This is a genomic window from Halomonas salsilacus (assembly GCF_051216275.1).
Classification (GTDB): domain Bacteria; phylum Pseudomonadota; class Gammaproteobacteria; order Pseudomonadales; family Halomonadaceae; genus Halomonas.
Map to the genome: position 1 here is coordinate 204,775 of NZ_JBPKAQ010000001.1, position 56,212 is coordinate 260,986.

At 65.7% G+C, this 56,212-nt stretch carries 48 protein-coding genes and 4 pseudogenes (2 of these 52 running past the window's edge); 19 read left to right on the plus strand and 33 right to left on the minus strand.

All coding sequences use genetic code 11. From position 1 onward, the window contains the following. The 3 genes from ACR80S_RS00950 to ACR80S_RS00960 form a co-directional block, all read left to right on the plus strand. Window positions 1-77: the 3' end of a DUF21 domain-containing protein gene (locus ACR80S_RS00950; RefSeq protein ID WP_435402311.1), read on the plus strand. The gene continues 946 nt to the left of window position 1, outside the view; only the last 77 of its 1,023 coding nucleotides appear in the window; its start codon lies off the left edge, out of view; it ends in the stop codon at window positions 75-77. Window positions 78-154: 77 nt separating this feature from the next. Next, complete coding sequence (locus ACR80S_RS00955) at window positions 155-898, plus strand: trimeric intracellular cation channel family protein (RefSeq protein ID WP_435400619.1); 744 nt, start codon at window positions 155-157, stop codon at window positions 896-898. Then, window positions 895-2,154, plus strand: a complete 1,260-nt coding sequence (locus ACR80S_RS00960; RefSeq protein WP_435402312.1) for a DUF3541 domain-containing protein — start codon at window positions 895-897, stop codon at window positions 2,152-2,154. The genes ACR80S_RS00955 and ACR80S_RS00960 overlap by 4 nt, the downstream gene beginning before the upstream one ends. Here ACR80S_RS00960 and ACR80S_RS00965 read toward each other — a convergent pair. The 6 genes and pseudogenes from ACR80S_RS00965 to ACR80S_RS00990 all read right to left on the minus strand — a co-directional run. Next, window positions 2,077-2,772, minus strand: a pseudogene (locus tag ACR80S_RS00965) (PEP-CTERM/exosortase system-associated acyltransferase); the annotation flags it as partial. The gene ACR80S_RS00960 and the pseudogene ACR80S_RS00965 sit on opposite strands and share 78 nt — an antisense overlap. Window positions 2,773-2,835: 63 nt before the next feature. Continuing rightward, complete coding sequence (locus ACR80S_RS00970; RefSeq protein WP_435402313.1) at window positions 2,836-5,670, minus strand: bifunctional diguanylate cyclase/phosphodiesterase; 2,835 nt, start codon at window positions 5,668-5,670, stop codon at window positions 2,836-2,838. 17 nt (window positions 5,671-5,687) lie between these two features. Continuing rightward, window positions 5,688-6,905, minus strand: a complete 1,218-nt coding sequence (locus ACR80S_RS00975; RefSeq protein WP_435402314.1) for a hypothetical protein — start codon at window positions 6,903-6,905, stop codon at window positions 5,688-5,690. Beyond that, window positions 6,874-7,275: a hypothetical protein gene (locus ACR80S_RS00980; RefSeq protein ID WP_435402562.1), complete on the minus strand. Its 402-nt coding sequence runs from the start codon at window positions 7,273-7,275 to the stop codon at window positions 6,874-6,876. The genes ACR80S_RS00975 and ACR80S_RS00980 overlap by 32 nt, the downstream gene beginning before the upstream one ends. A 369-nt stretch (window positions 7,276-7,644) precedes the next feature. Then, window positions 7,645-9,129 carry a sodium:proton antiporter NhaD gene (gene nhaD, locus ACR80S_RS00985; RefSeq protein ID WP_435400614.1) on the minus strand — a complete coding sequence of 495 codons (1,485 nt, stop codon included), beginning with the start codon at window positions 9,127-9,129 and terminating at the stop codon, window positions 7,645-7,647. 190 nt (window positions 9,130-9,319) lie between these two features. Then, window positions 9,320-12,685 carry a hypothetical protein gene (locus ACR80S_RS00990; protein WP_435402315.1) on the minus strand — a complete coding sequence of 1,122 codons (3,366 nt, stop codon included), beginning with the start codon at window positions 12,683-12,685 and terminating at the stop codon, window positions 9,320-9,322. Between the two features lie 204 nt (window positions 12,686-12,889). Here ACR80S_RS00990 and ACR80S_RS00995 point away from each other — a divergent pair, with 204 nt between their 5' ends. Beyond that, window positions 12,890-13,597 carry a DUF3581 family protein gene (locus ACR80S_RS00995; protein ID WP_435402316.1) on the plus strand — a complete coding sequence of 236 codons (708 nt, stop codon included), beginning with the start codon at window positions 12,890-12,892 and terminating at the stop codon, window positions 13,595-13,597. Between the two features lie 45 nt (window positions 13,598-13,642). Beyond that, window positions 13,643-15,337, plus strand: coding sequence for a formate--tetrahydrofolate ligase (locus tag ACR80S_RS01000; RefSeq protein WP_435402317.1), 1,695 nt, complete (start codon window positions 13,643-13,645; stop codon window positions 15,335-15,337). A 23-nt stretch (window positions 15,338-15,360) separates the two neighbouring features. Here the strand turns inward: ACR80S_RS01000 and ACR80S_RS01005 are convergent, their stop codons facing one another. Continuing rightward, window positions 15,361-16,257, minus strand: a complete 897-nt coding sequence (locus ACR80S_RS01005) for a universal stress protein (RefSeq protein ID WP_435400610.1) — start codon at window positions 16,255-16,257, stop codon at window positions 15,361-15,363. Between the two features lie 278 nt (window positions 16,258-16,535). Here ACR80S_RS01005 and ACR80S_RS01010 point away from each other — a divergent pair, with 278 nt between their 5' ends. Further along, a complete protein-coding gene (locus ACR80S_RS01010) occupies window positions 16,536-17,504 on the plus strand; it encodes a magnesium transporter CorA family protein (protein WP_435402318.1) in 969 nt (322 codons plus the stop codon). Here the strand turns inward: ACR80S_RS01010 and ACR80S_RS01015 are convergent. Beyond that, window positions 17,501-18,664: an MFS transporter gene (locus ACR80S_RS01015; protein WP_435402319.1), complete on the minus strand. Its 1,164-nt coding sequence runs from the start codon at window positions 18,662-18,664 to the stop codon at window positions 17,501-17,503. The two genes, ACR80S_RS01010 and ACR80S_RS01015, sit on opposite strands and share 4 nt — an antisense overlap. A gap of 317 nt (window positions 18,665-18,981) precedes the next feature. Between ACR80S_RS01015 and ACR80S_RS01020 the strand changes: the two genes are divergently transcribed. Continuing rightward, window positions 18,982-20,313, plus strand: a complete 1,332-nt coding sequence (locus ACR80S_RS01020) for an acyltransferase family protein (RefSeq protein ID WP_435402320.1) — start codon at window positions 18,982-18,984, stop codon at window positions 20,311-20,313. On the opposite strand, the gene ACR80S_RS01025 is transcribed toward ACR80S_RS01020, so the two are convergent. The 4 genes and pseudogenes from ACR80S_RS01025 to ACR80S_RS01040 all read right to left on the minus strand — a co-directional run bounded on the left by ACR80S_RS01025 (window position 20,304) and on the right by ACR80S_RS01040 (window position 21,599). Next, the gene (locus ACR80S_RS01025; protein ID WP_435400606.1) at window positions 20,304-20,504 is read right to left on the minus strand and encodes a DUF1289 domain-containing protein; all 201 of its coding nucleotides are present in this window, start codon (window positions 20,502-20,504) and stop codon (window positions 20,304-20,306) included. The two genes, ACR80S_RS01020 and ACR80S_RS01025, sit on opposite strands and share 10 nt — an antisense overlap. Beyond that, window positions 20,501-20,914, minus strand: a complete 414-nt coding sequence (gene arfB / locus ACR80S_RS01030; protein WP_435400605.1) for an alternative ribosome rescue aminoacyl-tRNA hydrolase ArfB — start codon at window positions 20,912-20,914, stop codon at window positions 20,501-20,503. The genes ACR80S_RS01025 and arfB overlap by 4 nt, the downstream gene beginning before the upstream one ends. 54 nt (window positions 20,915-20,968) lie before the next feature. Beyond that, window positions 20,969-21,180 (minus strand): annotated as a pseudogene (locus ACR80S_RS01035) (DUF3820 family protein). Window positions 21,181-21,392: 212 nt separating this feature from the next. Next, on the minus strand, window positions 21,393-21,599 hold the full coding sequence (locus tag ACR80S_RS01040; protein ID WP_290783945.1) for a cold-shock protein: 207 nt from the start codon (window positions 21,597-21,599) through the stop codon (window positions 21,393-21,395). A gap of 284 nt (window positions 21,600-21,883) precedes the next feature. Here ACR80S_RS01040 and ACR80S_RS01045 point away from each other — a divergent pair, with 284 nt between their 5' ends. After that, the gene (locus ACR80S_RS01045) at window positions 21,884-22,906 is read left to right on the plus strand and encodes a C45 family autoproteolytic acyltransferase/hydolase (RefSeq protein ID WP_435402321.1); all 1,023 of its coding nucleotides are present in this window, start codon (window positions 21,884-21,886) and stop codon (window positions 22,904-22,906) included. On the opposite strand, the gene ACR80S_RS01050 is transcribed toward ACR80S_RS01045, so the two are convergent. Next, on the minus strand, window positions 22,903-23,760 hold the full coding sequence (locus ACR80S_RS01050; RefSeq protein ID WP_435400602.1) for a sirohydrochlorin chelatase: 858 nt from the start codon (window positions 23,758-23,760) through the stop codon (window positions 22,903-22,905). The genes ACR80S_RS01045 and ACR80S_RS01050 overlap by 4 nt on opposite strands. 236 nt (window positions 23,761-23,996) lie before the next feature. Here ACR80S_RS01050 and nfsA point away from each other — a divergent pair, with 236 nt between their 5' ends. Then, window positions 23,997-24,728: an oxygen-insensitive NADPH nitroreductase gene (gene nfsA, locus ACR80S_RS01055; protein ID WP_435402322.1), complete on the plus strand. Its 732-nt coding sequence runs from the start codon at window positions 23,997-23,999 to the stop codon at window positions 24,726-24,728. Between the two features lie 11 nt (window positions 24,729-24,739). Further along, window positions 24,740-25,315, plus strand: coding sequence for a nucleoside deaminase (locus tag ACR80S_RS01060; RefSeq protein ID WP_435402323.1), 576 nt, complete (start codon window positions 24,740-24,742; stop codon window positions 25,313-25,315). A gap of 67 nt (window positions 25,316-25,382) precedes the next feature. Here ACR80S_RS01060 and ACR80S_RS01065 read toward each other — a convergent pair whose 3' ends face one another. From ACR80S_RS01065 to ACR80S_RS01085, 5 genes are all read right to left on the minus strand, one after another. Further along, window positions 25,383-26,378, minus strand: coding sequence for an ion transporter (locus ACR80S_RS01065; protein WP_435402324.1), 996 nt, complete (start codon window positions 26,376-26,378; stop codon window positions 25,383-25,385). Between the two features lie 14 nt (window positions 26,379-26,392). Next, on the minus strand, window positions 26,393-27,010 hold the full coding sequence (locus ACR80S_RS01070; RefSeq protein WP_435402325.1) for a TPM domain-containing protein: 618 nt from the start codon (window positions 27,008-27,010) through the stop codon (window positions 26,393-26,395). A gap of 62 nt (window positions 27,011-27,072) precedes the next feature. Continuing rightward, window positions 27,073-27,831, minus strand: a complete 759-nt coding sequence (locus tag ACR80S_RS01075; RefSeq protein WP_435402326.1) for a TPM domain-containing protein — start codon at window positions 27,829-27,831, stop codon at window positions 27,073-27,075. Continuing rightward, complete coding sequence (locus ACR80S_RS01080) at window positions 27,828-28,385, minus strand: LemA family protein (RefSeq protein ID WP_435402327.1); 558 nt, start codon at window positions 28,383-28,385, stop codon at window positions 27,828-27,830. Before ACR80S_RS01080 ends, ACR80S_RS01075 begins: the two co-directional genes overlap by 4 nt. Window positions 28,386-28,715: 330 nt before the next feature. Continuing rightward, window positions 28,716-29,048 (minus strand): antibiotic biosynthesis monooxygenase family protein, encoded by a 333-nt coding sequence (locus tag ACR80S_RS01085; protein ID WP_435402563.1) that lies wholly within the window; start codon window positions 29,046-29,048, stop codon window positions 28,716-28,718. Between the two features lie 518 nt (window positions 29,049-29,566). Between ACR80S_RS01085 and ACR80S_RS01090 the strand changes: the two genes are divergently transcribed. After that, window positions 29,567-31,567 carry an OmpA family protein gene (locus ACR80S_RS01090; RefSeq protein WP_435402328.1) on the plus strand — a complete coding sequence of 667 codons (2,001 nt, stop codon included), beginning with the start codon at window positions 29,567-29,569 and terminating at the stop codon, window positions 31,565-31,567. A gap of 122 nt (window positions 31,568-31,689) precedes the next feature. Here ACR80S_RS01090 and ACR80S_RS01095 read toward each other — a convergent pair whose 3' ends face one another. After that, window positions 31,690-32,583, minus strand: coding sequence for a dihydrodipicolinate synthase family protein (locus ACR80S_RS01095; protein ID WP_435402329.1), 894 nt, complete (start codon window positions 32,581-32,583; stop codon window positions 31,690-31,692). Window positions 32,584-32,761: 178 nt separating this feature from the next. Between ACR80S_RS01095 and ACR80S_RS01100 the strand changes: the two genes are divergently transcribed. Beyond that, a complete protein-coding gene (locus ACR80S_RS01100; protein ID WP_435402330.1) occupies window positions 32,762-33,907 on the plus strand; it encodes a Fic family protein in 1,146 nt (381 codons plus the stop codon). After that, window positions 33,898-34,248 (plus strand): hypothetical protein, encoded by a 351-nt coding sequence (locus ACR80S_RS01105; protein WP_435402331.1) that lies wholly within the window; start codon window positions 33,898-33,900, stop codon window positions 34,246-34,248. Before ACR80S_RS01100 ends, ACR80S_RS01105 begins: the two co-directional genes overlap by 10 nt. A 16-nt stretch (window positions 34,249-34,264) precedes the next feature. Here the strand turns inward: ACR80S_RS01105 and ACR80S_RS01110 are convergent, their stop codons facing one another. Next, window positions 34,265-34,402, minus strand: a complete 138-nt coding sequence (locus ACR80S_RS01110) for a sll1863 family stress response protein (protein ID WP_435400591.1) — start codon at window positions 34,400-34,402, stop codon at window positions 34,265-34,267. A gap of 278 nt (window positions 34,403-34,680) precedes the next feature. On the opposite strand from ACR80S_RS01110, the gene ACR80S_RS01115 reads away from it, so the two are divergent. The 4 genes from ACR80S_RS01115 (at window position 34,681) to ACR80S_RS01130 (ending at window position 37,258) form a co-directional block, all read left to right on the plus strand. Further along, entirely contained in the window at window positions 34,681-35,010 is a 330-nt protein-coding gene (locus ACR80S_RS01115; protein ID WP_435402332.1) for a DUF427 domain-containing protein, read from the plus strand. 235 nt (window positions 35,011-35,245) lie between these two features. After that, on the plus strand, window positions 35,246-36,232 hold the full coding sequence (locus tag ACR80S_RS01120; RefSeq protein ID WP_435402333.1) for an ATP-binding protein: 987 nt from the start codon (window positions 35,246-35,248) through the stop codon (window positions 36,230-36,232). A gap of 82 nt (window positions 36,233-36,314) precedes the next feature. After that, window positions 36,315-36,668 carry a hypothetical protein gene (locus ACR80S_RS01125; RefSeq protein WP_435402334.1) on the plus strand — a complete coding sequence of 118 codons (354 nt, stop codon included), beginning with the start codon at window positions 36,315-36,317 and terminating at the stop codon, window positions 36,666-36,668. An 89-nt stretch (window positions 36,669-36,757) separates the two neighbouring features. Next, on the plus strand, window positions 36,758-37,258 hold the full coding sequence (locus ACR80S_RS01130) for a hypothetical protein (RefSeq protein WP_435402335.1): 501 nt from the start codon (window positions 36,758-36,760) through the stop codon (window positions 37,256-37,258). 214 nt (window positions 37,259-37,472) lie between these two features. On the opposite strand, the pseudogene ACR80S_RS01135 reads toward ACR80S_RS01130, so the two are convergent. Continuing rightward, window positions 37,473-37,631 (minus strand): annotated as a pseudogene (locus ACR80S_RS01135) (IS5/IS1182 family transposase); the annotation flags it as partial. Window positions 37,632-37,764: 133 nt separating this feature from the next. Between ACR80S_RS01135 and ACR80S_RS01140 the strand changes: the two are divergent. Further along, on the plus strand, window positions 37,765-38,601 hold the full coding sequence (locus tag ACR80S_RS01140) for a hypothetical protein (RefSeq protein WP_435402336.1): 837 nt from the start codon (window positions 37,765-37,767) through the stop codon (window positions 38,599-38,601). Between the two features lie 4 nt (window positions 38,602-38,605). Here the strand turns inward: ACR80S_RS01140 and ACR80S_RS01145 are convergent. The 8 genes and pseudogenes from ACR80S_RS01145 to ACR80S_RS01180 form a co-directional block, all read right to left on the minus strand. Further along, window positions 38,606-38,875: pseudogene (locus ACR80S_RS01145) on the minus strand (transposase); the annotation flags it as partial. Between the two features lie 128 nt (window positions 38,876-39,003). Further along, window positions 39,004-39,291, minus strand: a complete 288-nt coding sequence (locus tag ACR80S_RS01150) for a BrnA antitoxin family protein (protein ID WP_435400588.1) — start codon at window positions 39,289-39,291, stop codon at window positions 39,004-39,006. Continuing rightward, a complete protein-coding gene (locus tag ACR80S_RS01155; RefSeq protein ID WP_435400587.1) occupies window positions 39,266-39,577 on the minus strand; it encodes a BrnT family toxin in 312 nt (103 codons plus the stop codon). Before ACR80S_RS01155 ends, ACR80S_RS01150 begins: the two co-directional genes overlap by 26 nt. Further along, entirely contained in the window at window positions 39,574-41,805 is a 2,232-nt protein-coding gene (recD, locus tag ACR80S_RS01160; RefSeq protein WP_435402337.1) for an exodeoxyribonuclease V subunit alpha, read from the minus strand. Before recD ends, ACR80S_RS01155 begins: the two co-directional genes overlap by 4 nt. After that, a complete protein-coding gene (recB, locus tag ACR80S_RS01165; RefSeq protein WP_435402338.1) occupies window positions 41,802-45,926 on the minus strand; it encodes an exodeoxyribonuclease V subunit beta in 4,125 nt (1,374 codons plus the stop codon). Before recB ends, recD begins: the two co-directional genes overlap by 4 nt. Further along, window positions 45,923-49,588 (minus strand): exodeoxyribonuclease V subunit gamma, encoded by a 3,666-nt coding sequence (gene recC / locus ACR80S_RS01170; RefSeq protein WP_435402339.1) that lies wholly within the window; start codon window positions 49,586-49,588, stop codon window positions 45,923-45,925. Before recC ends, recB begins: the two co-directional genes overlap by 4 nt. Window positions 49,589-49,683: 95 nt before the next feature. Beyond that, the gene (locus ACR80S_RS01175; protein ID WP_435402340.1) at window positions 49,684-50,337 is read right to left on the minus strand and encodes a helix-turn-helix domain-containing protein; all 654 of its coding nucleotides are present in this window, start codon (window positions 50,335-50,337) and stop codon (window positions 49,684-49,686) included. Window positions 50,338-50,468: 131 nt separating this feature from the next. Further along, window positions 50,469-50,762: an EF-hand domain-containing protein gene (locus tag ACR80S_RS01180; RefSeq protein ID WP_435402341.1), complete on the minus strand. Its 294-nt coding sequence runs from the start codon at window positions 50,760-50,762 to the stop codon at window positions 50,469-50,471. 278 nt (window positions 50,763-51,040) lie between these two features. Here ACR80S_RS01180 and ACR80S_RS01185 point away from each other — a divergent pair, with 278 nt between their 5' ends. Then, on the plus strand, window positions 51,041-51,691 hold the full coding sequence (locus tag ACR80S_RS01185; protein WP_435400581.1) for a flavin reductase family protein: 651 nt from the start codon (window positions 51,041-51,043) through the stop codon (window positions 51,689-51,691). 106 nt (window positions 51,692-51,797) lie between these two features. Here ACR80S_RS01185 and ACR80S_RS01190 read toward each other — a convergent pair whose 3' ends face one another. From ACR80S_RS01190 to ACR80S_RS01205, 4 genes are all read right to left on the minus strand, one after another. Further along, window positions 51,798-52,196, minus strand: a complete 399-nt coding sequence (locus ACR80S_RS01190; protein ID WP_435400580.1) for a carboxymuconolactone decarboxylase family protein — start codon at window positions 52,194-52,196, stop codon at window positions 51,798-51,800. 52 nt (window positions 52,197-52,248) lie between these two features. Continuing rightward, on the minus strand, window positions 52,249-53,196 hold the full coding sequence (locus ACR80S_RS01195) for a D-2-hydroxyacid dehydrogenase family protein (protein WP_435402342.1): 948 nt from the start codon (window positions 53,194-53,196) through the stop codon (window positions 52,249-52,251). Next, window positions 53,193-55,151, minus strand: coding sequence for a TRAP transporter permease (locus ACR80S_RS01200; RefSeq protein ID WP_435402343.1), 1,959 nt, complete (start codon window positions 55,149-55,151; stop codon window positions 53,193-53,195). The genes ACR80S_RS01195 and ACR80S_RS01200 overlap by 4 nt, the downstream gene beginning before the upstream one ends. 99 nt (window positions 55,152-55,250) lie before the next feature. After that, a protein-coding gene (locus ACR80S_RS01205; RefSeq protein ID WP_435400577.1) for a TAXI family TRAP transporter solute-binding subunit crosses the window boundary here: on the minus strand, window positions 55,251-56,212 show its 3' portion. Its footprint extends 22 nt past the window's final position; the window shows 962 of its 984 coding nt (coding positions 23-984); the start codon falls outside the window, past its right edge; its stop codon occupies window positions 55,251-55,253.

Here is a 56,212-nt window from a genome sequence, read left to right on the forward strand (position 1 = left end):
CGCGCATCCTGACCGGCTCCGACGTGCTGGGTCGGTTGCTCCGGGGTATCGCCCACCAGGGCGCGGCACGCGGCTGAGGCCTGGCTTTCATGACGCGGAAATTGGGCTATGCTGTGCGCCCATTTCACAATGACCCGGCGGGAGGCAAGCAACGGTGAGCGGTCTGATCTACTGGCTGGATATGGCGGGGGTGATCGTCTTTGCGCTGTCGGGCGTGATCCTGGCCTGTCGTTCGCGGATGGACCCCTTCGGCATGCTGGTGCTGGCAGCGGTGACCGGCATCGGTGGCGGGACCCTGCGCGACCTGGTGCTTGGCGTGCGGCCGGTGTTCTGGGTCACCGACCCTACTTATCTCTGGGTAATTCTGGCCACGGTGGGCCTCTCCATCCTGGGCTTTCACTACATTCATCGTCTTTCCCGCGGCTTTCTGCCGGTGGCCGATGCCTTCGGGCTGGCGCTGTTCGTGGTGATCGGCACCCACAAGGCGCTGCTGCTCGAGGCGCCGGGGGTCGTCGCGGTGCTGATGGGATTGCTCACGGGAGTAGCCGGCGGCATGGTCCGGGATATCCTGGCGCGACGGGTGCCCATGGTGCTACGCGAGGAGATCTACGCCACGGCGGCCATCGCCGGTGGCATCACCTACGTGGTGCTGGATGCCCTGTCGGCACCCGGCACCCTGACCATCGCCCTGGCGCTGCTGGTGACCCTGGGCCTTCGCCTGAGTGCCATCTACTGGCAGTTGGCGTTACCGACCTTTGCCTGGGTGAAGATCACGCCTGTGCCGTCTTCCCGTGAAGATAACGGAGAAAGCGTGCCAACTCCCGAAGTGGCCCGCCCCAAGGTGCGGGTGCGGATGATCCGGCCGGAGCAATCGAAACGACGGCAGAAGACACCATGACACGGGCACCGAACCAATGCCTGCGCTGGCTCTTCCTGCTGGTTCTGCTGGCGGGCTGTGCTGCCCAGTCAACGGAGCGTGCAGGGGAGGGTGTCGGGGAGCGCCATGCGCAGACGGGGCTGGCGATCCAGGCCGTCTACGAGGAGGCACTGCCGACGCTGCCCGCCAACAAGCAGCGCCACTATGCCCAGCGCCTCTACCGGCTGACCGGCGACGACCGCTACCTGCCTCTCAACCGGGCATATGGCCAGCGCCTGGTCGGCTGGCTCGAGAGCGACATCGCCGGCCTGGCGAGCCCGGGCTTTGTCGAAAGGCGCAGCGAGGAGATCGTCGCTGCCTATCCCCGGGGCAGCAGCCGACAGCGTGCCCGCCAGCGGATGCTGGCTGAGTGGGGCGAGATCGCCTTCGCCCGGCGTCTGCTGTTCCGGCTGGTGCAGGCGCAGTATCACGACCTTCTTTACGGCCTGGAGGGACACGAGCGGGCGCTGGCCTACCTGGCAGACATCGACTGGGAGCCCTTCCTCACCGACCCTGATGTCCAGGGCATCTATGCGGCCCAGGTGGCCAACCAGGTCCACTTCCTCCACCAGCTGGGGGTGGTCGACCTGAGAGAGGGTGTCGTCGCGGCCTTTCGCCAGCGCTATCCACCGGGTAGCGTCGCATCCCTCGACAGGGCCGAGTTCCACAATTGGCTCTATGGCCTGACCCACTTCGTGATCGCCGCCAGTCGCTACTACCAGCAGGAGGTGAGTGCGGAGGAGTTTGCCTGGGTGCTGGCCGCCTTGGAGGGTGAGGAGGCGCGGATCCTCGGCGCGGCCACGGAGGACATCCTGGCGGAGGTGGCGCTCAGCTTCCTGCTGGCCGGGCGCGAGGACCACCCGCTCGTGTTCCGGATTCGCGATGCCCTCGTCGAGGCGGTGGACCTTGATGCCGGCATCATTCCCTCGACCGAGGGAAGCACCGACCTGACGCGCGGGGAGCACCGCAATGTACTGGCCATCATGGTGCTGCGCTGGCCGGGGACGCTGCATCCCGGGCCAGCGCTGTCTGGAGGTTTGTCACGAATAGAGCAGGCTGTCCGACCAGCTCCGGCGTATGGCGTCCAACTGCGGTTCCAGTTCCTCCAGGATATGCTGATAGAGAGGCAGCAAAGTCCTATGCATACCAGCCTCCGCCTGCTCGCGGTTAAGGCAGTATGCGCTGCGCTTACCATGCAAATTGATTGGCTCACCAACCTGAGTGAAATGAAAGCCTGACATTGCAAGAAGGCGCCGAAGCTTAGGCTCCATCATCGCAAAGCCAAGTTGCTTGCCTGACATTCTTCCAATGGCGTAGCCGGCCAGGAATAGCCCACTGATAAGCAGGGAAAAGGTTTCCCGCTCCTCCGGAGTGAACTCATGGGGGTTGTCTGAGACCCCAGGAACTTCGTTTCCCGTGATTCTCATGCGAAAGGCTCGGGCAACAGCAAGCCGCGAGATTTCGTAATAACTGCCGGCGGGGAGTCGCTGTGGATTCAGTTCAGGGTGGGTAAGACTGCGGCCACCGTAGGATTCCAAAGGGAGCCTGTCCAGCGGAGGAAGGTATTCCGGATGAGGCATGATTAGGCGGGTGCAGGCGGCAGCAAGACCTGTCCTGCGGTGCTCGATCAGGCAGTGGATGGCCAACTCATCATAAACATCGTATTCCAGATGGTTTTGCCTGTCAGTCGGCTGCTCGTATTCTAACTCCACGCAGTAGATATCGTGCCGCAGTCGGTAAATCCTCTGCTTTTCTTGCGGAGTCAGTGCCAGACTAAACCTGAACTCCTTCATGAAACGTGCAAGGGTTGGGTTCTCTTGCTCATACTCCTGCTTTGATGAAGAGCATGACGTCATATCGCTGGATCCTTCCGCCTTGAATTTATGAAGTCTTGTGTTCGAATAGGAAGATTCATAATGTCAATTTATTTCCTTGCCGAATGCATTTTCGAGAGGTATTGGTTTTCCCAAGTGGAAACCCTGACCAAAAGTAATACCATAGGATTTCAGTATTGGCACTAAGGCCTCTTGGTTAACAAACTCGGCAATGGCCTGCTTACCGAACCCGGCGGCGATATCAGCGATTGCCTTGACGATCACTCGACTGTCGGCGCTGACCGACAGATTGCGGATAAAACTGCCATCGATCTTGATGTAGTCCACCGGCAGCTGGCCCAGGTAGTGGAAGCTGCTGAAGCCGACCCCGAAGTCGTCCAGGGCCGTGCGGCAACCGAGGTCGCGCAGGGCCTGCAGCACGCCTCGGGCCGTGGAGAAGTCGGTCACCGCAGCAGTTTCGGTAATCTCCAGGATCAGGCGCTCGGGGTCGGCGCCGCTGGCGGCGAGCTGTTCGGTGAGATATTGCTTGAGCCGGCCGTCATGCAGGGACTGCCCGGACAGGTTTACCGCCAGGCTAACCCCCTGCTCCTGCACACGACTCAAGGCACGCAGGCTGTGGCGAAGGACCCATCGATCCACGGCGATGATCTGCCCGCTGCGCTCGGCTACCGGTATGAATACCGCTGGCGAGATCAGGCCGCCTTGTTCGTCGCGCAAGCGCAGCAGCACCTCGTAGTGGCGCACGTCGCGATCCTCGAGGCGCACGATGGGCTGCACCATCAGCTCGAAGGCATCCTCCTCCAGGGCGCGGTGGACCCGCTCCTCCCAGTAGACCCGCTGCTGAAGCTCTTCGCGCGCGCCCTGTGCCGTGGCAAGCAGGTGCCATCGCTGGGTGCCGGAGGCCTTGGCCTTGTACATGGCCATGTCGGCGCTGGCCATCAGGTCGATGGGATTGGTGGCATGCTCCGGGAAGAGGGCGATGCCGGTGCTGGCCGATACCCGGTGGCGCCTTTCCTCGGCCATGAACCGGGTGCCCTCGAGGATCTGGTTGATTTGCTGGGCGATGCGGACGGCAAGTTCGGCGTCTGCCTCTTGGAGCAGCAGGGCGAACTCGTCGCCACCGAGTCGGGCGAGAATGCCGCGATGACCGAGTTCCTCGCCGAGCACGTTCGCCACAAGGCGCAACAGTCGGTCGCCCGCCTGGTGGCCGCTGAGTTCGTTGACATCTTTGAACTGGTCCAGATCCATCAGCAGCATGGCCCCGCTCAGCCCATGCTGAAGCGCTCCGCTGAGGGCCTCCTGGAAGTAGCGGCGGTTGAAGAGTCCGGTCAGGGGGTCACGCTCGGCCAGCCAGGTCAGCCGCGCCTCGGCGGCCTTGCGCTCGGTGATGTCCAGGCCGACCGATATCCTCCCGAGTGTCGCGCCGTTCCCGCCGGGGAGCGGGGCATGGTACCAGGCGATGGTGTGCTGCTGGCCATCGGCGGTGACCAGCGGGCGCTCCTCCTGGTTAGGAGAGGCGGGTGGCCGACCACTGGACGATTTACCGGGGTGCCCCGGAGAGAAGACATCCTCGAACAGGCGATTGACCAGCGCCTCCTCTCCGGTGCCCATGACCGTCAGGGCATAGTCGTTGACCAGTCCGATGCGGCCACTACCATCCTGGGTCACGATAAAGACCCTGGCTGTGTCCAGTAGGCTGCCGATGAAGTCGCGCTCCCTGGCCAGCTCCTCGACTCGTTCGGCCAACTGCTCGCCCCGGACCGAGACCTCCCCTTCCAGGGTCTCGAGCTGGTCGGCAAGTGCCAGGGTCGTGCCCTGCAGCACGTCGATCTCGTCGGCGAGGATGCGTCGGGGACGCGGGATGGAGGACCTGGCCTCGGCGAAGCCTCCTTGAGCCAGGGCAGGCAGCGCGCTGGCGATCCGCCGCAGGCGTGCCATGGGGCTGAGCAGGATCGCCAGCAGCAGTAGTTCCGCCACCAGCCAGCCGGTGAGGCCCACAGTGACCAACACCCGAATGTCACGTGAGATGGCCTTGATCTGGGGGGTAATGTCCGAGGCGAGCAGGAAGTAGCCAATGCTACGGCGGTCTTCATCCTCGTTCATGCGCATTGCGCTGAGTTCGATGTTCCTGCCCCCATGCTCCAGGCGTAACGGCTGGCGCTCCAGTTCGTCCACCGTGACCTGGGTAGCGGCACTGCTGAGGATCGGCAGGTACACCTCTCGGCGTGTTATGGCGATAAACTGACCCCTCCACGCGGGAACTGCCCGTTCTTCGGGCAGCTCCGGGGTGGTTGGGCTGTCCACCACCAGCAGCGCCACATCGCTTTCGGAGACCTGTTGGGCCTGGCGGGTGACATCGGCCAGGGAGCGAGACAGGATCACCGCGCCGACGCTCTCTCCCTCGACCAGCACCGGGACGGTCGCATATTGCCGGCAGTCGCTGGAGCAGCGAAGGGCTGTGTGTGGCATCTCGTCGCCCAGAACCCGCTGCACCCACTCCCGGAGGGGTCGCTCATTATGTAATTGTCCCTCGCCCCAGGCGGCCAGCTGATTGCCGGCGACGTCGAAGACGAGGATTTCGTCGAGCCCGGCCTCGAGTTGCAGCGTGGGCCACTGGGTCTCCAGCGAGTCGACCAGCAGGTCCGGCTGGCCGGTCTGGAGGGCATCACCCAGCCCCTGGCTCGAGGCCACCATGGAGGCCAGCTGGCGCAGTCCCTCCTCGGAGCGCTCCAGGGCCAGGCGGATTTCGCGTACCTGGCGCTCGCCGTGCTCGGCGCGGCTCGTTTCGAACTGACGGGTCAGGTTGGCATGGACCAGCCAGGCGAACAGCGCCACCAGCAGCACCAGCAGCAGACTGCTCAGGGCGATGACTCGCCAGGTGAGGCTCAGGCGGCAGGGCCTGCGGTAGGGGGAGCGCATGGGCAGCCTCGGGCGGGTCAGAAGCGCAGCGATAGCTGGAACAACAGCATGTTCCAGCGGCGGCGGGTCTCGGCCGGGTCCGGATTGTCCTGAATGGGAAGCCAACCGGTACCATCCACATGGTGGTACTCGGCGGCGAGCAGGACCCGCGGATTGACGGTCCACTGCAGGCCCAGGGTGTAGTCTTTCGCAAACTGGCTATAGGCAGGTCCAGCACCGCTCGCCGCGTAGGCGCTCCCCGAGCGGTCGTCGCGGTTACTGATCAGGCTGTCATAGCGTATCAGCCACTGCCAGTTCTCATGGAAGCGCCGCGTATACTGCAAGTACCAGCTCTCGCCGGTAACGTCGAAATTGAAGGCCGGGTTGTTGAAGTTTTCCAGGCCGGAGTTGCGCCAGGCGTACTCGGAAGTCAGGCTCCACTGCTCGGCGTTGTACTGGAACGACAGGACCCAGGGCTTGAAATAGAAGTCTCCGTCGCTTAGTCCAGGCACCGACGAATTGAAACGTGCGTTGGCATCAGCTGCGCCGATGGCAGCGACTATCCGCCCTCCATCATGCTCGTACCGCAACTGGGCGATGGCAGAGCTCTTGGGGTCAAGACTGCCCGGAACCGTATCCAGCCTCAGGGTTCGACGCAGATCGTCACCGGCCTGTGCCTGACCTAATCCAATCTGGGCTCTCAAGGAGCCCTGACCAAACCGCTCCTCGAGATAGAGTGAAATGCCATCGCCCGATAATCCCAGTGTCCTTGTCCTGTCAAAGTAGATGGACTGAGGCAGCAATATGCTGGGGCGGGTAAAGGCCACGTCCCGGGTCTGGTTGTAGAAACCGAAGGGGTACTTGCTGCGGCCCAATTGAACGCCAAAGGTACGCTGCTGGTTGGAGACCATCTGGTAGTCCACCAACCCGTAGTCCAGGACCGGATTAGCGTCGCTGCCATCCCCGCCGGCCCGCCGGCTGAGCACCTGAGCGGCGATCAGCACGTCTTGATGGGGGCGGATCGAGGCGTTGGCGCCGATCTCGGTGTATTTCAGGCTTCCGCCGTCGCTGCTGCTGGGCCCGAAGAAATCATTGCGATCGGTGATCACCAGCGCCTGGCTGAGAAAGCCGTGCATCTGCAGGGTATCCAGCATGCTGCTGTCCGCTGCAGCCGGGGTGGCGCCGCCCAGCAGCAGGGCGGCCAGCGCCAGGCCGGCGCGGTGCTCACTCCATTGAAACGACTTGGACACGATCATCCAGGTACTCCCTTTCCAGATAGCCCAGGGCGCCGGGGGTGCTGGCGATACGCTCGCGCATTTCGGCCTGGGAGAAAACTCGCGTGGGGGCCTGGCCGGTGCCGGAGAACACCATGCGGTCCCAAGCCAGCTGAAGCTGGTGCGGATAGACGGCCAGGCGCTCCTTGACGAAGCGCCCGTGGACAGGGTCGTCATTGTTCAGCACATGCACTCTCACCGCCTGGCCGTCCGGCCAGGTGCGCTGGCGCATGGCGAAGATGGCGCGGGTGTTGTCACGGGTCAAGCGGACAGTTCTGACATCGGGGTGTGCCACCAGCAGCACCGGACTCTCGTCGGCAACCGCCACGGATGGCCAGGACAGCGCCAGCATGGCCGCCAGCAGACCATGCCTCAGCCATGCCACCGGCAGGCCTCTTGGCGTCTGGACAGGCGATGTAGTGCCACCTCTGGGGGCGACGGGATGGAGAACAGCATCGGCGTGTCAGTTCCCTTTTGATGATTCGCTTCAACCGCGGTCCCCGTCTTGTGCGGGGCTCCGGGCTCGGGCCTTCACTCCTACGTACTATGTGGCCGTGTGGTTATCTTTATGGCAACCACCACCTAGCCTGGTGACGGTTCTAATGCGGCCATCTATGGATAAGCTACATCATTGGAAGGCAATGTAAAGCAGCTGTCTCAACGCGGGGAAACGCCCGGCGGCGATTGCCGCCGGGACAAGGGCTCAGGTCAAGTCGGTAAATCAGTTGAAGACGGTAAAGCTGTGGGCGTTGAGCCAAAGGTGGGTGGCCACGCTGGCGGCGTAGCCGATGGCGATGACCGGCGCCCAGCGCAGGTGGCCCATGAAGGTGTAGTTGCCGCGGGCCTGGCCCATGAGCGCCACGCCGGCGGCGGAGCCGATGGAGAGCAGGCTGCCGCCGACGCCGGCGGTCAGGGTGATCAGTAACCAGTGCCCGTGGGACATCTCGGGCTGCATGGTCAGCACGGCGAACATTACCGGGATGTTGTCCACCACCGCCGAGATCACCCCGAGGGCGATATTGGCCCAGGTGGCGCCCAAGCCGGTGTAGAGCGCATCCGAGAGCAGCCCCAAGTAGCCCATGAAGCCGAGCCCGCCGACGCACATCACTACGCCGTAGAAGAACAGCAGGGTGTCCCACTCGGCGCGGGCCACACGGTTGAAGACATCGAAGGGCACCACGCTGCCCAACTGGGCAAGCTTCTTGTCGTCGCCGCGCTGGCTATAGCGGGTGCGCTTCTTCTCCAGGGATTTCGGCAGGGTGCGGCGCAGGTAGTAGCCGAAGAACTGCAGGTAGCCAAGACCGGTCATCATGCCCAGCACCGGCGGCAGGTTCAGCAGGGTGTGGCAAGCCACGGCGGTGGCCACAGTGAGCAGGAAGAGTGCGATGATCCGCCGCGCTCCGCGCTTCAACCAGACATCTTCCTGGACGCTGTCGGGCTGGCGGTTCTTGATGAAGGCGCTCATGACCACGGCGGGGATCAGGAAGTTGACCAGCGAGGGCACCAGCAGCTCGAAGAATTCGTAAAACTTCACCATGCCCGCCTGCCATACCATCAGGGTGGTGATGTCACCGAAGGGACTGAAGGCGCCGCCGGCGTTTGCAGCCACCACGATATTGATGCAGCAGAGGTTGATGAAGCGCTTGTCACCTTCGGCGACCTTGGTCACCACGGCGCACATCAACAGGGCGGTGGTCAGGTTGTCGGCGATGGGCGAGATCAGGAAGGCCAGCACGCCGGTGATCCAGAACAGCTGCCGGTAGCTGAACCCCTTGCGCACCATCCAGGAGCGCAGTGCGTCGAACACTCGCCGCTCCTCCATGGCGTTGATGTAGGTCATCGCCACCAGCAGGAAGAGCATCAGCTCGGTGAACTCGAGCAGAGTCTCCCGGAAGGCGTGTTCGGCCTCGTTCGGCATACCCGACTGCACGTAGACCCAGCCGATCAACGCCCAGATGATGCCGGCGGCGACCAGCACCGGCTTGGACTTGCGCATGTGCAGCTTCTCCTCGCCCATAACGAGGGCATAGGCGAGGACGAAGATACTCACAGCTAGCACGCCGACCAGGGAACCGGTCATGTCCAGTGTGCCGGTTACCGCATGGGCGGCGGGGCTGAACACCAGAGTGAGAATGGCGAGCACGAGAAAACTCGACCACCGGGCGGGACGCCGGGGCCGTGGGGTGATTCTGTCGATTGTCGGCATGGTTGCAGTGTCCCGAGGAGGGGGTTGCGGGGAGGGGGAGAAAGCGCGCTGATTCTAGCATGTGATGATGCAGTGCAATACGGCGGCGGGCCCCGTCATGACGGCGTTTCGCATGCTTTTTTTGCATGCTAATGACCTGCATCGAGACCCTGGTTCATGCAGCAGCCAATACGACCCCAAGGGCGTTGGATCAGCGTGGAGTCAGGGCCTCCTGGAACGCCTCCGGTGTCGTTTCCTCCAGGGTACTTTCCTCCCCTCGGTCCGTGCCCTCGAACCAGCGTCGCGGCTGCCAGAAGCGCAGCGTTCGCTCGCCATCCTGAAGCGCCACCCCGACGGCTAGTCGCCCCAGTCTGGCGTAGAGCTGGCCGTCCAGGCGCTCCTCGTGAAAGACGAGATCGGCCAGCAGCGCCAGCGGGCCGCCCGTCAGCCGGGCCTCGTCCAGGCGGATGCCGTCGGTCGCCATGGTCAGCTGCGCCTCGCCGTGGATATCGCGTACGGTCAGCAGCCGCCCCAGCCAGTCGCGCTCCCTGGCGCCGGCGAGGAACAGCCGCGTCAGCAGGCCGCTGTCGCGCATTGTCAGCCCCAGGCGGGCGCTCATCTCCAGCGGCTCCGCCCAGGTCAGCCGGCCCTCCTCCAGCACCAGGCGGGCCCACCAGCCGGCTTCGCCCTGGCCGTCGGCATCCCGGCGGGTGATGTTGTCCAGGCGCAGCAGCGAGCCGGAGGCATCGAATCGTCGGCCGTCCAGGTCGCCTTCGCGCAGGCGTGCCTCCAGGCGCAGGTCCCCCGTCAGCCGCTGGTTGGCCAGGCGCAGCTCAGTGTCGAAGGCCTGAAGTACCAGGTCACCGCGGGCGCCCAGGCCCTCCAGTTCCAGCATCGCCTCCAGGCTGGCACGTCCGCCCAGCAGTTCGACGCCGGCATTCTCCGGAAGGTAGATATTGTAGACGGCCAGGTCGGGCACCTCGACGATGGGCAGTGCCACTCGGGTGGTAAAGGTCTCGATATCGATCTGCTCGGGGTCCACGAAGAAGAAAGGCGTGGAGGTCTCCAGGGTAAGATGGCGCCCGGCCAGCCAGGTGCGCTCCCCCTCCGCCTCGCGGCGCACTGAGAAGCGTGGCAGCGAGAGCCTGAGCCGGGCACCTGGGCTGGCCGCCTCGCCTTCGAGGCGTGCGTCGAGCTCGCCTCGTCCCACCGCCCGGTAGTCGAGAAAGCCCACCGAGAGGTCGTCGGCATCCACCCGCAGGTGACTCGGCGCCAGCCACTGCTTGCCCCGCAGGTGCAGGTCGGCCTCGAAACGCCCGCGGCCGCGCAGGGCCAGGCCATGCTCCCGGGGCAGGAAGGCGTCCAGGAACCCCAGGCGGTCGACCATGCCTTCCAGCACCAGACGTCCCTGGCGCGCGGTGGGCTCATTCATACGGGTGAAGCGCGCCTGCCTGGCCACCAGCACGCTGCCCAGGCGCTGGTCGTCGTCGGCGTTGCCGGGCGCCGCGGAGAGGGTCAGGCGAGTGCCGGAAAGGTCGAGCGCGCTGCCGTCCAGGGCGGCCTCCCCCAGCCTCAGGTCCAGGGTCATCTCACCCGAGACCGCCTCGCCGAGCAGCTGGCCGCTGATCTGGCGACCCGCGAGCCACACATCACCGCGGACGCGTTCACCCTCGAGCGCCAGCCGGCCTCGGCTGCTGGCCCGGCCGCCATTCAGCGCGAAGGGGGCGCCCTCGGGCAGGTAGGGCGCCAGCACGGCCACGTTCGCCAGGCTGGCGTCCTCCCAGGCGAGCGTCGCGCGCTGGGGCAGCGGCGTCTCGCCCGCCTCCGGCGGATGGCCCTCGGCCTCAAGGGTCAGGCGGGCGCCCTCCAAAAGGCGCGCACCGTCGCGGAGGCGGGTCACCCCGGCCTTCTCCAGGCGGGCCGCCAGCCGCAGCGGCAGGGCGTCATCATCGTGCCACTCGGCGGCGAAGCTGCCGCTGCCCTCGGCGCGCACATGGGGCAGGCTCACCCCGAGCGCATCGCTGGTCACGTCCAGGCGGCTGCCGGCGCCGATCCGGCCATCTACCAGGCGCGCCAGGGCGCTCAGCTCGCCGCCCCCGCTCAGGCTGATGCCGCGCCCCTCGAATAGCCCCGACAGGAAGGGGTCGAGAAACCCCAGTCGGTCCAGGCGACCGGAGAGGGCCAGTTCGCCGTCCAGAGGCGGCCGCGGGTGGTCTCGCAGCGTGTCCAGCGGCACCCGGGAGGTCAGCCGGGCGGCCTCCAGGGTAAGATCCAGGGCCAGGGCGTCGGCGCTCTCGTCGCCGGTGACGTCGAGCCGCAGGCGGGTACCGGAGAGATCCAGGCGGCGGGCTTCGGGGTCCAGCAGGGCCAGTGCCAGGTCAAGATGAAGGTCGCCGCGCAGTGGCTGCTCCTGGAGGGTCAGGGCGATCCGTTCGCCGGCCAGGGTGAAGGCGCCAGTTAGCGCTCCATCGCGGTAGGCCAGTTGGCCGTCCAGGGAAGCGCTTCCCCCCTCGAGCGTCAGCGGGGTGTGCTCGGGCAGGAAGCGCGCCAGGGCACGAACATCGGGCAGCGTGGCCGCCTGCCAACTCAGGTCGGCGTGATCGGGCGGTGCCGGCGCGACGGCGAGGTCTATCGGCAGTGGCGCGGTGAGATCGAAGCGCTGACCCGTCAGCAGCGGCGCCGGATCCGCGCCCTGGTGCATGGCGAGGTTCGCCAGGGTCACCGTCAGCCGGCCGCGCGCTTCGTCAGGCGCCGTGCCTTCCTCGCTGACGCTTGCCGTTACGCGGCCGGCACCCCGCAGGCGGTAGGTCTCGCCGGGCACCACCCAGGCCGGGGCGGTGTCGTTCTCGCGGCCGCTGCCAGCCAGCAGGGCGGCCTCGTCCAGGGTGACGCCGAGGTCGGGGGAGTCGAGGTCCAGGCGGCTGCCCGGGGTCAGCACGCCCTGGGCAATGCTCAGCTCGCCCACGAGGCTGCCGCGTCCGGCCAGGCCCAGCCAGCCCAGCTCCGCCAGGTAGGGGTTGAAGAGATCCCAGGCGTCGGCGCGGGCCGCCAGGGCAAGCTCGCCGGAGAGAAAGCGCAGGGCCGCCTGGCCGGGATAGGCGGCGGGATCGAAGGGGGCCGCGCTCAGGTCGGCGGTCAGGCTAATGTCCTCGGCCAGCCGCTGACTGCCGCGGGTCAGGGTGGCCTGCTCCAGCGCCAGGGTGAGTCGCCCCACGCCCAGTTCGTCCCGGGCGAGGTCGAGGCCCGAGAGGGTCAGTCGGCCCTCGCCGCTCAGCCGGTGGCCGTCGATGTCCAGGCGGCGCAGGCCGCTTGCCGCAAGTTCGCGGATGGCCAGACGTTGGCTCAGCAGGGCGGAGAGGGTGAGTTCCAGGCGAGCGGTGTCTACCTCGAGTGCCAGCGGCAGCGAATCATCCTCGCGCTCGATGACCAGTGACTCCACCGCCAGGCTGTTCCAGCCGGGCCGCGAGCCCTCCCAGCGGACCGACAGCCCCTCCTGACTGGAGAGCCTGGCCTGCAGCCAGGCGCTGTCGAGCAGTGTCGGCAGGGCCAGGGCCGCACCGGCCAGGGCCAGCGCCACGAGGCCTGCCGTCCAGCCCAGCCACCGCCACCGCCTGTGCCTTGGCGCCCTCGCTTCCTGCATCTTGCCCTCGCTTCGTCTGCCCATTGGCCCATGGTAGCGCCTAACGAGGCTTCGTTGACGAGGGTTTTATGGCATCATCTGCGCTCCGGCATCCGCCGGCAGGATCTGGATCGCCAACGACGCAGGGCAGGCACAGCACGCATGTTTCTCGATGAATTTCATTCGCCGGCGGGAGAGTGCGTCTGCATCTCCGCCGAGCAGGCCAGTCGTTTCGCCAAGGGAGTCGCCGGCGACTACAACCCCATCCACAACCCGGATGCGCGTCGCTTCTGCGTGCCGGGCGACCTGCTGTTCGCCCTGGTGCTGGCCCGCTTCGGGCTCTCCCAGCGCATGGATTTTCGTTTCCTGAGCATGGTGGGTGGCGGCACGCCGCTGTGCTTTCAGGAGCGTGAGGATGGGCTGATTCGCGTCATCGACGAGAACGGAAAGTGCTACCTCGAGGTGGCGCGCAGCGGCAAGACGACCCGCGACGAGGCGGTTGTGGAGGCCTTCACCCGCTGCTACGTGGCCTTCTCCGGCAAGAACTTCCCCCACTACCTCAAGCCGTTGATGGAGGAGAAGGGGGTGATGTTCAATCCTCGCCGCCCACTGGTGATCTACGACAGCATGGGGTTTTCCCTCGACCGGCTCGAGGGCCTGGTGCCGCAGCTGGCGCTGGACCACTCCTCCCTGGAGGTGAACGGCAACCGCGGTGAGTGCCTGCTGGAGTTTCGCATCCAGTCCGGCGGCGCCTCGGTTGGCACCGGCTCCAAGAAGCTGGTGGTGAGCGGCCTGTGCGACTACGACACGACCGCCATGGACGAGATCGTCACTGAATTCTATCGCCTCAAGGCCGCCTACGAGGCCTGACGCTCCGGCAAACGCTGCCGGCAGGACCGGCCCGGAGGAGATCCCATGTCCCGAAAGTTGGATGACAGCGAGGGCATCACCGGGCACGTGCCCGCTGCGGATATCGAGATCGCCCGCCGGGCGAGGCTCGAGCCGATCCTGGCACTGGCCGAGGCCCGCCTGGGCCTCGCTGCCGAGGAGCTGATTCCCTTCGGTCACCACCGTGCCAAGCTCTCCCGCTCGCTGCTTCAGCGCTTGAAGGATCGCCCCCGCGGGCGTCTGGTGCTGGTTTCCGCCATTACCCCCACCCCCGCCGGCGAGGGCAAGACCACCGCCTGCGTGGGGCTGGTGGATGCCCTCTCCCGACTCGGAGTCTCTGCTCTGGCCTGCCTGCGTGAGCCCTCGCTGGGGCCGGTGTTCGGCATGAAGGGCGGCGCCGCCGGCGGCGGGCGCGCCCAGGTGGTGCCCATGGAGGCCATCAACCTGCACTTCAACGGCGACTTCCACGCCGTGACATCGGCCCATAACCTGCTGGCCGCCCTGCTCGACAACCACCTCTACTGGGGCAACGCCCTGGGGATCGACCCCGCACGGGTGGTGTGGCCCCGGGTGCTCGATCTCAACGACCGCAGCCTGCGTCGGGTCCGCACCGGCCTGGGCGAGAGCAGCTTCGAGATCACCGCCGCCTCCGAGATCATGGCGATCCTCTGTCTGGCCGAAGACCTGGCCGACATCAAGCGCCGCCTGGGCCGCATCGTGGTGGCCTGGCGGCGCGACGACACCCCGGTGACCGCGGCGGATCTGGGCGCGGTCGGTGCCATGGCCGTGCTGCTGCGTGACGCCCTGGCACCCAACCTGGTGCAGACACTGGAGCACACCCCGGTGCTGATTCACGGCGGCCCCTTCGCCAACATCGCTCACGGCTGCAGTTCGCTGGTGGCCACCCGGGCGGCCCTCTCGCTTGCCGAGGTGGTCGTCACCGAGGCCGGCTTCGGTGCCGATCAGGGTCTGGAGAAGTTCATCGATATCAAGTCCCGCCAGTCCGGCGTCTTCCCGGATGCCGCGGTGATCGTGGTGACAATGCGCGCCCTGCGCTTCCACGGCGGGGCGAGCCGCGAGGCCATGCCTCACCCTGACCTCGCGGCGCTCACCGATGGCCTCGACAACCTGGTTCGCCAGGTGGCGGTGGCCCGCGCCTTCGGCCTGGAGCCGGTGGTGGCCCTCAACGCCTTCCCCGGCGACAGCGAGGCCGAGCGGGAGCGGCTGGCGGACTGCTGCGCCGAGCTTGGCGTGGCCATGGCGATCTGCGACCACTGGACGCGGGGCGGGGAGGGTGCCCTGGCGCTGGCGCGCCTGGTGCAGCAACGGCTGGCGGCGGGCAGCGCCGAGATGGCGCTTCTGTATGCCGACGGCACCCCCGTGGAAGAGGCACTGGAGACGATAGCCACTCGCCTCTACGGCGCCAGCGGCGTCGAGCTCTCCCCCGAGGCCCAGGAGACGCTGCAGCGCCTCAAGCGCGCCGGCTATGGGGAACTACCGGTGTGCATCGCCCGCACCCAGTACAGCTTTTCGGACGACCCTGCCGACGGTGGCCTGGTCAAGGGGCACCGGCTGCGGGTCCGCGAGCTGCGGCTCTCCGCAGGCGCCGGCTTCGTGGTGGCGGTGTGCGGCAGGCTGATGACCCTGCCCGGGCTGCCGCGGGAGCCGGCGGCGCTGGGCATGGGCCTGGATGAAGCAGGCAACATCACCGGCCTCGCCTGAGGCGAGGTCGGGAGGGAGGCAGGTCAGACCACCACGGTGACCGGGCAAGGCGCCAGGTCGATGACCCGATGACTGACGCTGCCGAGCAGCGACTCCCGCCACTTGCCCAGCCCGCGCCGGCCCATGACGATCATCGGCCGCTCGGCCAGGTGGTAACGAGCGTGGGAGACGATCGCCTCGGCGAAGCGCTCCTCGTGGAGCAGCACCTCCTCCACGCCCTTCGGGATCTCGCCCAGGGCCTCTCGGCCGAGGCGAAAGACCCGCTTGGCCTGGCTCTCCTCGCCCTCCTCGAGCTTTCTGGCCTGGCCGCCGGGCTGGCAGAACACGAGTTCCACCGGTACCTCGGCACTGCGCGCAAGATCGCCGGCCAGCCCCGCCGCCAGGTTCGCGTGGGCCGAGCCATCCACCGGCAGCAACACTCGACCGATGCCCGAGGCTTCCCTCAGGCTGGCGTCGTCGTGGACGATGGTCACCGGACAGCGGGCGCGGTGTACTACCTCGTTGCTGACGCTTCCCTGCACGAACTTGCCCACCTCGCTCAGGTGGCGGGCGCCTAACACCAGCAGACAGTCGGGGTGGAGGCGGACATGGGCGATGATGGCCCGCTCCGGGTGGCGGATGAAGGTGCTGTCCTCCAGCACCACCTCGCTCGGGGCCGGCGTCAGCTCAGGGTCGATCGCCTCGCGGGCCTTGGCGAAGGCCGCCTCGGCGATCTCGAGGCGCACCGCCCGGTCATGGTCGGCCTCGGCCTGGCGATTGGCGGGAATATCGCACAGCTCCGCCGCGTTGAGCGGCATCACATGCAGGAACTGTAGCGGGGCGTCCAGCAGCCTGGCCAGCAGGCTGGCGTGGCGGGCCGCGGCGGCGGCCGTGGGTGAACCGTCCACCGGGACGATGATCCGAGAGACTCTCTCACTCATCGACTCACTCTCCCTTGATGACTGTCGTTGCCCCTGCGGGGCGAGGCTGTGACTAGATTAGCAGCCTGCGCCGGCCGGCGTCGCCTCCCCCCGGGGCGCCTGCCTTGCATCACCTCGGCGATACCGTCCTGGGAAGAGTCGTCCAGGGTGGCTCCTCGGTAGCGGTATCGGTAGTGATGTCGTTGGCGGCGACGGTGGGCAGCTCCCGCCGGCATACCGTAGAGTGCCTGTCTGGAGGCGCGAGAGCCGCAAGCCTGCCACGCAAGGATGATCGGAGCATGATACGCACGCTGATGGTAGACGCCGAGGGCCAGGCCGTGGCCGGGGGCGAGGAGTTGATCGCCCGCTGGCAAGAGTCGCCGGACAGCCACCTGTGGATCGACGTGCAGGGGGAATCCCTGGCCCGGGAGCGAGAGATGCTCGAGGCCTTCGACTGCCATCCCATGGCCATCGACGACGCCCATCGCGAGCGTCATCCGCCCAAGATCGAGGAGTTCGAGGGGCACACCCTGATCCTCTACCGCGGCATCTCCTCCTTCGACGCCGACCTCAACTACAGGCCTCAGCAGATGGCGATGTTTCTCGGTGAACGCTTCCTGATCACCCTGCATCCGGCCCTGGCGCTGAGCATCGACCGCCTGCTCGCCCAAGAGGGAGCCGGCCTGCTGCACCGCTCCCCGGAGCATGTCGCGCTCAAGGTCATGTACCACTCCGCCGGTTACTATCTGGACAGTCTGCTGGAGTTCGAGAATGCGCTCAGCGATCTCGAGGACGCGCTGCTTGAGAACGGCAGCGATGCCCTGATGCGCCAGGTCATCGGCTACCGGTCGCGGTTGGTGAAGATGCGCCGGGTGTTCAACTACCACGTGGGCATCACCCAGGAGCTTACCGCCTACGACTATTCCCACCTGCCGCGCAATGTGAGCGAGACGCTGCACGCCATCAACGACGTCCACGAGCGCTTCGACCGGCTGCTTACCCTGACTCAGATGTACTACGACATCTGCGGCGATCTGGTGGACGGCCACATCTCGCTCTCCTCCCATCAGCTCAATATCACCATGCGCATCCTCACGGTGATCACCGCCATCTTCGTGCCCCTGACCTTCATCGCCGGCATCTATGGCATGAACTTCGTGCACATGCCCGAGCTCGAGCATCGCTATGGCTATTTCATGGTGCTGGGGCTGATGATGAGCATCGGCGTGGGGCTGGTCTGGCTGTTCCGGCGCAAGGGCTGGTTCTAGCCCCCACAGTCCTCGGTGCGCCTGACTCGGGCCCGCAGGGCGAAAAGCGCCAGGGTCAGCAGACCCATCAGTGTTAGCAGCAGCAGCGGGAAGGCGCCGGTGCCGGCCCGTTCCAGCAGCAGGCCGGCCAGCGAGGGCACCACCATGGCCCCGACCCCGGCGGCCAGGAAGATCAGGCCGGTGGTGCGTCCGCTAATGGTCATCAGCTGGTTGCTGAGGCCGAACAGGGTGGGAAAGATCGCCGAGGCCGCCAGCCCGAACAGCAGCGAGACGACGGCCAGCGGCAGCCAGCCCAGCTGCAGCGCCAGGCCACTGGCCAGCCCCAGGGCCAAGCAGCCGCGCAGCACCCACCAGGGCGAGAAGCGGCGCAGCAGCGGGATCGCCAGCAGGCGTCCCGCCGAGAGCGCCAGCCAGAACAGGGTGGCCAGCAGCGCGGCCTCCTTGCTGGGCATGCCGTCCAGGGTGGCGTAGGCGGTGACCCAGCCGGCGAAGGTGATCTCCATGCCCACGTAAAGGCTGAACATGAACAGGAACAGTCCCAGCCGCCAGGCATCGGCGGGGGGCATTGGGGCGTCTTCCTCCCGGACAGCCGGGGGGCAGGGACTCGCCAGTCGAACCAGCGGCCAGATCAGCAGCAGCGCGTAGAGGGCCACCGCCCAGAAGGCCCAGGCGAAGTGGCCGGTCAGCGCCAGCACCGCGACCAGCACCAGCGGCACCAGGGTGCCGCCCAGCCCGAAGCAGAAGTGCAGGCCGCTGATCCAAGGCGGCGACTCCTTGCCGTGGGTCCACAGCAGCAGGGTGTTGGAACCGGCATTGACCGAGATCTCGGTCAGGCCCAGCAGGAAGACCACCGCTGTCAGCACCGCGAGCCCCTGGCTGAATGGCACCGCGACGAGGCCCACCGCCATCAGCAGCAGCATGGCGGCTATTACCCGGTGGCCCGGGAAACGATCCACCAGCCGGCCCGAGAGCAGCGAGCCGAGCATGTTGCCCAGCGCCCGGGCGGTGAACAGCACCGAGAGCTGGCCCATGGTCGAACCGGTCATCGCTGCCAGGTGGGGCAGCGCCGGCCCCAGCAGGCCGCCGCTCATGCCCACGGCCAGCATGACCAGGAAATAGCGGTGGGTGACCCGGCGGGCGTACGGCGTCGAGGCCGGCATCTCCTCTCCTTGGCAGGCAGCAAGGGCGCGATTGTGCCATCTTTGCTCGCCCGGCGACTCCTTCCCGCTATGCTTCCCGGCCGTCGGCAGTGGCCAGCACCGCGTGCCCGCCTGGGCGGGTATCCGGCGCCTTGGCGGCCGAGAGGGGCCTGGCTCTGCCCGGGGCTCCCTGTCAGCATGGACATGCCGCGACCACCCTGAAGAAAGCAGTGTTCGGAAACGGTGTTTTTAAATTAGGCTAGTCGATAGGCCGGGCATTGCAGGTGATCCAGAACACGCCCCACGGGGCCTGCCCGCCGATAGCGTCAGGAGGAGGCATGTCGCAACCGCGTGAGACTCGTCCCGAGCCGGCACCCAGGGACCGCTACCCCGATGCGCTGCGCGCCATGGCGCTGCTGGTGGTGGTCTTCGGCCACTGGCTCGCGACCCTGCCGCGCCTCGACGAGGGGCTGATGGTAGAAACCGACCATCTCCTGGTGGTGTGGGAAGGCGCCGGGGTGTTGACCTGGGTCGTGCAGGTGGTGCCGCTGTTCGTCTTCGTCTCGGCGGCAGTGAGCGCCGACGGGGTGCGCCGCCGACTCTCGGACGGCCACCGGCAGCTGCACTGGTGGGCCAGCCGGGCGCTGGCCCTGGCGCGGCCCACGGTGACCTACCTGGCGGTGCTGGGCGCGGTGGCGCTCTTCTCGCGCGTGACCGGCGGGCGCTTCCTCGAGCCGCTCAACCACTCGCTGACCATCCATCTGTGGTTCCTGCTGATGCTGCTGGGCGTGCAGGCGCTACTGCCGCTCTGTGTACGGGCGGACCGCCGCTGGGGGCTCGGCGCCGTGGCGGGGCTGGTGGCCATCGCCGCGCTGGTCGACCTGCTGCGGGCGGGACCCGGCTCGCCGGGGGACCTGCTGCGGCTGGGCGAGCATGTCACCGACCACGCCACCTTGCTCGGCTGGCTCAACCTGCTGGTGGTGTGGCTGCTGCCGCAGCAGTTGGGCCTCGCCTGGCGCCAGGGGCGTTTCTCCGGGACCGGCACCGGACTCGTGCTGATCGCGCTGGGCCTGGTGTGGCTGGGGGCCACAGTCAGTTCCGGCTACCCGCTGGCCATGGTGGACGGCGAGGTGGGGGGACGCAGCAACCTGTTGCCGCCGACCCTGGCGCTGATGGGGGTGATGTGGCTGCAGGTCGGCTCGGTGCTCGCCTTCGAGTCACCGGCCCGGCGGCTGTTGGCCAGGCGTCCGGTCAGCCGCGTGGTGACGATCCTCGGTGCGCTGGGCATGCCGCTCTACCTGTGGCACAAGTTCGCCGAGCTGCCCGCCGCCTGGCTCGGTGAGCGGCTGGGCGCGCCCTTCGACGCGGGCATGCCCGGCGAGGTGGGCTTCTGGTGGGGGCGGCTGGTGTGGATCCTGCTCTGCGTGCTGATGGTCACCCCGGTGATGGCGGCGGTGGTGGCCTTCGAGGTGCGCCGCCGGCGGGATATCGTCTCGGCCACTGGCACCCGGGCGATCCTCGCCGGCGGGGTGGCACTGTTCGCCGGCATCCTGGTCAGCATGGCGCTGGGGGCGGTGCCCGGGGCGCTCATCGGTCTGCTCGGCGTGGCGGCGGCCTCCCGGCTGTTGCGGGCTCACCCGCAGCCGCGTCTCGCGGTCGATCAGGCCTGAGTCGGTTCGACCTTGCCCTCGCGCTCCAGCCGCTGCCAGACGGCCTCGCGCTGGGCCGCGTCCATCCGCGACCAGCGGGCGATCTCGTCCAGATTGCGGTGGCAGCCCAGGCAGGTGTCGCCCACCGGCCGGCACACCTTGATGCACGGGGACTCGGGGCGCGTCGGCTGGAACGTTTCGTGCTGGCTCATTCCGTCACCTTCCCGCGCAGCGCCTTGGTCTTGCCCTTGCGGGTCTTGGCGTCGACTCGCTTGCGCCTGGCGGAGCGGGTCGGCTTGGTGGGCTTGCGCGCCCGGCGCTGTTTCACCGCCTCGCGGATCAGCTCGCGCAGCCGCGCGAGGGCGTCCTCGCGGTTCTGCTCCTGGGTGCGGAAGCGCTGGGCCTTGATGATCACCACGCCCTCCTGGGTGATGCGCTGGTCGCCCAGCGCCAGCAGCCGTTCCTTGTAGAAGGTCGGCAGGCTGGAGCGGTTGATGTCGAAACGCAGATGGATGGCCGAGGCCACCTTGTTGACGTTCTGGCCGCCGGCGCCCTGGGCGCGGATCGGGTTGAGCTCGATCTCCCAGTCGCCGAGTTCCACGGTGTTTGAGATGCGCAGCATGGGGCTCCTGCTGGTTTTGGCAAGGGGCAAGGGGTAAGGGGTAAGGGGTTGCGGTCAGCGCGGGGAGCGCAGCGGCTCGAGCAGTTCGCCCAGCCCGTTGTGGTCGATCTCATGCATCAGCGCCAGCAGCGCGCCGAGCCTGCCGGGAAGCCTTCCCGGGCGAACCAGGCCAGGTAGGGCCCGGGCAGGTCGGCGATGACCCGGCCGGCATACTTGCCGTAGGGCATGCGCAGCGTGACCAGTGTCGTCAGGTCCTCGGGATTCACTCGCCTATCTCCATGCCATTTCCCCACCCTCGCCATGCGTCTCACCGGCGCTGGGGGACTACTCTTGGTCCAGGGCGGTTCCAGGGCCAGGGCGATTCCAGGTCCAGGGGAATGCTCGATCTGCCAGGGAAGGCAGGCAACGCAACAGGGCCCGCCTAAGCGGGCCCTGTATTCGAACCCCGGGGGTTCGAGAAATCACATGACCGTTAGGGTCAGGAGATTGCTTTGATGTTTGACGCCTGAAGGCCTTTCTTGCCCTGGGTCACGTCAAAGGAGACGCTCTGACCTTCTTGCAGGGACTTGAAGCCTTCTGACTGAATTTCGGAGAAATGAGCAAATACATCATCGCTGCCGTCAGACGGAGAAATAAAACCAAAACCCTTGGAATCGTTAAACCACTTGACTGTGCCGGTCGTCATAATAAAAATCCTTTCGCGCTTAGCGCCTTTCGATATTCCTGGTGTTACCCAGATGTGTTAGCGGGTAGAACAAGGGAGACAATATCAGGCTGCCGAAAGAATTCGATGCTTCTGAAAACATGCTGCTTGCCAACCAACTGACGCCACATTGTCATGTATTCTTGCCTGGGTCAAAGCCTTTCCCCTTTTATTTTTTTTATTGCCGGTGCGTATCAATGGCCGGCTGTTTAACCTTTGAGAGATAAAAAGCGTATCGATTCAACCGATAGGGACAGATCACCAACATGGTAACCCCGGAGGAGACCTCACACCGGCTGGGCTGGCTAGAGGCCGGCGGCAGCCACCACGAGCTCGGCCTGGCGCTGGGGCGACAGGGCAAGCGAGCCGTGCGCGAGCGGCTGATGGGCACGCCGCTGTGGCGGGAGGTGACCGCTGCCCGCCACCTTCCCCTGGTACGCCGCCTGCAGGCCGCCACCGCCGAGCACTTTCCCTGGGTGGCCGAGGAGCTCGAGGGGCTCGCCCAGGGGCTCGAGCTGCCGCTCGAAGCGGTGGCCGCCTGGAACTGCCGCGGGGACCTGCTGGCCAGCGTGCCGGACGGCTGTACCACGCTGGTGCTGCCCGGCGAGGCCCCGCTGATCGCCCATAACGAGGACGGCCTGCCGTGCCTCGATGGCAGCTGCTTCCTGGCGCGTCTTCGCCCCGCAGGGCAGCCGGCGTTTCTCACCTTCTGCTACCCCGGCTCGCTGCCCGGCCACACCTTCAGCCTTACCGCGGCGGGGCTGGTGGCCACCCTCAACAACCTGCGCCTGGTGGGCATCACGCCCGAGCTGCCGCGCATGGTGCTCAGCCGCGCCCTGCTGGCCGAGCCCGATCTTGCCGCGGCGCTGGTGCTCCTCGAGACCGCCCCGGCCGGCGGCGGCTTTCACTACGCCCTGGCCCAGGCCGGCGATAGTGAGGTGCTGAGTGTTGAAGTGGGCGGCGGCGGTTTCTCCTGCCGGGCGCTGGCGGCGCCCACCCTGCATGCCAACCACTGCCTGCATCTCGACCTGCCCCAGGCGATCACCGCCTCCTCGGCGGATCGCCAGCGCCGCGGCGAGGCGCTGATCGCCGCCGGTGAGCGCGACCCCTTGACCCTGCTGCGCGACACCAGCGGGCCGGGGCTGCCCATCTACCGCCGTGCACCGGACGACCCCGACGAGGAGAACACCCTGGCCACCGCGCTTTTTCGCCTCCCCTCGGAGGACGTGGCCTGGCAGGTAGTGGTGCCTGGCGAGGCTGGCAGCCGTGAGGGGATTGGCCTTTATTAGCCGCCGCCGGCCGGCAGTGTCAGCAGCAGGGGCTCGCCGGCGAGCCCCTGGGCCAGGCGGGTCGCGAGGATCTCCAGGATGCCGTTGTGCTCGCCTACCAACTGCGTGGTGACCACCCGTAGCCCCGGTGACTGCGCCATGGCTGCCTCGCAGATCTCGGCAATGTCGCCGCCCTCGCCGGCGTGGCGGCCGGGGGAAAGGAACAGCATCGCCAGCACCACCTCGCGCCCGGCCAGCGCCGGTGAAGCCAGCAGGTCGGCCAGTAGCGGTTCGTTGAAGCGGTATTCGTCCCCCTCGCGGCGCTCCATGGAGGCGAAGGTGACGCAGCCGGCCTCTTCCTCCAGCAGTGCGGCCAGTTGGCCCGCCAGATAGTTGCGTACCGCGCTGACCTCGGGGATCGGGCTGCCATGGTCGACCAGTACCACCGTGGGTCGCTGCATCCCGGCGATGGCCTTGCGCACGTTGTCGGCCAGGAGCCTGGCCAAACGCGGGTCCAGGCCGTGGAGGGTGTCGACCAGGGGCAGCGCCACCTTCACGCCGAGGTCGGGATGGCTGGCCTGCACCTCGCCGAGGCGCTCGGGCAGGTAGTGGGTGAGGGCCTGGCTGGGGCCGAAGAAGAAGGGCAGGATGATCAGCTCGGTCACGCCCTCGGCCGCCAGCCGCTCGGCCAGCGGGCCCAGCGTCACGGCCTTGTCTCCCCCCAGCCGCTCGGCGGGAATCTTGTGGGAGTGCAGCAGCGAGACGGCCTCCACGGGTTCTCCGCTCACCCGGGCCAGTTCCTCGGCCAGGCGGCGCAGGTTGAGCGTGGCCTGGGCACGCAGAGAGCCGTTATCGACGAGCAGGATGCGTTTCATTCGGGGCCTCGAAGGATGGGGTAACGCCGGCGGGAAGCGAACCCGGCGGCCTATGCGCCCGGTATCTCGCCGGATGGCGTCACACTACCCAGCGCCGTCGCCGCTGAAAAGGCCGGCGCCACCGGTGGCTGCGCAAGGCCTGCCGATGTGATAGACAATAAGCGGGTTAACGAATGCCGGCGGTGGCAGACCGTGCCACGGCCTGGAAGACACCGACGCCAAGCCAGCGAGGCCCCATGAACCCGACCATCGAACTGCTCAAGTCCCATCGCTCCATCCGCAAGTTCACCGACCAGCCCGTCTCCCGGGAGCTGCTGGAGGAGCTGATCCGCGCCGGCCAGGGCGCGGCGACCTCCAGTCACGTGCAGGCCTACACCGTCATCCATGTGAAGAATCCGGAGAACCGCGAGAAGATCGCCGAGCTCGCCGGCGGCCAGTCCTACGTGGCCACCTGCGGCGCCTTCCTGATGTTCTGCGCCGACATGAAACGCCCCACCGAGGCCGCCGAGCGCACTGGGGCTCGGGTGATCCGCGGCATGACCGAGCAGCTGCTGGTGGCCAGCGTGGACACCGCCCTGATGGCCCAGAACGTGGCTATCGCCGCGGAATCCGAGGGGCTGGGCATCTGCTATATCGGCGGGGTGCGCAACAATCCCCAGCAGATCAGTGACCTGCTGGGCCTGCCGGACCATGTCTACCCGGTCTTCGGCATGTGCCTCGGCTACCCGGCCCACCAGCCGGACGTGAAGCCGCGCCTGCCGGTGGAGGCAATCCTCAAGGAGGACAGCTACCGCGACGACCGTGAGGAGGTGGAGGCCTTCGACGCGACCATGCATGCCTACTATCAGACGCGAAAGGGCGGCAACAAGGCGAGCAACTGGTCGAACAACCTTACCCCGCTGTTCGATACCAAGCTGCGCCCCCATATGCGCGAGTTCCTGGTCAAGCGCGGTTTCGAGATGAAGTGAGGGGGGGTGCCATGGACACGCTTTTGAATGCCGTCACGCACGTGAGCGAAGCGGCGCTGACCGCCATCGCCCACATGCCCACCGCCAGCCTGCCGGTGATGATGGAAGATGCCTTCGCCCGGCGCCTGAGCGATGCCGACCTGATGCGCATCGCAGTGCTGCTGGCGCAGAAGAGCCTTGATGAGGGCGGATGCCCCATCGGCGCAGTGATCGTCGATAACGCCACGCGGCGGATCGTCGGCAAGGGCCACAACACCCTGGTGCAGGAGAACCACCCCTACAACCACGGCGAGACCTCGGCCATTCGCGATGCCGGCCGCATCGACTTCGGCCAGACGACGCTCTTTACCTCCCTCAGCCCCTGCGAGATCTGTGCGACGCTGCTCCACATGCGTGGTTTTTCGCGGGTGGTGGTGGGCGATGTCACCAACGCCTCGGGAACCGAAGCCCTGCTGCAAAGCAAGGGCGTCCAGGTCGAGATCCTCGAGGACCCCCGCGGAATCGCGCTCTACGCCGGCTTCCGCGCCGGCAACCCCGAACTGGACCTCGAAGACTGGAAGGGGCGGGGTGCCACACGCCAGCCATGACATCTTCCTGGGAGGCGACGGCCTGGCGCCCACCCCATGAGCGCAGGGTCGGTGCGGGCCGGCGGTCTCAATCGTACTTGTGCCGCCAGTGCTTGACCGCGATCTGCTCCTTGAGCAGATCCAGCACGTCCACCAGCACCTGCTCGGTGACCTGTTCGGTATGGGGGTCGCTGCTCAACCAGGCATCGAAGCCGCTCTCGGCCAGGTGCTCCACCAGGGCGGAAAACTCCGGTGACTGCAGCCCCTCGAGGGCCTCGTTGACCAGGCGGCAGGCCAGGTCGGAGAGCGCGGCCTCGAGCCCCCGGCTCAGCTGGCTGCCCAGCGGCAGGCGCTCCATCCGGCGAATCTCCGGGCTCTCCGCAAGGGTGCGGCCGACCAGGCTGCGCACGTAGCGCAGGGTGTCGTGGCGGTTGTGGGCGTAGGCGGTACCGGCCATGGCCTCCAGTCGCTGGCTGATCTCATGGATTAGCGCCTGCTGGCGGGGTCGCACCACCTGATCCACCACTCGGGTGGAGAGCGAATCGCTGGAGCGGACCTGGGCCTGGATGTTGTCGAGCATGCGGATGGCGATGCGGTCGGTGAGCTCCTCCAGGAGGATGTCGTAGTACTTGGCGCCCACGCCGTACAGGTACCAGCGGCGCAGATCGATCAGGCCCAGCCTGTGCAGGCGCTGAAGCAGCGAGACGGCGCGCAGGATGCGCAGCAGACGGAAGCCGCCCACCGGGATGCATCCGAGCACGTCGTACCAGTGCACGAAGGGATAGAAGAACCAGCGGTGGTAGCGGCGCTCGGCGATGGCCACCGCCCAGCCGAGCAGCACGTCGAGCACGAAGATCGCCACGAATACCAGGTCGATGGCGATGAAGCGGGAATGGATGTGCTGGTCGTAGGCGGCGTGAAGGCCGGGGGCCACGTTTTCGAAGGCGGCATTCAACGGAGACAGCAGGAAGAGACTGTCGAACAGCAGCAGGGTCAGGTTGGCGATGACCAGCACGATAATGAGCAGGTCCCACGCCAGATGGGCGCGCTCCAGGGCCAGGCCGACAGGCCGGGAGCCAGGCATCCGCCGCCAGCGGGTCAATCCAGCACGACCAGGTGATTGGGCAGTTCGTTGCGCTCGTGGGTGGCCGGCACCTGCTCCTTGAGATGCACGCCGCAGGCCTCGATGCACTCCAGGAATCCCCGCAGGGTCTCGCCGGCCTTCACCCGCTGGGTGAACGCCGCCACGATGGAATGCCAGGTCTCGTCGCTGATGCGCGCCGAGATGCCCCGGTCGACCAGGATTTCCACATAGCGCTCGGCTTCGGAGACGAAGATCAGCATCCCCGTTCCCCCCTCGGTATGGTGCAGGTCCTGTTCCAGAAACTGCCGCCGGGCGAGGTTGGCCGCCCGCCAGTGGCGAACCGACCTTGGGATCAGTCGGGTGGTGACGGGGGGGGTGCGGAACACCAATCCCAGCACGATGAAGGTCGCCCACTGCACCAACGTCAGCTGGTAGGCCGTCAGCCAGCCGGGAAAGTAATTGATCGCCCCGGGCACCACCAGGGCCAGGAGGCCGGCCCAGAGCAGCGGGATATAGGCATAGTTGTCCGCTCGCGGAGCCAGCACGGTGACCAACTCGGCATCGGTATCGCTTTCGACCCGATGTATCGCCTCGGCTACCTGGCGTTGCTCGTCTTCACTCAATAAAGCCATGTGGGTCGTGATCTCCGAATCCTGATTGTCGTGTCGGTATCGCCAGCGGCCGGAAGGCCGGATTACCAGCCGCCGGAAGCGCCGCCGCCACCGAAGCCGCCACCACCCCCGCCGAAACCACCCCCGCCGCCGAAGCCGCCGCCACCGCGCGACCTGCCACCCAGAGCACCACCCAGCAACATGCCGGCCAGCATGCCGCCGCGACCTCCCCGTACCAGGGTCATGACGACGACGAACATCAGGAAGAAGAGAATCGATGCCGGTCCCTGAGGCCCCTGCTCGCTAGCAGGGGCCCTGGAGGTAGGGCTGGTCTCCATGGGCTCGCCGCCCAGCACCCGGATCATCGCCTCCACCCCCTCGGTGATGCCGCGCGCATAGTCGTCCTCGCGGAAGGCCGGCGTCAGGATCTGGTTGATGATCACCGAAGACTGGGCGTCAGTCAGTCGACCCTCGAGGCCATAGCCGACCTCGATACGCACCCTGCGCTCATTCGGCGCGACGATCAGCAGGGCGCCGTTGTCCTCCTCTACCTGGCCGATGCCCCAGTGGCGCCCAAGCTGATAGCCATACTCCTCGATGGCGTTGCCCTGTAGATCCGGCACCGTCACCACGACGACCTGCTCGGTGGTAGCGTCTTCATGCGCCTCGAGCATGCCGCTGAGGCGTGATTCGGTGGCCTGATCCAACAGGTCGGCCTGGTCCACCACGCGACCGGTCAGTTCGGGGAACGCGAGTTGCTGTGCTTCAAGTGCCTGTGCCTGAGTACCAAGGGCCGCCATCAGCAGCAACGACATCAGTGGAACGCGCAGGAGATCGATCATTCAAACTCCACCAGGGGGGCCTGGTCTGCGTTTTCGGTCGTGGCTTCGAAGGTCTCGCGCACGGGCATGTCACTGTAGAGGACGCTATGCCACAGGCGGCCGGGGAAGGTGCGGATCTCGGTGTTGTAGCGCTCGACCGAGGTGATGAAGTCGCGCCGCGCCACGGCGATGCGGTTTTCGGTGCCCTCCAGTTGCGACTGCAGGGTCAGGAAGTTCTGGTTGGACTTCAGGTCGGGATAGCGCTCGGATACCGCCATCAGGCGGCTCAATGCCCCGGTGAGTTGCTGCTGGGCCTGCTCGAACTGGCGCATCTTTTCCGGGTCGTCCAGGGACTCGGCGTCGATCTGGATGGACGTGGCCTTGGCCCGCGCCTCGACCACGGCGGTCAAGGTCTCCTGCTCCTGCCGGGCAAATCCCCTGACCGTCTCGACCAGGTTGGGCACCAGGTCCGCGCGCCGCTGGTACTGGTTTTCCACCTGCGCCCAGGCTGACTTCGCCTGTTCATCATAGGTTGGGATGTTGTTGACGCCGCAACCCGTCATCAGCATCGCCATGATCAGCACAAGGGCTAACCGCCAAACGCCAGGGTGGGAAAGTGTGGTGTGTCTCGTCAGCATGGGGTCAGTCTTCCCTGTCATTGCGGCTCAATGATGTCAAAGGTATAGCTAGGTTGAAGTGAAGGAGCGAGGCCAATACTCCGCACGGCGGCAAATAGGACGGCCCGTGCCGCCGTCTCTGGCAACTTAGACAAGGTACGCCGCTCTTCAATCCGCAGCCTCACCACCAAATATGCAGGTCGTTGTCGGCCAGGGGCGTACCGGACAGGCGAAGGCTTTATGTTGTCCCCTTGCCCCCTTCTCGCCGCCGATGGAGGCATGCCCGGCTTAGGCGTCGCTCTCATTCTTGATCGTCTGGATGGCCTCGAATCCCTCGAATGACGGCGGGCCCAGGTAGAGCCCCTCGCGGCGGCTCTGGCCGGCATTGGCGTGCGCCGCGCGAAACGCCTCGGAGTGGGTCCAGGCCTCGAAGTCCTCCCGCGAGCGCCAGGTGGTATGGGAGGCGTAGAGCACATGATCATCCTTCTCGGGGCCACGCAGCATATGGAACTCGACGAAACCGGGTAGACCCTGCAGGTGCGTCTCCCGCTCCAGCCAGATCTGCTCGAATTCTTCCACGCGTTCGGGATTGACTCGGAAACGGTTCATGGCGATGAACAAGGCGGACTCTCCGATGGCCAGGTGGATGTTCGATTCCGGCTGACGATGACACCTTGCCCCGGGAGAGGCAAGGAATGCCAAGGTGGAGCGAGCGCTCTGCTCGACGCCATTCTGCCTCTTCCCCTCATTCTGCATCTGCCCCTGTGACGGCGTCAGAGTTGAGGGCTTGTGCATGTGATGCCGACCTGCCCCCCCGGGGAAAGCAACGCGTAAGAATCAGGCGCCTATTTGTGTCCTGTCATGCTGGTGGTCGGAGTGTTGTTACCTATAGTGAATACACCTGACAAAAAGGCGAAGCGCCCACTATCGGCTCGCCATCTCGACCTTCCAACAAAAAAACGTTGTTCAACAAGGGCCGCTCCCCCCTGAATGGCCAGAGACATACTCCATTACCCCTGGCGCAGGCTGGGCCACCGGGAGTTCCTTGAGCCCCCACATCGTGAAGAAAACTGTGCTGGTACCCTTGTCATCAGACAACCGTCATCATGCCCGGGCAGTCATGGTTCAGGAGAACCGATATGAAACATCGCATGCGCCTTTTCAGGAAACCCGTGGTGATTCTGGCCTCGCTGTCATTGATGAGCCCGGGCTTCGCCCAGACAACCTTCTCGTCGGCTTCTGATGCTGAGATCATCACCCTCGCTCAAGTGACTGAATCTACAGAGCAGACAGAGGAAGAGCTGCTGGCCGAGCAAGAAGCCGCCGCCCAGGCCGAGCAGGACGCCGCCGCCCAGGCCGAGGAGGACGCCGCCGCCCAGGCCGAGGAGGACGCCGCTGCCCAGGCCGAGGAGGACGCCGCCGCCCAGGCCGAGCAGGACGCCGCCGCCCAGGCCGAGGAGGACGCTGCCGCCCAGGCCGAGGAAGACGCCGCTGCCCAGGCCGAGCAGGACGCTGCCGTTCAGGCCGAGGCAGACGCCCAGGCTGAGGCAGACGCCCAGGCTGAGGCAGACGCCCAGGCTGAGGCAGACGCCCAGGCTGAGGAGGACGCCGCCCAAGCCGAGCAGGAGGCTGCCGTTCAGGCCGAGCAGGACGTTGCCGCTCAGGCCGAGCAGGACGCTGCCGCCCAGGCCGAGGAAGACGCCGCCGCCCAGGCCGAGGAGGACGCTGCCGCCCAGGCCGAGGAAGACGCCGCTGCCCAGGCCGAGCAGGACGCTGCCGTTCAGGCCGAGGAGGACGCCGCCGCCCTGGCCGAGCAGGAAGCCATCGAGCAAGCCGAGGCAGACGCCGCCCTCGCCGAGCAGGAGGCCATCGAGCAAGCCGAAGCCGACGCCCTGGCCGAGCGAGAGGCTATCGAGCAAGCCGCCGCAGAGGCCCTGGCCGAGCAGGAAGCCAGCGACCGGGCTGCGGCCAGCACCGCCGCCGAGCGGGAAGCCATCGAGAAGGCCGAGGCAGATGCTCTCGCCGAGCAGGAAGCCAGCGACAAGGCCGACGCAGAGGCCCTGGCCAAGGCCGAGGCCGACGCCCTGGCTGCCGTCGCCGCCCTCGACACCCAGGAAGCCAGTGCGACCTCCGAAACGGTTGTGACCCCGGAGACCACGCGTTCCAGCGACGAGGAAGCCCAGGCCGTGACGGCGTCAGACGCCGATGATGACGACAACCAGATATGGAAATACCTGGGCGCCGCGGCGGCGGGTGCCGTCGTCGGCGCCTTGATTCCCCAACTCGGTGGACGGGTCGTCGAGAATCAAGGCGACCGCATGATCGTCGAGCGCGACGGCGAGCTGCATGTGCGCAAGGATGAGAACCTCCTGCTTCGCCGCCCCGGGGTCACCGAGACGACCGAATCCTTTGCCGATGGCATCACCCGTTCCACCGTCACCCGCGAGGATGGCAGCCGGATCGTGACCGTTCGTGATTCCGGTGGCTTCGTCCTCAAGCGCACTCGCTATCTCCCCGATGACACCGCCATCGTGCTTATCGACGAAACAAGCAAGGCCGATAGCTGGATGTCATCCATTGACATCGAGGAATCCCTGCCGCCCCTGCGCTACGACCTGCCGGAGGAACGCTACGTGGTCGATTACCGCCGGGCCGACCAGGACATCCTGCGCGAGGCCCTGCTGGCACCACCAGTAGAGGAGTTCGATCGCGTCTTCTCGCTTCGCCAGGTACGCGAAAGCTCCCGGCTCCGGGACATGATGCCGCGTATCGATCTCGACGTTATCCAGTTTGCCAGCGGCTCATCGGCCATCCAGCCCTCGGAGGCCAACGCGCTGGGTCTGATCGGGAACACCATGGCCGACATCATCGAGCAGCATCCGAACGAGATCTTCCTGGTCGAAGGCCATACCGATGCCGTCGGGTCGGACTTGATGAACCTCGGACTCTCCGACCGGCGAGCAGAAGCCGTCGCCCTGGCACTGACCGAATACTTCGCCATTCCCCCGGAAAACCTGATTGTACAGGGCTATGGTGAGCGCTATCTGAAAGTGGATACCCAGGGACCCAGCCAGGAAAATCGCCGCGCCAGCGTGCGGCGAATCACCCCGTTGATCGATGCCGGGCAGGTCAGCCTCTGAGAAGCCCGGCCTGAAGCCAAGGCATCAAAAAAGCCGACAGCATTGCGTCTGTCGGCTTTTTGATGGGGTCATCGGGGACGCGTGGCAATCGGTGCCAACGGCCAGGTCGGCCGCCAGATCCATCAGGAAAGTCCCAGTTCCTCCAGCAGTAAACCGAGCGCCTGTCGGGGTTGCCCCTCAAGCACTTTCAGGGGCAGCGGCAGGCTGGGCGGCTCGGCGAGCCCCAGCAGCTCCGACGCCGTGGCCACTACGCGCAGGCCGCCCCCGTGCTGACGGAACAGGGTCCAAAGCGGCTCAAGCCGCTGGCTCAGGCGCATGGCCTCGTCCGCCTGGCCGGCCTGGGCTGCGCGGCAAATCGCCAGGGCAGTCTCGGGAAACAGGCCGCCGATCACCGAGTACCAGACGTCGCAGCCGGCATTCAGCCCCATGGCGGCCATGGCATCGCCGCTGACGCCGATCGTCACATCCGGCGGAATCAGGGCGCGCAGCCGCTCGACCCGCTCCCGGGCGACTGCCGGCTCGGCGGGCACCCCGGGGATCTTGATGGAGGCTACCCTGGGCAGCTGGGCAATTCGCCCATGCAGTTCGTCGCTGAACTGGAAGCGCGTGGTGCCGGGATTGTCGTAGACGCACAGCGGCACGGAGAGGCGAGCGGTCACGGCCTTATAGAGCCCGAAGACCTCCTCGTCGGACAGCGGCTGATACGACATCGGCGCCAGCAGAACCGCGCTCGCCCCGGCCGCTTCGGCGTCCTCGGCCAGGGCCAGCACGTCGCGGGTACGCAGGGCGCTGATACCGATGATCACCGGCACGTCGCCAGCATGCGCCACGGCGAACCGCGCAATGCGGGCGCGTTCGACACGTGTGAGATAGGCGTAATTCCCCGTCGAGCCGAGCACGCCCACGGAGTCGACCCCCGCCGCGGCCAGCCGTTCGACCAGCCCTATGAACGCCGCCTCGTCGATGGCCTGCTCATTCATGGGCGTTAGGGGAAAGGCACTGAGACCGGTCAGCATGGCGGAATCTCCTTGTTCACTATCCTGGCGGTGGGCTTGCTCGGGAGTATGCCACGGCGGAGACTTTGCATAGTGCCCCCTTCGATTGACTCATGAGCCGTATCGGCTGACAATTCGGCTTAACAAGTGAGCCGAATAAACCTCCTGTTTGGCTCATCGTATCTTTCAGGTGCCGCCGATGAATGTGACCTCCACGAGGCCGACCTGGATCTGGCAACAGCCTGACTGGCCCAACTTTCACTGGCAAGCCGCCGAGATACAGCCTCGCCTCCAGGAGTTATGGCGCACTCTCGGTATCTTGTTGGGAAGAGTGGGCTCGCTTTCCACTGGCAATGATCCGGCAGTGCTGCTGGATACCCTGCTGCAGAACATCATCACCTCCTCAGCCATCGAAGGGGAGCGGCTCAATGCGGCGTCGGTCCGCTCCTCGCTGGCCTGGCGGCTGGGCGTGAACGACAACGAAAGCGCCGTATCGCCGCGTTCGGAAGGGCTGGCCGAGATGATGATGGATGCCATCGGCTTTTCCGACACGGTGCTGACTCGCGAGCGGCTCTTCCAGTGGCACCGTTGGCTGTTTCCCGATGCCGAGACATCACTGGTCAAGCTGCGAGTGGGCCAGTGGCGAGGCGAGGAGCCGATGCAGGTGGTCTCGGGGCGTATCGACAAGCCCAAGGTGCACTTCGAGGCGCCGCCACGCGGGATACTGGAAGACGAAATGGTCAACTTCCTGACATGGTTCGAAGAGAGCCGCCACGACACCGCTCTGGATCCCTTGCTGCGCGCCGGCATCGCCCATTTCTGGTTCGTCACGCTGCATCCCTTCGAGGACGGCAACGGTCGCCTGGCCCGTGCCATCACTGATCGCGCTCTGGCCCAGGCTGATCGACAGAGCATTCGCCTCTATGCCATGTCGGCGGCGATACTGATCGAGCGCGAGGACTACTATCGTGTGCTCGAAGCCAGCCAGCGCGGGACACCCGATCTCACCGACTGGCTGGCCTGGTTTCTCGACACCCTGTTGCAGACCCTGGCGGGTGTCCTGGCTGATTTCGACCGAATTCTGATCAAGACACGCTTCTGGCAGCGCTTCGGTGATACCGGACTGCTGCCCGGCCAGATCAAGGTGCTCAACCGGCTGCTGGACGGCGGCGAACGGGGCTTCGAGGATGGCATCAGTGCCACCCAGTACCAGAAGGTCGCCAAGGTGAGCAAGGCCACCGCGACCCGCCACCTGGCGGACCTGCTGGCCAAGGGCTGCCTCGAGAGGTTGCCGGGGGCAGGGCGAAGCACCCGCTATCGGGTAGCCTTCCCCTCATGTCCCTGACGATGCACGACTCCGACCTGTCTTCACGCCTGCGTGAGCTGCTGTCAGGCCTGCCCGACGCGGCCGTGCCGATCACCTACAAGCAGGCCGCCGAGGCGCTGGGCCTCACGCCGCCGCGCACCATCCAGCGCGTCGCCCAGGCCCTGGAAGCGATGATGCGCGAGGACGTCGCCGCCGGCCGCCCCATGCTCGCCTCCCTGGTGGTTAGCCGCCGCGGCGACCTGCCCCGGCAGGGCTTCTTCGAGCTGGCGGTGGAGTTGGGCCGCTTTCCTGCCGAGCCGGCACAGCACGAGGCGGCCTACCGGCAGGAGCTGGAGCGGGTCATGGCGCTTCGCGGGTGAGTCGCTTCGCCTCGAGTCACTGGGCCTCCTTCTCCCTCTCGATGCGGGCATCGGCCTTGGCGCCTCTGGCCTTGGCCCGCACCTTGTCGATATCGGCCAGCCACTCGTCCAGTTTGGCCTTCAGCTTCTGCTCGTAAGCTTCCCTGTTGCTCATGGGGGCACTCCTTTCCTGATGACAGTGTGTGCAACCTTGACCATAGCCTGTCGCCGGCGACAGGGCGCTTCACGGTCAGGGTGGCATATCCCGTGGGGGCAGTTGTAAGGCCGAGGCGAGATCCTGTGATCGGCGCGCAGGCTGCCCCGGACTACGGCACCGAAAGGCCGGCTGCGCCTGCCGGCTTAGACCAACGATGTAGGAAATGTGCCAACGCCGCCGCGCTTGCTGGCTGCTACCCTGTCGGAAATATTAGAAAAACCATACAGGGAACGATCATGGACGATGCCACCGAGCCGCGCATCAAGCTGCACCCAAATTCCCGCCGTGTGCAGGTAGCCATTGATGGCACCCTGCTTGCCGACACCACCCGCGCCATCGAACTCCGCGAACGCGGCTACCCGCCGCGCCAGTACATCCCCCGTGACGACGTGCGGATGGAACTACTGACTCCCTCCGAGACCGTGACCCACTGCCCGTTGAAGGGCGATGCTTCGTACTTCTCTTTTGGCGAGCGGAAGGATGTGGCGTGGAGTTATGAGCGGCCGCTTGAGGAGTTAAAGGACATCGCGGAGAGAGTGGTGTTTTATGAGGCGGAGTGCGAATGACGGCTATCGACCCAAAGCAGCCATGGCGACAAAGGCAGCAAGCATGCTCATCGAGGATATGCAGCATGTGCGATGATTGGTGTTATGCTAGCCAAGCTAGACTTAATTTCTTGAATTTTCACTAAGATAGGAGATAGACGAGCGCGCAGCATAACATTATTGAACGCGCGTGCGCGTTCAAGTGGGATATCAAGCGCGCGGTCCAATGCCTGTTAGCCCCTATGGATTAAACACGATGCACACCATCTACTTTCCTACGCGATTTGATCGAGACACGCTTTACGATTTTTTCGAGGAGCTAGACTCTAATCTGGACATTGGAGAGGTGATGCTAGATTGTTCTTCCCTGAGGTATTCATTCCCGACAGCCATGCTGGTTGCAGGTTCGAAGATAAGAACATGGGTAAGACATCGTCACGAAAACACACTCATCACAAAAAAAGCGGGAGTACGCAGCTCCCAATCGGTCCATTCATATTTATCTCATTTGGGATTCTTTGATTATATATTAATGGGAGAAGGAAATGCGGTGGGCACAGCCTCTGGCTCAGGTGCTTATTTGCCTATAACCCGAATATCAAAGCCTGACTTCAACTCTGATATTGAAGATGTTCGTGAGTGGTACGAAAAAATCAGGTCTGCAGCTCGGCGCCTTGCTCGTGTCGTTTCAGGTACAGTGGAAGATACGCAAGAAAACAGATTGTATAACTATGCGTTGCGAGAAATAATAAGGAATGTTTTCGAGCACTCGGGTGCAACCGAATGCTATGTCTGTGGTCAGCGCTGGTATAATGGGAAGGTAGAAATTGCTGTCGTAGATGAGGGTATAGGTATCGCCGAATCCTTAAGAAATTCATTTGAACTTGAAAATGATATGGAGGCGCTTAATATGGCCATTAAGCCAGGAGTGTCTCGGACGTCGAATGTATCTGAAAGTGAAAATATATATGACAACTCTGGTTTTGGTTTGTATGTTTTGAGCCAACTAGCGACTAACTTTGGCTGGTATGTTCTTGGTAGTGGTACTTCCCGGCTTGTTGGTCACAACCGTGAAATAGTTGAAGAGAAGCTTAACTTTTGTGGGACATACTTCGGCATGCAATTGCTGAACCCTCCGAAACAGTTTAGTGGGACATTGAGTGACATAATCTCGGTGGGCGAGGAAGAGGCCAGGGAAAGTGGAATACAAAAGAAAGCCTCTGGCATGTCGAGGATTTTGTAAAAGGCGCTAACAATTCGCGTAAAGCGGACGTCCCTAACGGGCCGCCGCTTAGCTCGATCGTTAAATCAAGAGGAACTCGCATTTGAACGTCCAAGAGTTTGTTAAAAACGCAATCACTGAAATTGCTGCTGGCGTTGCGGATGCTCGCGATAGCTTGGCAGAATATGGAGCAAGTGCTGGCTCGGATAAAGTTTACGGTTACACTAGGGACAACAAGATCCTGACCGACGGGCAGGGCAGAACGGTTACTTTGGTGGAGTTTGATGTTGTTCTAGCGCAGGCTGATTCAAAGGATGCGAAAGGTTCTATTGGGGTCTTTCTAGGTTCTTTTGGTGCGGGCTCCCAAGGAGCTTCACACGGGGAGACCTCTAGCCATTCGCGGATCAAATTCAGTGTCCCAGTTGTTTTGCCCGGCGATGGTCGCGAGAAGGTTTAACTAAGTGGTCAACGCGATGCCAAATACGCTGCCCTCCTTTGGCGCGCGTTACCATTGGTGTTATGTGTGTATCTCGTTAGGAAAAGATTATGACTCCAATTGAGATTGAATACGCGAAATACGAATTAGCTAAGTTGAGTTTTCAGGAGTGTCTTGAGTATCTGGATTTACTTGAACGCGGCAGAAATGCTCCGGAGGTATCAGGATTTGCGTTTGAAAGAGCACTTTCCAAAAGTTTTGCAATCACCTATGCTCGTTCTTTCACTAACAATAAGCATGGAGTAGGAAGGATATCCGGCAGATGGCTCAGGAACTTGGGTGGGGAGCACAGAGAACTACATGACACTTTGGTCGGTGATGGCAGGAATGCTCTGGTAGCACATATTGACCTCGAGAAGCTAAAACCAAACATCTTCATCAATGCCAGCGGGGTCAACAACTACGTTTTTGATTGGCATGTAGTCATGATCAATGAGAATAATATTGATAAGCTGAGAGAGCTCGTGAAGTGCGCTCATCAGTACTGCATTGACCATCAAAAAGGAATACGCACGCGCATTCGTGGGGCTCACATCAAGCCCATAGCATAACCAATAAATGCAGTTCGTTCCGGGCCTAACAGCTCTTTATCGGACACACTTATATCCACTTCGCTGCAAAAAGATCGTCGCTGAACAGAAGCGTTATATGAGCTTTCGATTAAAGGCCGCTTCTGGCCGAAAGGCGATCTTTAGTCTACGCTAATAATAGTAGTTGGCAGCTAACAATCGAGGCGGTATAAAACGTACCGCACGCTATGCTATGCACTGAGGACCGGAAGCGCTTGCCCGCCGAGTTCGGGAAGTAAGACGGGTACAATTCCTCGATCAGCCGCTGCCAAGGCACCAAGGCCTCCATCTGAGTCAGGAACCGCTTGCGGTGGGTGACATATTTCTTGTTCTGATCTGCTTGAGCGAACGATATTTGCTACAACGGATAGCTCTGTAAACAATGACGAGAGGGCCTAATTTTACCCCGCTGGCGGAGCCCAGGCAGCTGTGGCGGATTATTGCAACGCTTCGTTAAGGGCACGCAGTCACGAATCGTCAAAGGTTGAATGAATAATATGATCACATCTTTCTACGAAACTCCTGCTGCACTTTTCCTATTGTCAGCAATTAATTTTTTTAACGAAAATGCGGTCGCCCTTACTTTTTTCTCAACGGCAATACAGCTGATAATTGTTTACTTGATAATTAACAGGATCCTTAGTGGGAGATGGAAAAAAACAAGAAAAATAATAGCAACTAACACAAGTCCTCCGGTGTCAAGTGTTCTAAAGTCTTCTAAAGATTTCTTTGAGAAAGTTGGTTCAGCAGAGAAAAGAAGTAACCGTCCAATCAGCCCAGACCAAAAGGAAGTAGAAGAAATAATGTCAGGCGCCGTCATTGCACTGAGGCAGGAGCGGGAGTTGACTGAAGAAGATGAAATCATTAACTTTCTGAAAGAACAAAATGAAAAAGAAAATAAAAGAATAACGAATTATTTAATTAATGAGTCTGGAAGAGATTTGGATGAAGCTATACAGGCTATAAGTGACTGCAAAGAGAAACTAGATCAAGCATGCTTAGCAATGGCGAGCACTGGTGCAGCCATGACTTACAAAATGAAAGAGGCTGAGCTTGATTTGCGATACATATTGGGTAAATGTGACTTTCAGCTTCGCAGGCTAAGGCATGATCATTTCATTGATAGAAGACCGCCACAGGAAACAATAGCCGCATCTTTCACTGGTATACCAATGGGCGCCCTGCTGTCCGCTTACCAGGATTTCTTAAAAGAATGGGGGGCAAATGAAGCCAAAAGTTACTTTGTGAAGTATAAAAATCTCTGCGTTGAGGCTGAAGAGCAGAAACGGTTATCGGGCTTGATCAAGGGCTTAAAAAAGCTTTAAGTACCTATGCAAAAGTAATCGCATATTCCTTGCCGCCGTAGTTTGACAGGATCCGTTCCACCTCGCTGGTCAAGGTGGCAAAGCTTTCGTAGGCCGTCAGCGGCAACCAGACATACTTGACTTGACGCCAGAGGATCTCGACCAGGTTCAACTTCGGTGAGTAGGCCGACAGATGGACTACGTGCACCCGCTGGTCCATCCAGTCGAGCCGCTTGCGCTGGAAGGTCGCCGACCGGTGCATGCTGGCGTTATCCAGCACCACTATCGCGAAGGTAACGAACAGAAAAGGACAGCCACTTTCTTGCTGCATAATATCAGCATGTGTTGAAGGACCGCTTCTGGCCGAAAGCCGACCCCTTTTCCTGACGGGTGTCGGCGGTACAGAAATTGAGTTGCGGGATTTTAACCTTGGGTTACCCTAGTTCGGCGGCTGTCATCGACATCATCCGCGAGCCAGGCTTTTATTAGCGATTGGTATGGCATGTCGCGCTTGTTGGCTTCGATCTTGATACGGTCAAGGAGTGTTTCAGGCAGTCGAAGAGAGATGGTTTTTGTCGAAGGCTTCAGTTTCGAAAAAGAGGCGGGTTGTGCCTGGCTCCAGTCTACATAGGTAGATGAGTCGTGGGCTTCCCAGAACTCTCGTTCTTCTGCTTCCCTCTTGAACTCAGGAATCTTTTTTTGCTTGCTCATAAATAGCCCTCTCCTTGCGGTGCATGACGCGAGCGAAAATCACCCGGATCAGCGTGCCGTCCTCCCTCAACGTGAACGTGATGTGCAACGGTTGCGCGTCGTCCGTTTCACTAAGGGCATGAAACCGGGCTTCTGACTGGCTGTGCTTCGCATCTTCTAGAACCAAAATCGGTTCATTGAAGAAGATCGATTCCGCTTCAGACTGGCTGACACTGTGCTTCTCCTTGCTCTTTCGGGAGTTGCCCTCGTCCCAGTCAAAGCCGATGACTCGTGCCCAATTGATCATGGATGTATATTACCATCATATACAAAAGCGTCAAGGAAGGTGGCTCCCAACCCACTCACCCGCATCACTCGTCTCTCCACCGCTTCCATTAGCTGTCCTCGTCCGGTTTCGACCAGGGTGAGCCAGTGGCGGGCGCGGGTGATGCCGGTGTAGACCAGTTCCCGCGTGAGAATCGGGTTGGGGGCGTCGGGGAGCAGCAGGGCGGTGTGCGTGAACTCCGAGCCCTGGGATTTGTGCACCGTCATCGCATAGACCGTCTCCACTGCCTGCAGGCGGCTGGGCAGCACCCACTTGATGTGGCCGCTGCCGTCGCCGGCGGGGAAGGCGACACGCAGCGCCGGTGCGCGGTTGGTGCCTTCGGCTGAGGCTCCAGGCTGTGGCAGCGCCAGGGTGATGCCGATATCGCCGTTCATCAGCCCCAGGCCATAGTCGTTGCTGGTCACCAGCACCGGCCGGCCGAGGTACCAGAGCCGGCGGCCGTCGCCGGTGTCGATCAGTCCTTGCTCCTCCAGCGCGGCGCGGATGCGCTCGTTCAACCCCTCCACGCCCCAGGGGCCGCGGCGCAGGGCGCACAGCAGCTGGAACTGGCCGTGGGCGGTCAGCACCGCGCGGGCCCAGTCGTCCAGTGCCTCGCGGTCGATCTCGCCGTCTGCTCGAGTTTTGGGCGTGGCGGTCTTCATGATCTCGAGATAGTGGCGATAGCCCACAGGTGGCGACAGCGGCTGGCCGCGTAGCACGCGGTTCTCGCCTTCCTGGGGGAAGCCCTCGGCATGGCCCGAGACCACCAGGCGTTCCAGGTTGCGGTCGCCGTCGGTGTCGAGTTTCAGATGGGAGAGGTCGGCGTAGCCGTGGCCAAGAACTCCGCGGATCGCGGCGCGTTTCTCTCTGCCCGGGGCGTTGCAGCCCGACGCGTGTTCCTCATGGTTCACCGCGCTGGCCAGCTGGCCGATGCCGCTCTCGGCGTCGAAGCGGTGGCTGTGCCTGAGCATGACGATGGCCTGGTCCAGCGGGGCGCCCTCGGGGTCGAGCATCTCGGGCGGCAGCGCCTGGCCGGTGGCCTCGGCGAGCCAATCGGCGGTGGCCGGGGTGTAGTGGCCGCCCTCCGCGCGGTCGCACAGGTCGCCCAGCACCGAGCCGGCTTCCACCGAGGCGAGCTGGTCCTTGTCGCCCAGCAGTACGAGGCGGGCCCGGGTCGGCAGGGCGTCGAGCAGGGCGGCCATCATCTCCACGTCGACCATGGAGGCCTCATCCACCACCAGCACGTCCAGCGGCAGGGGGTTGCGGGCGTTGTGGCGGAAGTGGCGGGTGTCGGGGCGCGAGCCCAGCAGGCGGTGAAGGGTGGTGACGTCGGTGGGAATTGCTCGGCGAAGGTGGTCTACCGCTTTTTCGCCCAATGAATTGGGCTCCCACAAGTTCGAGAGACCGCTGAGGCTTAATCCGGCTACCTGCCCGGCGATGGATTCATTGAGGCGTGCGGCGGCCTTGCCGGTTGGGGCGGCCAGGCGGATGCGCAGCGCGCGGCGGCCTTCGCCCAGCGCCAGGGTCTGCAGCAGGGCGAGCAGCTTGACCACGGTGGTGGTCTTGCCGGTGCCGGGGCCGCCGGTGATCACGGCGAAGGGTGAGCGGGCGGCCAGGGCGCAGGCGGCCTTCTGCCAGTCCAGGGTGGTGCTGGTGGGGAAGAGGGCGTTGAGGGCTGTGGACAGGGTGGCGGTGTCGCTCCCGTCGGTGACACTGCCATCACCAAGCCTGGCGGCGATGTGGTGCTGGATCGAGCGCTCGTGGTGCCAGTAGCGGCGCAGGTAGAGCCGGGTGCCGTCGAGGACCAGCGGGGTGTTGCCGGGGCCGTGGCCGATGATCAGCGGGTGAGTGAGCGCTTCCTGCCAGTCGGGGAGCTTGAGCTCGCAGAGCAGCTGGCTGGGCCGAGGCGGCGGGTCCTCCAGGCTGTCGCCCTCCGGCGGCAGGGAGAGGGCCAGGTCCGGTTCGGCCAGGGTCTGTGCCAGGTCCAGGCAGACATGGCCGCGGCCGAGCTGGTGGCTGGCCAGCGCCGCGGCCAGCAGCAGCGGGGCGGAGGCGTCGGGTACCTCGCGGGCGAGGAAGGCGGCGAAGGCGCGGTCCAGGGCGCGCAGCCAGCCGCGGGTTACCCAGCGGTCGAGCAGGGCGAACAGCGCCGGCGGCTCGCGCAGGGCGTCGGCGGTGGCGGCATCGGCGGTGGGTGAGGGGTCACTCATGGCTGTGCCTCCATGGCGGTGGCGGTCTCGGGGGCGCGGAACAGGGCGTCCAGCGCCTCGATCAGCTCGCGGGATGGGCGCTCGCAGTGCACGCCGCGGGAGGGGGCGTGCTGGCCGCGCAGGAACACATAGAGCGCCCCGCCCAGGTGGCGGTCGATGTCGTAGTCCGGCAGCCGCGAGCGGAGCAGGCGGTGCAGGGCCAGCAGGTAGAGGCAGTACTGCAGGTCGTAGCGCTTCTCGCGCACCGCCTCCGCCATGGCCGCCTCGGAGTAGGCGTCGTCGTCGCGGCCCAGGTGGTTGGACTTCCAGTCCAGCACGTAGAAGCGCCCCTCGTGCTCCACCACCAGGTCGATGAAGCCCTTGAGCATGCCGTTGAGACGGTCGGGTTCCAGCGCCGGCCGGGCGGCACCACCCAGTGTGTGAGCGCTCACGAGGGCGTCCAGGCGGGCGGTGTCGACCTTGTGGGCGGCGAACCAGAACTCCAGCTCCACCTGATAGTGAGCGCTCTCCAACCGCTCCAGGCGCAGCGGCGAAGCCTCCCCCTCTGGGGCGTTCGGCACCGGCAGGTCGCTGGTCAGCAGCCCGCGCAGCCAGGCCTGCAGCGCCGGGATGCGCTCTCGCCAGCCGCGCAGGTTGGCGCGCCGCGCCAGGGTGTCGTCCAGGCGCTCGGGGTCGGCGGCCAGCCGGGCGAAGCCTTCCCGGCCGGCCCACTCCAGCAGGCCGTGCAGGAAGGTGCCCGCCGCCGGGCCGCGGGGGAAACGATGAAGCGAGGCGTCACTCGTCGGCTGCGCGTTCTGTGCCGGGTCCTGGGGCTCGTCGCTCATCTCCCGGGCGGTGGCCTCCAGAGCGGTCTCGGGCTCTGTCGAAAGCCCGGATTCGGGCTCGTCCCCCACACCCCCGATGCGCTCGCCGCCAATTCTCTCGCCGCCAATTCTCTCGCCGCGAATTCTCTCGCCGCCAATTCTCTCGCCGCCAATTCTCTCGCCGCCCCGGCGCAGCGCCGAGTAGCTGGAAATCCACCAGTGCTCCCGGGCGCGGCGGGTCGGCGTGAGCGCCTCGCGCAGGGCCTCGCCGTTGGTCCCCACGGGCACCATGAGGTCGCCGGGTTCGGGCGCCGGTGCCACGTGCAGCTCCGTCTCGGGGGCGCCCTGGGAGAGGGGGAAGAGGGCATCGAGCAGGCCGTCTGACGAGAGCGGTGCGCCGGCGGTGAGCACTTGGCCGATGGCGCTGCGTTCCAGCCCCTTGAGCGGGGCGATGCCCAGCCAGGTGGCATGGCGGGCGCGGGTCAGGGCCACGTAGAGCTTGCGCAGGTCCTCCCCCAGGCGCTCGTCGTCGGCGCGGGCCAGCACCGTCTCGTCGGGCGCCAGGGAGAGGTGGCGCCGGCCCTGGTCGTCGTGCCAGGTGAGCGGCAGGTCACCGGCCTTCTTCTCGCGGAAGGCGCAGATGAAGGGCAGGAAGACCAGCGGGTACTCAAGCCCCTTGGACTTGTGGATGGTGATCACCTGCACCAGGTCGGCGTCGCTCTCCAGGCGCAGGCGGTGGGTGTCGGCCTGCGCCGGCGGGTGGGTGCGAGCCTCGCTGAGGTGGCGCAGCAGGGCGTGCTCGCCGTCGAGCTCGGCGCTGGCCTGCTGCAACAGCTCGCCCAGGTGCAGCAGGTCGGTCAGGTGCCGCTCGCCGCTGGCGCTCTTCAGCAGCCGGGTGGGCACGGCGAAGTCCGCCAGCAGCCGGTGCAGCATGGGCAGCACGCCCTGGCGCTGCCACTGGCGGTGGTAGGCCCGGAACTGCAGCACGCGTTCTTCCCAGGCCAGCTCGTCGTGCTGCAGGGCGTCGAGATCATTGAGGCCCATTCCCAGGCTGGGCATTGCCAGGGCGGCGTGGAGACGCCGCTCGCTGTCGGGCTCGGCGCAGGCGGCCAGCCACACCTCCAGCTCCAGGGCCGCCGGGGCCTCGAAGACGCCCTCCTTGTCGGAGAGATAGACGCTCTTGATGCCGCGCTGGAGCAGCGCGCCGCGTATCGCCTTGGCCTCGCCCGCGTTGTTGACCAGCACGGCGAGATCCGAGGGCTTGAGCGCACGGAAGGGCTTGCCCGGCTCGCTGAAGCCGGTGCGGCCCTGCTGGCCCTCGCGCAGCAGCTCGGCCATCCGGGTGGCGCAGCGCGCGGCCATCTCCTTGAAGTAGGCGCCCTTGCTGAGCTCTTCGCTTGGCCCCTCGGCCTCGCCGCTCGTTAAATGCCCGCTTTTTAAATGCCACAGCGTCATGGCCGGCAGCGGCGTGCCATCGTAGGTCAGGGAGTCCTTGCGGCCTTTCGCGGCCACCGGCAGGAAGGGCACCGGGTTGTCGCCCTGGGGCGAGCGGAACAGGAAGGCGCCGCGGCCGGCGGGGTGGGATTCGGCGAAGCGGAACACCCGGTTGACCGCTTTCACCATGGCGGTGGACGAGCGGAAGTTGGTGCCCAGGGTGACGTGGCGCCCGGCGGTGTCGCGGCGCGCCTGCAGGTAGGTGTGGATATCCGCACCGCGGAAGGCGTAGATCGCCTGCTTGGGGTCGCCAATCAGCAGGACGGCGCTGGGGGCGTCGGGATCGGGGGCCTCGGCCAGCCGGTAGACGTGGTCAAACAGCCGGTACTGAACCGGGTCGGTGTCCTGGAACTCGTCCACCAGGGCCACCGGGAACTGACGGCGCACGTGTGCCGCCAGCGCCGCGCCGGAGGGGCCGGAGAAGGCACGGTCGAGGCGTTCGAGCAGGTCGTCGGGGCCGAGCTCGGCGCGGCGCTGCTGCATGCGCTCACGGCGCTCGGCCGTCCAGCGCACGGCGTGGGCCAGCAGGTCGGCGTGGGCGTCGGGCAGGGCATCGAGTTGGCTCGGCAGCTCGGCCAGGGCGCGCAGCGCGGGATGGTCCAGGGGCTCGCCCTGCTTCCAGATCTCGGCGATGCCCTCCGGGGTCAGGCGCTGCCAGGCGGTGTCGGTCAGCGCGGGGATGGCGAGCTCGGGGTCGTTGGCCCAGTCGCGCAGCTTCGCCAGCCAGTCCGCGCGACTCTTGCTGTTGAGCTTGCGCTGGTCGAAGGCCTTGGCGGCGGCGCCGTTCTCCAACGCTTCCGAAAGATCGTCGAGCCAGGCGGGCCAGGGCGCCTTGAGCGAAGCCAGTATGCGGGTGTGATCGGCCTGCATGGCGGCCAGGGCGCCGGCGGGGGGCGGGGCGTCGGGCAGCAGGTCGGCGTCGCCCTGCAGGCGGCGCACGTCCTCGGCCAGGGCGTCGGGGGTCTCCCAGTAGCGGGTGACCACCGCCAGTGCCTCGGCGTCCAGGGCGTAGTAGAAGCTGCGCCAGTAGTCCCGGGCGACCTCCAGCTCGAGTTCCGACTGGTCGAGGTTCATCTCCAGCGAGAAGAGGCTGCCGCTCTCGAAGGCGTGCTCGCGCAGCATGCGGTGGCACCAGGAGTGGATGGTGGAGACCGCGGCCTCGTCCATCCACTCGGCGGCCAGCTGCAGGCGGCGGGCGCAGGCGGGCCAGCGCTCACGGGGGTAGCTGTCTCGCAGGGCGAGTAGTGGATCACTGGAAACTGATTCAGTGGAGGAATTGCCCGCTGCCGGTTGGGCGAAGAGGTCTCCCGTCAGTCCATTGCCCGACGAAGCTGATCCGGCGGCAGACCTACGAGGAGGCGCTGTGAACCCCTCCCAGGGCGCTACCGATGCCCTGCTTCGCTCTCGCGTCCCGCTCCGCTCGCAGGTCCGGTGCTGGCCATCCATGGCCAGCCCGTTCGGAGCAGTGCTCCTCACCCCTGGCATAGGACCTCCTCTTCGGTCTGCCTCCGGCGCTTCGTCTTTCGCATTGGCCGCTTCCTGAAACGCATCCGCGGCCTCCACCAGCCGGGCGCGGATGCGGTCGCGCAGCTCCCGGGTGGCGGCGTTGGTGAAGGTCACCACCAGGATCTCCGGCGGGGTGAGGGCGCGGGGGAAGCTCTCGGCGTCCGTGTCGTTCCGCGGGCCCAGCACCAGGCGCACGTAGAGCAGGGCGATGGTGAAGGTCTTACCGGTGCCGGCGCTGGCCTCGATCAGCCGGCTGCCGGTAAGCGGCAGGTGGATCGGATCCAGGGTGGGGGGCGTCTTCTGGTCCTGCGTGCTCATGCCTTGCCCCCCCTGCTGCCATTGCCCTTGGCGTTCTTCTCCTTCGGCTTGCGTACCGCGTGTAATAGCGGGGCGTAGAGGCGTTCGGCCAGCTCGGCGAAGCCACCGCCCTCCGATGAGCGAAGCATGGCCTCCAGCTCCGGCCACTGGCGCAGCAGGTAGGCGTCACGGCCGCGCTCGCCGTGGTCGTTGTTGAAACCGCTGCCATAGAAAACGGTGTTGGCGGCCTTCCAGGCCTTGTCGTCCTCCTCGGTGGCCTTGCCTTCGAGGCAGCGGGCCATGGCCTGGGGCGTGCCGCCCTTCTCCAGCCAGGCGAAGGCGGTGTCGCGGGCCAGGGGCAGCGGCGTGGCCATGCCGCGCTGCCAGGCCGCGGCGATGACGGCGAGGTGCTCGCGGGCCTCCTCGGCGGGAACTGGCGCGAGGGTGCCGCCGCCGGCCCGGGAGAGCAGCCGGGTGGTCATGGGCCCCTCGAGCTGGCCAGCCAGGTGGGCCACCCAGGGAGTGAGCCAGTGCTTCCAGTGGTACTTGCCCTTGTTGACCAGGCTGCTGGTAGTGAGCAGCACCCGGCAGCGCTCCATGGCGTCGTTGACGCGCAGCTCGCCCAGCCAGTCCTCCAGTTGCAGGCCAACGCCGAGCTCTCCCTGAAGTTCTCCTCGAAGCTCTTCTCGAAGCTCTTCTCGAAGTTCCAGCGAGATGGTGAGCGGTTCCTCCATGGCGTGGGGCCATTCGTCGAGCACCCGGCGGTAGTCGGCGAAGAGGGTCTCCATGGGCTCGACGAGGCTGTCGCGCATGCGCTCGGCGAAGCCGCCCATGGCCAGGCGCCCCTGGCGCTCGAGGCGCTCCAGGGTGGCCAGCATGGTGGGTTCATGGGGCTCGCCGGCCTCCACCGCCTCGCGGCTCGCCTCGATCAGCGCGTGCTGCAGCTGCCAGTGGTCGAGGCCGCCGAGGGTGAAGGGCTCGTGGTCGAGCCGCTCCATGGCTTGCGTTTCGAGAAAGACCTTGAGCCGGGTGTTGGTGAAGGCCTGCACCGGCGCCTTGAGGAAGTTGCCGAGCTGGACCAGGGTCAGCGGGCTGTCCTGGCGGAAGGGAGCCAGCGCCGGCTCCGCGGCCGGCGCTGGCCCGGTATCGGGGCGGTGCAGCTCGCGCCACTCGTGAGCGTAGGTGGTCAACGAAGAACCTTTCCGGAAATACTCGATGCTGAAGGGCTGCAGCGGATGCTCGGTGGTCAGCGCGGCCAGCAGCGCCTTGCCTGCGTCCTGCTCGCTTTCGTTCTTGCCCTCGACATCCGCCAGCGTCCAACCGCGGGCGAGGTGGTCGCGCAGCTGGCCGAGCAGCACCGAGGGCGGCTGCTCGCTGTTGTCGATGATGCTGCGCCCCACCCAGCTGATGCTCAGCCGGTCGCGGGCGGAGAGCAGCGCCTCCAGGAAGAGGTAGCGGTCGTCCTCGCGGCGGGAGCGGTCGCCGGGGCGGTAATCCTGGGCCATCAGGTCGATGTCCAGCGGGCGCTGGGTGCGCGGGTAGTCGGCGTCGTTCATGCCCAGCAGGCAGACGTGGCGGAAGGGGATGGCGCGCATCGGCATCAGGGTGGCGATGTTCACCGCCCCGGCCAGGAAGCGCTGGGAGAGGCTCGCCTCGTCCACCTGGGCGAGCCAGTGCTCGCGCACCACCGAGAGCGGCAGGGGCTCGCTGAGCTCGGCCTCCTCGGCGCTCTCCTGCCAGGCGTCCAGCGCCTGCTCCAGGCGGGTCAGCGCCATCAGGTCGTGGTCGGAATCCGCCAGAAAGCAGGCCTCCAGCAGGCCGCGCAGCCGCTCGCCCCAGGTGGTCACGTCGCAGGGTTCGGCAAGTGTCTGCCACTGGCCTTCCAGGGTGTCGATCAGCGTGACCAACGGGCCGGCCAGCGCCGCCTCCAGCCCGCCGATGTCATCAAAGGGCTCCACCCCCTGCCAGGGCCCGTCGGCGGCGTTGCCCACCGCATAGCCCAGCAGCAGCCGGCGCAGGCCGAAGGCCCAGGTGTTGGCGGCCATGCCACCTGGCAGGTCGAGGCTCTGGCGCTGGCGGGCGTCGAGCCCCCAACGGATGCCGGCGCCCTCGATCCAGCGGCGCAGGGTGGGCAGGCCGGCCTCATGGATGCCGAAGCGCGCACGCACCGCCGGCACCTCCAGCAGGTCGAGCAGGTCGCTCACCGAGAGGCGCAGCTCCGGCAGTCGCAGCAGCTGTTCGAGTGCGATCAGCAGCGGCAGGCGGTGGCGGCTGGCCTGGTCGGAGAGGGTGAAGGGGATATGGCGTGGGTCGTCGGCGTCGAGGCGGCCGAACACCGCCTGTACCGCGGCGGCGTACTGATCGACATCCGGCACCATCACCAGGATGTCGCGGGGCTTGAGGGTCGGGTTCTCGCTGAAGGCGGACAGCAGCTGGTCGTGGAGGATCTCCACCTCGCGCAGGGCGCTGTGGGCGACCTGGAAGCGCAGCGATCGGTCGCGGGCCTGGTCCACGGCGGGCCAGGTGTCGCGGGTCTCGCGGAGGGGGCGCAGCTCGAGGATGTCGTCCTGCAGCTGGCGCAGCAGGCTGGGCTCGGCGTTGTTGTGGAGAGGCGAATCGAAGAGGTCGATGCGCAGGGCCTCGCCCTCGAAGAGGCCGCGGTAGGCCTGCTGCTCGTCAAATTCGTCCAGCAGGCGCAGGTAGTCGCGACCCTGCTTGCCCCAGGCAGCCAGCAGCGGCTGGGCATGCAGGTGCAGCTCGGTCTCGGCGAGCTCCGCCGGCATGCCGGGGCGGCGCTGCTGGCGCTTGCGTTCCGCGCGGAGCAGATCCTTGTGCTCGATGATGTCCGCCCAGTAGTGGCGGCAGGGGTTGTGCACGCAGAGCAGCACCTGGCTGACCCGCGCCATGGCGGCGAGCGCCTCCAGGGTCTGGGCGGGCAGCGAGGAGAGGCCGAAGACGATGACCCGGCGCGGCAGCCCAGGTGGAGGGCGGGCTGAGTCGAGCCCCTGGCACGCATCGAGGAAGCGCTCGTGCACCGTCGCGCGGCTGGAGGCGAGGCCCGCTTCGCCCTGGGTGTGTGAAATGTCATCACGCAGCGCCCGCCACAGCTCGGCCTGCCAGCGCTGCGCCTCGACCAGCGGGCGTGTCTCGCCCCGAGCGGTGAGGATCACGTCGTCGCCCGCCGCCCAGGCGGTCAGCCAGTCGGCCCGGTAGACCTGGTACTGGTCGAAGAGGTCGGCCAGGCGCTCGGCCAGTTGGTGGCGCTTGCGCAGGTCGTCGTCCTCGGCCAGGAAGCGCGCCAGGGGGGCGAAGACGGGGGAGTCCAGCAGGGCGGGCAGCAGGCGCATCAGCCGCCAGAGCAGCCGCGGCTTGTCAAAGGGGGAGACCGGCGGCACCGCGTCTTCCCCCAGCACGGCCCGGTAGGCCTGCCACAGGAAGCGCGCCGGCAGGGTCACGTCCAGGGCGGCGGCGATGCCGGCGCCGCCGTTGACCTCGTCCTCGGCCAGGGCCAGCTTCAACCACTGGCTGATGCCGTTGCTCTGTACCAGGATCGTCTCGTTCTCCAGCGGCCCCAACGGGTGGCGCCGCATCCACTCCACCGCAAGGCCGCGCAGCGCCTCCAGGCGATTGCCGTGGGTCACCATGAAGCCGGGCTGCAGGGCGGAGTCGTCGAGGGCGGGCATGGCGCGGTTCCTTCGCTGGGTGCCGGTGCCTGCCATGGTGCCATAAATGCGGTTTTACGCGAGCCGAGGTTTTTTCACGGCCGGGGGACGATGGTTCACAGTGGGCCGGGGGCATGAAGGCGCCGCCAGTGATGCGGGGCCATGCCCAGGGCGCGGTGAAAATGCCGGGTGAAATGCGACTGGTCGCAGAAGCCGCACTCCTGGGCGATGCGCGACAGCGGCTCGTCGCCGGCGAGCATCCGCTCGCAGGCCCGTGTCAGGCGGCGGTGGGTGACATGGGCCAGTGGCGGGATGCCGAAGGTCCGCTTGAAGGCGTGGGCGAAGTGGCCAAGGCTGAGCCGGCTCAAGGCTGCCAGATCGCGAACGTGGATCGTCTCGTCCAGATGCGCCTCGATATGGGCCTCGATCCGTCGGACCTGCCAGTCGGTGAGTCGGCCATGGGGCGCGGGAGCGTCCTCTCGGGTGGGGGGCGCCGCGGCGGACCGTCCCGACAGCGCCACCACCGCGGCGTGCCGGGCCTGCTGCACATGCCGATCATCCCGGCCGGGTGACAGGATCACGACGATGGGGGTATCTGCCAGATCGGCGAGCAATTTTTCGAGCTCACCGGGCTGGAAGGCCTGGCGCTCCAGCAGGATGACATCGGGTTGCCGAATGGCGCCGCGCGAAGCGGGACGTCGAGCGCTGCTTATCTCGTCGACCCCTGGCAGGCTCGGCTGATCTTCGACGATCATGCTGCGATGTCTCATGGTCTATCGGCCTCCCGATGCTAGCTTAACTATAGTGTTGCCAGCACACGGTGTCGCCATCTCCCGTTATGGTCGCACCAAGGCAGAGGCGGGCGTCAGGCACTCCCGCCTCTGTGTGTTCTGCCGATGGATCAGATTGACCGATACCGAAACTCCTGTTTTGTCACATGGCCGTCCTGATTCCTGTCCAGAACCCAGAAGGGTTCCGGCAGGGCCCGTTGTTGAGCCTCGGTGGCCGAGATCCTGCCATCGCCGTTCGTATCCAGCCGAGCGAAATGGTCACGACCCTGGGGAGCAACGGATTCGACGCGAGTCTGTTCCATGCGATGCTGCTGGAAGGGCTCTCCCTCGGCCCAGGCGAACCCCGTTAGCAGCAGTGATCCGAGCAGTGCCGAGATAGCCAGTCTTTGAGTGATCATGTTCATCACCCTCCTGTGTGGACCCGATGGTACATCGAGCCCCAACTAAAAGATGGGTCCGAATCGCGGTAAATGCTTGAGTGGCTCTGCGAGACTTGGATGTTCCTGCTGTAAAGAGCGTAACCCCGGACTGAAGGGTACCTCGCCTGCCTCATGGGCCAGCAGCCACGGACTGTTGCCGATGCCGCCGGCATCGGCCGTGATACCGGATTGGGCGTCGGCAGCTCGTGAGATAGCGGTTACCATGGCTCGCATGGGCCACCATTAACCGGAGAATCACCGCCATGAGCGACTACCTGCTGGAAGAGAACACCCTGAGTTCGGGCAAGATCTATCGCCTGTTCTCCGGTTCCATCTGTCCGCGTCCCATTGCCTGGGTCTCGACCCTGGACGCCGCGGGCAACGCCAACCTGGCCCCCTTTTCGTTCTTCAACGTGGTGAGCGTCAACCCGCCGGTGCTGGGCTTCTCGCCGCTGCTCGACGGTGACGCCAACCCCAAGGACACCATCCGCAACTTGGGCGAGGTGCCGGAGTGCGTGGTGCACATCAGCGGCGAGGGGCTGGTGGAAGAGATGAACGCCACCAGCGCGGGGCTGGCCCACGGCGACGACGAGTTCCTCCACGCGGGTCTCGAGAAGGTCGCCATGGCCGGCGTCTCGGTGCCGCGGGTAGTTGGTGCCCCGGTGGCATTCGGCTGCCGGCTGCGCGAGATCATCCGCTTCGGCGACCAGCCGCTGGCCGGCAACCTGGTGCTGGCAGAGGTGATATCCATTCATGTGGACGACGCCATCTGGAACGGCCGCCACGTGAGCCTCGAGGGTCTCAGGCCCATCGGGCGCATGGCCGGCAACGACTACGCCCGCTGCACCGACCTCTTCGAGGTGGAACGCCCAGCCTCGGGCAGCGCGATGAGCGCACAGCAGCGCGGCGGCTGAATCTGCTCGACCGGGTCAGCGAGACGTACGCCAGCGGCGGGTCGAGGCCCGCCGCTGGCGGTTATGTCGAGTCTTGCCGGTTCTCAGGGTCACCGACGTTGTCAGCTCAGCCGGTCTGCTCCTCCCGCCAAGCGGCGAGCACCTCGCGGGCGGTGCGCAGCCCGTCGATGGCGGCCGGGAAGCCGCAGTAAGGCACGCACTGCAGCAGTACCTCGCGGATCTCTTCCTCGCTGCAGCCGTTGTTGAGTGCACCGCGCAGGTGCACCTTGAGCTCGTGGGGGCGGTTCAGCGCCACCAGCATGCCGATGTTGATCAGGCTGCGGGTGGGGCGCGCCAGGCCCGGCCGGTTCCAGATGTCGTTCCAGCAGTTGCGGGTCACCAACTCCTGCATCGGCCAGCTGAAGTCATCCACCTGGGATAGGGCGGCGTCCACGTAGGCGTCGCCGAGCACCTCGCGCCGGGTGGCCAGGCCGTTGGGGTCGAGGTCGTCCTGTCGGTGGCTCATGGTCGGGGCTCCTTGTCGTTGGCTCGTTCCGGGCGGCTACTCTTGTTGACGACTACTGGGCCAGGTTCTTGACGGGTTCGCCGGCGGCGAAGGCCAGCAGGTTGGCGAAGGCGTCGCCGAAGTATAGCTCGTAGCTGTCCTTCTCCACGTACCCGAGATGGGGCACGCCGAGGAAGTTGGGCAGCGCCAGCAGCGGGTGCTGGACCACCGGCTCCGTCTCGAAGACGTCCGCCGCGGCCATGCCCGGGCGGCCGGCGCGCAGGGCGGCCTCCAGCACGCCGGGGGCGATCAGCTGGGCCCGAGCGGTGTTGACCAGCAGGGCGGTGGGCTTCATGCGGGCCAGATCGTCGGCGCTGACGATGCCCTGGGTGCCCTCGTTGAGGCGCAGGTGCAGGCTGAGCACGTCGCTGTGTTCGAAGAATTCCGCCTGGCTGGCGGCCACCTCGAGGCCGGCCTCGGCGGCCCGGCTCCGGGTGCCCTCGCGGCCCCAGACCAGTACCTGCATCTCGAAGGCCTGGCCGTAGCGCGCCATCAGCTGGCCGATCTTGCCGTAGCCGAAGATGCCCAGGGTGCGGCCCTTGAGGCCGGTGCCCAGGGTGCGCTGCCAGCGCCCGGCCCGGAGGTTGGCGACTTCCTCGGGGAGATGGCGCATGGCGGCCATCACCAGGGCCCAGGTGAGCTCGGCGGCGGCATGGGGCGAGCCCGTGCCGGCCATCACAGTGACGCCGCGCTCGCGGCAGGCGGCCATGTCCACGTGGGCGGCACCGCCGCCTGTCTGGCTGATCGCCCGCAGGTTGGGCAGCCGCTCGAGCAACTCGGCGGTGATCGGCGTGCGTTCGCGGATCAGCACCAGGGCCTCGGCGTCCTGGAAGCGCTCCACCAGGGTGTCCAGGTCGGTGACGGTGTCGTTGAACACCGTGACGTCGTGGCCCTCCAGTTGGGCGAAGGCGTCCAGGTGACGCACGCAGTTCTGGTAGTCGTCGGGAATCACGATCCTCATCGTGCAGGCTCCTTGTCATGGTCGGGGCGCGCCGGTGCGTCCCCGTCTGGGCGGTGTCTCAGAGATTGCCAGGCGAACAGGCCGCCGATCAGGGCGATGCCGACCACGTCGGTGATCGCCTGTCCGCTGATCAGCATCAGCGCAGCGACCAGCAGCAGGCCCCGCTCCAGCCAGGAGCAGGGCCGTCGGAAGTAGCCGATGGTGGAGGCGGCCAGGGCGATGATGCCGAGCACCCCCGACCCCACCGCCATGGCGATCTCCAGCATCGTGCCGTTGCCGAGCAGCGGCGGGTGGTAGATGAACATGTAGGGGATCAAAAAGCCGCCCAGGGAGATCTTGGTGGCGGTCAGCGCGGTACGGAACCAGTGGGAGCCGGCGATGGCCCCGGCGATGTACGCGGCCAGCGCCACCGGAGGAGTTACCCCGGAGAGGATCGCAAAGTAGAGGATGAACAGGTGAGCCGAGAGGCTCGGCAGGCCAGCCTCGATGAAGGCCCCCGCCACCACCGAGGCGGCCAGCATGTAGGCGGCCACGGTGGGCAGGCCCATGCCGAGGATGATGGCCACTACCATGGCCAGCAGCAGGGTGATGAGCACGTCGCCGCCGCTGACCACCAGGATCACCGAGGAGACCTTGAGGCCCAGGCCGGTGAGGCTGATCACCGAAGCAATGATCGCTACGCTGCCGATGATCACCGCGATCATGGCGGCGGTCATCGCGCCGGCCTCAAGCGCCGCGGGCAGCGACCTGAGGCGCTCCACGAAGGTGCCTGGGCTGCGCCAGGAGAACAGGTAGAGCGCCATGGCGGTGAAATAGGCGGCCACCGCCGAGGTGGTCGGGGTATAACGCATCACCAGCAGGGTGATCAGCACCGCCAGCGGGATCACCAGGGTCTCGATGTTGAACAGGCCCTCGCGCAGGGTGGGCCGCTCCGATTTCGGCATCGGGTTGAGGCCCAGGCGCTTGGCCTCGAAGTGCACGCTCATCCAGATGGCCAGGTAGAACAGCAAGGCCGGGATCAGCGCGGCACCGATGATCTCCAGGTAGCTGGTGGAGATGACGTCGGCCATGACGAAGGCGGCGGCGCCCATGATCGGCGGCAGGATCTGCCCGCCGGTGGAGGCGGAGGCTTCGGTAGCCGCGGCGAAGCGGGGGCTGTAGCCGTTCTTCTTCATCATCGGGATGGTGAACACCCCGGTGGTGGCGACGTTGGCAGCGGTGCTGCCGCTGATGCTGCCGAACATGGCGCTGCACAGGGTGGCGGCCTTGGCCGGCCCGCCCGACATGCGCCCGGTGAGGGCATTGGAGAGGCGCATGAAGGTGTCGCCGCCGCCGGTGGTGACCAGCAGGGCGCCGAACATGATGAAGACCACGATCACCGTGGAGGAGGTGCGCATCAGGCTGCCGTAGACGCCGGTGGGGCTCAGGTAGAAAGTGGCGATCAGGTCGTCCCAGCGGAAGCCGCCATGGCCCCAGACGCCGGGCAGGTGCTGGCCGAAGGCGGCATAGGCCAGGGCAATCAGCACCAGGATCGGGAAGGCCAGGCCGATGGCGCGCCGGCAGGCCTCGAGCAGCAGCACGATCGCCGAGATCCCGAAGACGATGTCCAGGGTGGTGGGCATCAGGTAGCCCAGCTGGTAGAGGATGCGGTCGAAGTGGATCACGTAGTAGGCGCTGACCACCGCGCCGAGGAGGATCGGTGCCAGGTCATACCAGGGAATGCGGTTGGCGTCGCGCACGCGACAGCTGTAGGCCAGGAAGATCAGCGGCAGGGCGAACAGCAGGTGGATGGCGTTCTGGGTGTTCACCGGGCCGGTGACGGCTGTGTAGAGGTGAAACAGCGCCATGGAGACCGCGGCCAGGCGGGTCACCAGGAACCAGAAGCCGGTCAGCTGGCGCTTGCCCGAGTCCTCCGAATATTTCTCGACGACTTTGGAATTTGCTGGGGTGTCCATCGGATGACTCCCGCACCGCGGCACGAGGGGGAGGGCGGTGCGTCAGGGTAACGACATCGGGAAATGCCCCGCGGGCGCCTGGCCCGCGGGGAGAGGGAGTTACTGCGCTTCGGGCGGGATGATGTCCTCGGGGATCTCCAGGCCCAGCTCCTGGTAGTAGCGCAGGGCGCCGGCGTGCAGCGGGAAGGTGGCGTTGTCGACCACGGTCTGCGGGGTCACGCCCTCGGCGGGCTTGAAGGAGTTGGCCACCTGCTCGTGGTTCTCCCAGTACGCCTTGGTGATGTCGTAGACGGTATCGTCAGCCAGGCCGGCATTGGCGGCGACACCCATGTAGATTCCCATGGTGGTGGCTTCCGGCATGCCGCGGTAGGTGTCGGCCGGGACCACGGTGGGGGCCAGGAAGGGCAGCTCCGCGGTGACGGCCTCGACCTGCTCGTCGGAGAGCGACAGCAGGCGCAGCGGGCGCGAGGAGTGGACCTCGGTGAAGGCCGGGATCGGCGGCACGCCGTTGTAGCTGAAGCCCACCAGGCGCCCGTCGATCACCCCCTCGGCGGCATCATCGATGCGCATGCGCTGGAAGTCGGGCTCGATGCCCAGGATGCCGAACACCAGCTCGGTGATGTACTCGCCACCCCCGCCGATGCTGCTGGGGTTGAAGCGCTGACCGTTAAGGTCCTCGAAGGTCTCGATGCCGGAGTCCTCGCGTACCGCCCAGTGCATGGTGGAGGGGGCGATCCAGTAGATCAGACGGGCGTCGGGGTTCGGGGTCTCCTCGAAGCGGCCGATGCCGTTGTACATCTCGTAGCCCACCAGGGCCTCGGTGAAGGCCAGGTCGAGCTCCCCACGGCCCAGGCGGATGGCGTTCTCTCGGGTGCCACCGGTTTCGCGCACGGTGATCTCGTAGGGGGTGTTGGCGCTGACCACCCGGGCGCCCTCGGAGATGCCGAAGAACCAGCCGGTGCCGGTGGGAACGGCGCCGATGTTCAGCGCGGTCTCGGCCTGGACGCTCGAGACGCCGAGACTGCCGATGGCGATGAGGGAGGCGGGAAGCAGCAGGCGTG

Coding starts and splice junctions, on each gene's coding strand:
- ACR80S_RS01020 (WP_435402320.1), top strand. CDS start 18,982: ATGTCGCAACCGCGTGAGACTCGTCCCGAGCCGGCACCCAGGGACCGC.
- ACR80S_RS01175 (WP_435402340.1), bottom strand. CDS start 50,337: ATGAGACATCGCAGCATGATCGTCGAAGATCAGCCGAGCCTGCCAGGG.
- recD (WP_435402337.1), bottom strand. CDS start 41,805: ATGAGTGACCCCTCACCCACCGCCGATGCCGCCACCGCCGACGCCCTG.
- ACR80S_RS01080 (WP_435402327.1), bottom strand. CDS start 28,385: ATGGCGATGCTGATGACGGGTTGCGGCGTCAACAACATCCCAACCTAT.
- ACR80S_RS01195 (WP_435402342.1), bottom strand. CDS start 53,196: ATGAGGATCGTGATTCCCGACGACTACCAGAACTGCGTGCGTCACCTG.
- recB (WP_435402338.1), bottom strand. CDS start 45,926: ATGAGCACGCAGGACCAGAAGACGCCCCCCACCCTGGATCCGATCCAC.
- ACR80S_RS01100 (WP_435402330.1), top strand. CDS start 32,762: ATGAATGTGACCTCCACGAGGCCGACCTGGATCTGGCAACAGCCTGAC.
- ACR80S_RS01070 (WP_435402325.1), bottom strand. CDS start 27,010: ATGGCTTTATTGAGTGAAGACGAGCAACGCCAGGTAGCCGAGGCGATA.
- ACR80S_RS01040 (WP_290783945.1), bottom strand. CDS start 21,599: ATGACGACCGGCACAGTCAAGTGGTTTAACGATTCCAAGGGTTTTGGT.
- ACR80S_RS01185 (WP_435400581.1), top strand. CDS start 51,041: ATGAGCGACTACCTGCTGGAAGAGAACACCCTGAGTTCGGGCAAGATC.
- ACR80S_RS01090 (WP_435402328.1), top strand. CDS start 29,567: ATGAAACATCGCATGCGCCTTTTCAGGAAACCCGTGGTGATTCTGGCC.
- ACR80S_RS01065 (WP_435402324.1), bottom strand. CDS start 26,378: ATGCCTGGCTCCCGGCCTGTCGGCCTGGCCCTGGAGCGCGCCCATCTG.
- nhaD (WP_435400614.1), bottom strand. CDS start 9,129: ATGCCGACAATCGACAGAATCACCCCACGGCCCCGGCGTCCCGCCCGG.
- nfsA (WP_435402322.1), top strand. CDS start 23,997: ATGAACCCGACCATCGAACTGCTCAAGTCCCATCGCTCCATCCGCAAG.
- ACR80S_RS01005 (WP_435400610.1), bottom strand. CDS start 16,257: ATGAGTGAGAGAGTCTCTCGGATCATCGTCCCGGTGGACGGTTCACCC.
- ACR80S_RS01115 (WP_435402332.1), top strand. CDS start 34,681: ATGGACGATGCCACCGAGCCGCGCATCAAGCTGCACCCAAATTCCCGC.
- ACR80S_RS01150 (WP_435400588.1), bottom strand. CDS start 39,291: ATGAGCAAGCAAAAAAAGATTCCTGAGTTCAAGAGGGAAGCAGAAGAA.
- ACR80S_RS01105 (WP_435402331.1), top strand. CDS start 33,898: ATGTCCCTGACGATGCACGACTCCGACCTGTCTTCACGCCTGCGTGAG.
- ACR80S_RS01200 (WP_435402343.1), bottom strand. CDS start 55,151: ATGGACACCCCAGCAAATTCCAAAGTCGTCGAGAAATATTCGGAGGAC.
- ACR80S_RS01010 (WP_435402318.1), top strand. CDS start 16,536: ATGATACGCACGCTGATGGTAGACGCCGAGGGCCAGGCCGTGGCCGGG.
- ACR80S_RS01120 (WP_435402333.1), top strand. CDS start 35,246: ATGCACACCATCTACTTTCCTACGCGATTTGATCGAGACACGCTTTAC.
- ACR80S_RS01155 (WP_435400587.1), bottom strand. CDS start 39,577: ATGATCAATTGGGCACGAGTCATCGGCTTTGACTGGGACGAGGGCAAC.
- ACR80S_RS00970 (WP_435402313.1), bottom strand. CDS start 5,670: ATGCGCTCCCCCTACCGCAGGCCCTGCCGCCTGAGCCTCACCTGGCGA.
- recC (WP_435402339.1), bottom strand. CDS start 49,588: ATGCCCGCCCTCGACGACTCCGCCCTGCAGCCCGGCTTCATGGTGACC.
- ACR80S_RS01075 (WP_435402326.1), bottom strand. CDS start 27,831: ATGATCGATCTCCTGCGCGTTCCACTGATGTCGTTGCTGCTGATGGCG.
- ACR80S_RS01000 (WP_435402317.1), top strand. CDS start 13,643: ATGTCCCGAAAGTTGGATGACAGCGAGGGCATCACCGGGCACGTGCCC.
- ACR80S_RS00975 (WP_435402314.1), bottom strand. CDS start 6,905: ATGATCGTGTCCAAGTCGTTTCAATGGAGTGAGCACCGCGCCGGCCTG.
- ACR80S_RS00995 (WP_435402316.1), top strand. CDS start 12,890: ATGTTTCTCGATGAATTTCATTCGCCGGCGGGAGAGTGCGTCTGCATC.
- ACR80S_RS01130 (WP_435402335.1), top strand. CDS start 36,758: ATGACTCCAATTGAGATTGAATACGCGAAATACGAATTAGCTAAGTTG.
- ACR80S_RS01025 (WP_435400606.1), bottom strand. CDS start 20,504: ATGAGCCAGCACGAAACGTTCCAGCCGACGCGCCCCGAGTCCCCGTGC.
- arfB (WP_435400605.1), bottom strand. CDS start 20,914: ATGCTGCGCATCTCAAACACCGTGGAACTCGGCGACTGGGAGATCGAG.
- ACR80S_RS01015 (WP_435402319.1), bottom strand. CDS start 18,664: ATGCCGGCCTCGACGCCGTACGCCCGCCGGGTCACCCACCGCTATTTC.
- ACR80S_RS01140 (WP_435402336.1), top strand. CDS start 37,765: ATGAATAATATGATCACATCTTTCTACGAAACTCCTGCTGCACTTTTC.
- ACR80S_RS01190 (WP_435400580.1), bottom strand. CDS start 52,196: ATGAGCCACCGACAGGACGACCTCGACCCCAACGGCCTGGCCACCCGG.
- ACR80S_RS01060 (WP_435402323.1), top strand. CDS start 24,740: ATGGACACGCTTTTGAATGCCGTCACGCACGTGAGCGAAGCGGCGCTG.
- ACR80S_RS01045 (WP_435402321.1), top strand. CDS start 21,884: ATGGTAACCCCGGAGGAGACCTCACACCGGCTGGGCTGGCTAGAGGCC.
- ACR80S_RS00960 (WP_435402312.1), top strand. CDS start 895: ATGACACGGGCACCGAACCAATGCCTGCGCTGGCTCTTCCTGCTGGTT.
- ACR80S_RS01095 (WP_435402329.1), bottom strand. CDS start 32,583: ATGCTGACCGGTCTCAGTGCCTTTCCCCTAACGCCCATGAATGAGCAG.
- ACR80S_RS00980 (WP_435402562.1), bottom strand. CDS start 7,275: ATGCTGGCGCTGTCCTGGCCATCCGTGGCGGTTGCCGACGAGAGTCCG.
- ACR80S_RS01180 (WP_435402341.1), bottom strand. CDS start 50,762: ATGAACATGATCACTCAAAGACTGGCTATCTCGGCACTGCTCGGATCA.
- ACR80S_RS01050 (WP_435400602.1), bottom strand. CDS start 23,760: ATGAAACGCATCCTGCTCGTCGATAACGGCTCTCTGCGTGCCCAGGCC.
- ACR80S_RS01110 (WP_435400591.1), bottom strand. CDS start 34,402: ATGAGCAACAGGGAAGCTTACGAGCAGAAGCTGAAGGCCAAACTGGAC.